The 57,671-nt window shown below is 71.9% G+C and carries 52 protein-coding genes (1 of these 52 only partly in view); 26 read left to right on the top strand and 26 right to left on the bottom strand.

Annotated elements, in window-relative coordinates:
* Nucleotides 1-298, bottom strand: the 5' portion of a protein-coding gene (locus ABD324_RS01340; protein WP_344411800.1) for an alpha/beta fold hydrolase. It extends 698 nt beyond the left edge of the window; the window shows 298 of its 996 coding nt (coding positions 1-298); the start codon lies at nt 296-298; its stop codon lies off the left edge, out of view.
* A 152-nt stretch (nt 299-450) separates the two neighbouring features.
* On the opposite strand from ABD324_RS01340, the gene ABD324_RS01335 reads away from it, so the two are divergent.
* The 10 genes from ABD324_RS01335 (at nt 451) to ABD324_RS01290 (ending at nt 11,664) form a co-directional block, all read left to right on the top strand.
* Nucleotides 451-2,208 (top strand): flavin-containing monooxygenase, encoded by a 1,758-nt coding sequence (locus tag ABD324_RS01335; RefSeq protein ID WP_344411639.1) that lies wholly within the window; start codon nt 451-453, stop codon nt 2,206-2,208.
* A 95-nt stretch (nt 2,209-2,303) separates the two neighbouring features.
* Nucleotides 2,304-3,305, top strand: coding sequence for an LLM class flavin-dependent oxidoreductase (locus ABD324_RS01330; protein WP_344411638.1), 1,002 nt, complete (start codon nt 2,304-2,306; stop codon nt 3,303-3,305).
* Nucleotides 3,302-3,715 (top strand): nuclear transport factor 2 family protein, encoded by a 414-nt coding sequence (locus ABD324_RS01325; RefSeq protein ID WP_344411637.1) that lies wholly within the window; start codon nt 3,302-3,304, stop codon nt 3,713-3,715. The genes ABD324_RS01330 and ABD324_RS01325 overlap by 4 nt, the downstream gene beginning before the upstream one ends.
* Nucleotides 3,712-4,734 (top strand): FAS1-like dehydratase domain-containing protein, encoded by a 1,023-nt coding sequence (locus tag ABD324_RS01320; protein ID WP_344411636.1) that lies wholly within the window; start codon nt 3,712-3,714, stop codon nt 4,732-4,734. Before ABD324_RS01325 ends, ABD324_RS01320 begins: the two co-directional genes overlap by 4 nt.
* A 37-nt stretch (nt 4,735-4,771) precedes the next feature.
* The gene (locus ABD324_RS01315) at nt 4,772-5,965 is read left to right on the top strand and encodes a lipid-transfer protein (RefSeq protein WP_344411635.1); all 1,194 of its coding nucleotides are present in this window, start codon (nt 4,772-4,774) and stop codon (nt 5,963-5,965) included.
* Nucleotides 5,962-6,402 carry a Zn-ribbon domain-containing OB-fold protein gene (locus ABD324_RS01310; protein ID WP_344411634.1) on the top strand — a complete coding sequence of 147 codons (441 nt, stop codon included), beginning with the start codon at nt 5,962-5,964 and terminating at the stop codon, nt 6,400-6,402. Before ABD324_RS01315 ends, ABD324_RS01310 begins: the two co-directional genes overlap by 4 nt.
* Nucleotides 6,403-6,431: 29 nt before the next feature.
* Nucleotides 6,432-7,670, top strand: a complete 1,239-nt coding sequence (locus tag ABD324_RS01305) for a CaiB/BaiF CoA transferase family protein (RefSeq protein ID WP_344411633.1) — start codon at nt 6,432-6,434, stop codon at nt 7,668-7,670.
* Nucleotides 7,671-7,835: 165 nt separating this feature from the next.
* Nucleotides 7,836-9,002: a sugar ABC transporter substrate-binding protein gene (locus ABD324_RS01300; protein ID WP_344411632.1), complete on the top strand. Its 1,167-nt coding sequence runs from the start codon at nt 7,836-7,838 to the stop codon at nt 9,000-9,002.
* A gap of 68 nt (nt 9,003-9,070) precedes the next feature.
* A complete protein-coding gene (locus ABD324_RS01295; RefSeq protein WP_344411631.1) occupies nt 9,071-10,669 on the top strand; it encodes a sugar ABC transporter ATP-binding protein in 1,599 nt (532 codons plus the stop codon).
* Entirely contained in the window at nt 10,666-11,664 is a 999-nt protein-coding gene (locus ABD324_RS01290) for an ABC transporter permease (protein ID WP_344411630.1), read from the top strand. Before ABD324_RS01295 ends, ABD324_RS01290 begins: the two co-directional genes overlap by 4 nt.
* Before the next feature lie 74 nt (nt 11,665-11,738).
* On the opposite strand, the gene ABD324_RS01285 is transcribed toward ABD324_RS01290, so the two are convergent.
* From ABD324_RS01285 to ABD324_RS01245, 9 genes are all read right to left on the bottom strand, one after another.
* Complete coding sequence (locus ABD324_RS01285; protein WP_344411629.1) at nt 11,739-12,689, bottom strand: ketopantoate reductase family protein; 951 nt, start codon at nt 12,687-12,689, stop codon at nt 11,739-11,741.
* A 109-nt stretch (nt 12,690-12,798) separates the two neighbouring features.
* The gene (locus tag ABD324_RS01280; protein WP_344411628.1) at nt 12,799-13,620 is read right to left on the bottom strand and encodes a DUF6282 family protein; all 822 of its coding nucleotides are present in this window, start codon (nt 13,618-13,620) and stop codon (nt 12,799-12,801) included.
* A complete protein-coding gene (locus tag ABD324_RS01275; RefSeq protein WP_344411627.1) occupies nt 13,617-15,077 on the bottom strand; it encodes an AMP-binding protein in 1,461 nt (486 codons plus the stop codon). Before ABD324_RS01275 ends, ABD324_RS01280 begins: the two co-directional genes overlap by 4 nt.
* Nucleotides 15,074-16,219: an acyl-CoA dehydrogenase family protein gene (locus ABD324_RS01270; RefSeq protein WP_344411626.1), complete on the bottom strand. Its 1,146-nt coding sequence runs from the start codon at nt 16,217-16,219 to the stop codon at nt 15,074-15,076. Before ABD324_RS01270 ends, ABD324_RS01275 begins: the two co-directional genes overlap by 4 nt.
* Before the next feature lie 12 nt (nt 16,220-16,231).
* Complete coding sequence (locus ABD324_RS01265) at nt 16,232-17,665, bottom strand: MFS transporter (protein WP_344411625.1); 1,434 nt, start codon at nt 17,663-17,665, stop codon at nt 16,232-16,234.
* A gap of 67 nt (nt 17,666-17,732) precedes the next feature.
* Entirely contained in the window at nt 17,733-17,906 is a 174-nt protein-coding gene (locus tag ABD324_RS01260) for a hypothetical protein (RefSeq protein WP_344411624.1), read from the bottom strand.
* The gene (locus tag ABD324_RS01255; protein WP_344411623.1) at nt 17,906-18,835 is read right to left on the bottom strand and encodes a fumarylacetoacetate hydrolase family protein; all 930 of its coding nucleotides are present in this window, start codon (nt 18,833-18,835) and stop codon (nt 17,906-17,908) included. Before ABD324_RS01255 ends, ABD324_RS01260 begins: the two co-directional genes overlap by 1 nt.
* On the bottom strand, nt 18,835-19,794 hold the full coding sequence (locus tag ABD324_RS01250; RefSeq protein WP_344411622.1) for an MBL fold metallo-hydrolase: 960 nt from the start codon (nt 19,792-19,794) through the stop codon (nt 18,835-18,837). Before ABD324_RS01250 ends, ABD324_RS01255 begins: the two co-directional genes overlap by 1 nt.
* A gap of 31 nt (nt 19,795-19,825) precedes the next feature.
* A complete protein-coding gene (locus ABD324_RS01245) occupies nt 19,826-20,428 on the bottom strand; it encodes a TetR/AcrR family transcriptional regulator (protein WP_344411798.1) in 603 nt (200 codons plus the stop codon).
* 221 nt (nt 20,429-20,649) lie between these two features.
* On the opposite strand from ABD324_RS01245, the gene ABD324_RS01240 reads away from it, so the two are divergent.
* From ABD324_RS01240 to ABD324_RS01230, 3 genes are read left to right on the top strand one after another with little or no spacing between them, the layout of a single operon-like run.
* Nucleotides 20,650-23,079 carry a xanthine dehydrogenase family protein molybdopterin-binding subunit gene (locus ABD324_RS01240; protein ID WP_344411621.1) on the top strand — a complete coding sequence of 810 codons (2,430 nt, stop codon included), beginning with the start codon at nt 20,650-20,652 and terminating at the stop codon, nt 23,077-23,079.
* Entirely contained in the window at nt 23,076-23,894 is an 819-nt protein-coding gene (locus ABD324_RS01235; RefSeq protein ID WP_344411620.1) for an FAD binding domain-containing protein, read from the top strand. The genes ABD324_RS01240 and ABD324_RS01235 overlap by 4 nt, the downstream gene beginning before the upstream one ends.
* Nucleotides 23,891-24,442 (top strand): (2Fe-2S)-binding protein, encoded by a 552-nt coding sequence (locus tag ABD324_RS01230; RefSeq protein ID WP_344411619.1) that lies wholly within the window; start codon nt 23,891-23,893, stop codon nt 24,440-24,442. Before ABD324_RS01235 ends, ABD324_RS01230 begins: the two co-directional genes overlap by 4 nt.
* A gap of 24 nt (nt 24,443-24,466) precedes the next feature.
* Here ABD324_RS01230 and ABD324_RS01225 read toward each other — a convergent pair whose 3' ends face one another.
* Nucleotides 24,467-24,661: a ferredoxin gene (locus ABD324_RS01225; RefSeq protein WP_344411618.1), complete on the bottom strand. Its 195-nt coding sequence runs from the start codon at nt 24,659-24,661 to the stop codon at nt 24,467-24,469.
* Between the two features lie 11 nt (nt 24,662-24,672).
* Entirely contained in the window at nt 24,673-25,899 is a 1,227-nt protein-coding gene (locus tag ABD324_RS01220) for a cytochrome P450 (protein WP_344411617.1), read from the bottom strand.
* 111 nt (nt 25,900-26,010) lie between these two features.
* Between ABD324_RS01220 and ABD324_RS01215 the strand changes: the two genes are divergently transcribed.
* The gene (locus ABD324_RS01215; RefSeq protein ID WP_344411616.1) at nt 26,011-26,802 is read left to right on the top strand and encodes a TetR/AcrR family transcriptional regulator; all 792 of its coding nucleotides are present in this window, start codon (nt 26,011-26,013) and stop codon (nt 26,800-26,802) included.
* Nucleotides 26,803-26,811: 9 nt separating this feature from the next.
* On the opposite strand, the gene ABD324_RS01210 is transcribed toward ABD324_RS01215, so the two are convergent.
* From ABD324_RS01210 to ABD324_RS01180, 7 genes are all read right to left on the bottom strand, one after another.
* The gene (locus tag ABD324_RS01210) at nt 26,812-27,915 is read right to left on the bottom strand and encodes an NDMA-dependent alcohol dehydrogenase (protein ID WP_344411615.1); all 1,104 of its coding nucleotides are present in this window, start codon (nt 27,913-27,915) and stop codon (nt 26,812-26,814) included.
* 31 nt (nt 27,916-27,946) lie between these two features.
* The gene (locus tag ABD324_RS01205) at nt 27,947-29,446 is read right to left on the bottom strand and encodes an aldehyde dehydrogenase (protein WP_344411614.1); all 1,500 of its coding nucleotides are present in this window, start codon (nt 29,444-29,446) and stop codon (nt 27,947-27,949) included.
* 8 nt (nt 29,447-29,454) lie between these two features.
* Nucleotides 29,455-30,693 (bottom strand): ABC transporter substrate-binding protein, encoded by a 1,239-nt coding sequence (locus tag ABD324_RS01200; protein WP_344411613.1) that lies wholly within the window; start codon nt 30,691-30,693, stop codon nt 29,455-29,457.
* Nucleotides 30,694-30,722: 29 nt separating this feature from the next.
* Entirely contained in the window at nt 30,723-31,682 is a 960-nt protein-coding gene (locus ABD324_RS01195) for a formylglycine-generating enzyme family protein (protein ID WP_344411612.1), read from the bottom strand.
* Nucleotides 31,683-31,711: 29 nt separating this feature from the next.
* Complete coding sequence (locus ABD324_RS01190; RefSeq protein ID WP_344411611.1) at nt 31,712-34,054, bottom strand: arylsulfatase; 2,343 nt, start codon at nt 34,052-34,054, stop codon at nt 31,712-31,714.
* A gap of 92 nt (nt 34,055-34,146) precedes the next feature.
* Nucleotides 34,147-35,712, bottom strand: coding sequence for an ABC transporter substrate-binding protein (locus ABD324_RS01185; RefSeq protein WP_344411610.1), 1,566 nt, complete (start codon nt 35,710-35,712; stop codon nt 34,147-34,149).
* 284 nt (nt 35,713-35,996) lie between these two features.
* Nucleotides 35,997-36,977, bottom strand: coding sequence for an alpha/beta fold hydrolase (locus ABD324_RS01180; RefSeq protein WP_344411609.1), 981 nt, complete (start codon nt 36,975-36,977; stop codon nt 35,997-35,999).
* A gap of 356 nt (nt 36,978-37,333) precedes the next feature.
* Here ABD324_RS01180 and ABD324_RS01175 point away from each other — a divergent pair, with 356 nt between their 5' ends.
* Complete coding sequence (locus ABD324_RS01175; protein WP_344411608.1) at nt 37,334-38,911, top strand: carboxylesterase/lipase family protein; 1,578 nt, start codon at nt 37,334-37,336, stop codon at nt 38,909-38,911.
* Nucleotides 38,912-38,952: 41 nt separating this feature from the next.
* Here ABD324_RS01175 and ABD324_RS01170 read toward each other — a convergent pair whose 3' ends face one another.
* The 3 genes from ABD324_RS01170 to ABD324_RS01160 are packed head-to-tail and all read right to left on the bottom strand — an operon-like array spanning nt 38,953 to nt 41,626.
* Nucleotides 38,953-39,630, bottom strand: a complete 678-nt coding sequence (locus tag ABD324_RS01170) for a maleylpyruvate isomerase family mycothiol-dependent enzyme (protein ID WP_344411607.1) — start codon at nt 39,628-39,630, stop codon at nt 38,953-38,955.
* On the bottom strand, nt 39,627-40,472 hold the full coding sequence (locus ABD324_RS01165) for a fumarylacetoacetate hydrolase family protein (protein WP_344411606.1): 846 nt from the start codon (nt 40,470-40,472) through the stop codon (nt 39,627-39,629). Before ABD324_RS01165 ends, ABD324_RS01170 begins: the two co-directional genes overlap by 4 nt.
* Nucleotides 40,473-40,498: 26 nt before the next feature.
* Complete coding sequence (locus ABD324_RS01160) at nt 40,499-41,626, bottom strand: cupin domain-containing protein (RefSeq protein ID WP_344411605.1); 1,128 nt, start codon at nt 41,624-41,626, stop codon at nt 40,499-40,501.
* 188 nt (nt 41,627-41,814) lie between these two features.
* Between ABD324_RS01160 and ABD324_RS01155 the strand changes: the two genes are divergently transcribed.
* From ABD324_RS01155 to ABD324_RS01140, 4 genes are all read left to right on the top strand, one after another.
* Nucleotides 41,815-42,534, top strand: coding sequence for an IclR family transcriptional regulator (locus ABD324_RS01155; RefSeq protein ID WP_344411604.1), 720 nt, complete (start codon nt 41,815-41,817; stop codon nt 42,532-42,534).
* 178 nt (nt 42,535-42,712) lie between these two features.
* Nucleotides 42,713-44,041, top strand: a complete 1,329-nt coding sequence (locus ABD324_RS01150) for an MFS transporter (RefSeq protein ID WP_344411603.1) — start codon at nt 42,713-42,715, stop codon at nt 44,039-44,041.
* Between the two features lie 47 nt (nt 44,042-44,088).
* Nucleotides 44,089-45,210, top strand: coding sequence for an LLM class flavin-dependent oxidoreductase (locus tag ABD324_RS01145; protein WP_344411602.1), 1,122 nt, complete (start codon nt 44,089-44,091; stop codon nt 45,208-45,210).
* Nucleotides 45,211-45,243: 33 nt separating this feature from the next.
* Complete coding sequence (locus tag ABD324_RS01140) at nt 45,244-46,488, top strand: flavin-dependent oxidoreductase (protein WP_344411601.1); 1,245 nt, start codon at nt 45,244-45,246, stop codon at nt 46,486-46,488.
* Nucleotides 46,489-46,559: 71 nt separating this feature from the next.
* Here the strand turns inward: ABD324_RS01140 and ABD324_RS01135 are convergent, their stop codons facing one another.
* Entirely contained in the window at nt 46,560-47,957 is a 1,398-nt protein-coding gene (locus ABD324_RS01135; RefSeq protein ID WP_344411600.1) for a M24 family metallopeptidase, read from the bottom strand.
* A 210-nt stretch (nt 47,958-48,167) separates the two neighbouring features.
* Here ABD324_RS01135 and ABD324_RS01130 point away from each other — a divergent pair, with 210 nt between their 5' ends.
* Nucleotides 48,168-48,947: an IclR family transcriptional regulator gene (locus tag ABD324_RS01130; RefSeq protein WP_344411599.1), complete on the top strand. Its 780-nt coding sequence runs from the start codon at nt 48,168-48,170 to the stop codon at nt 48,945-48,947.
* 185 nt (nt 48,948-49,132) lie between these two features.
* Nucleotides 49,133-49,891 carry a helix-turn-helix domain-containing protein gene (locus ABD324_RS01125; protein WP_344411598.1) on the top strand — a complete coding sequence of 253 codons (759 nt, stop codon included), beginning with the start codon at nt 49,133-49,135 and terminating at the stop codon, nt 49,889-49,891.
* Nucleotides 49,892-49,894: 3 nt separating this feature from the next.
* Here the strand turns inward: ABD324_RS01125 and ABD324_RS01120 are convergent, their stop codons facing one another.
* Nucleotides 49,895-51,040, bottom strand: a complete 1,146-nt coding sequence (locus ABD324_RS01120) for a thiolase family protein (protein ID WP_344411597.1) — start codon at nt 51,038-51,040, stop codon at nt 49,895-49,897.
* A 111-nt stretch (nt 51,041-51,151) separates the two neighbouring features.
* Between ABD324_RS01120 and ABD324_RS01115 the strand changes: the two genes are divergently transcribed.
* The 3 genes from ABD324_RS01115 to ABD324_RS01105 are packed head-to-tail and all read left to right on the top strand — an operon-like array spanning nt 51,152 to nt 53,854.
* Nucleotides 51,152-51,565, top strand: a complete 414-nt coding sequence (locus ABD324_RS01115; protein WP_344411596.1) for an OB-fold domain-containing protein — start codon at nt 51,152-51,154, stop codon at nt 51,563-51,565.
* Entirely contained in the window at nt 51,558-52,760 is a 1,203-nt protein-coding gene (locus tag ABD324_RS01110) for a thiolase family protein (protein ID WP_344411595.1), read from the top strand. The genes ABD324_RS01115 and ABD324_RS01110 overlap by 8 nt, the downstream gene beginning before the upstream one ends.
* 47 nt (nt 52,761-52,807) lie before the next feature.
* Entirely contained in the window at nt 52,808-53,854 is a 1,047-nt protein-coding gene (locus ABD324_RS01105) for an aldo/keto reductase (RefSeq protein WP_344411594.1), read from the top strand.
* 61 nt (nt 53,855-53,915) lie between these two features.
* Here the strand turns inward: ABD324_RS01105 and ABD324_RS01100 are convergent, their stop codons facing one another.
* The gene (locus ABD324_RS01100; protein ID WP_344411593.1) at nt 53,916-54,692 is read right to left on the bottom strand and encodes an enoyl-CoA hydratase/isomerase family protein; all 777 of its coding nucleotides are present in this window, start codon (nt 54,690-54,692) and stop codon (nt 53,916-53,918) included.
* A gap of 27 nt (nt 54,693-54,719) precedes the next feature.
* Complete coding sequence (locus tag ABD324_RS01095) at nt 54,720-55,532, bottom strand: enoyl-CoA hydratase/isomerase family protein (protein ID WP_344411592.1); 813 nt, start codon at nt 55,530-55,532, stop codon at nt 54,720-54,722.
* 176 nt (nt 55,533-55,708) lie between these two features.
* Between ABD324_RS01095 and ABD324_RS01090 the strand changes: the two genes are divergently transcribed.
* A complete protein-coding gene (locus tag ABD324_RS01090) occupies nt 55,709-56,374 on the top strand; it encodes a TetR/AcrR family transcriptional regulator (RefSeq protein WP_344411591.1) in 666 nt (221 codons plus the stop codon).
* A gap of 113 nt (nt 56,375-56,487) precedes the next feature.
* Entirely contained in the window at nt 56,488-57,624 is a 1,137-nt protein-coding gene (locus ABD324_RS01085; RefSeq protein WP_344411590.1) for an aromatic ring-hydroxylating oxygenase subunit alpha, read from the top strand.
* Nucleotides 57,625-57,671 lie beyond the last annotated feature (47 nt).

Genomic DNA, 57,671 nt, shown 5'->3' with positions numbered 1-57,671 from the left:
GGACCAGGGCCGCCACGTCGCCGGCGATCGTCCTCTTGTCGTAGGGCCCGACCGGCTTCTCGGAGTCGCCGAGGCCGCGCAGGTCGGGCGCGATGACGAAGTACCTCTCGGCCAGGAGCGGCATCACCTTCCGCCAGGCGTAGGAGCTCTGGGGGAAGCCGTGGGTGAGGACGAGCGGGAACCCGATCCCGCGGTCACGTAGTGCATGCGCAACCCGTTGACCGTTGCCTGGTGGTGGTCGAGCTCGAGAGCCACGGTGATTCTCCGTTCCTGGTGGAGCGATGCGGGTGACCTGCACCACAGCAGGAAGCTATATGAGACGGAGTCCGTACGCAATGAGGAGGCAGCCTGCGAGCTATTGCGTACGCTTCTAGTTCGTTATAGCTTCCCTCACGGCGCCGTCGGTGAGGACGGGTCGCCGGGCTGGCCCGAGGGCGGGAGGAGCTGCAGATGACGTCGACGATTCCTGTCGAGGTGGACCGTCCTGTGGACGGGGGTGCGGAGCTCGCGACCTGGCTGCAGCGGTTCGCCCTCGGGGTGCACCGGGGCGTTGCGAGCGCCTCCGCTGCGGAGTCGCTGTTCGTCGAGGCCGGCTGGTGGCGGGACCTGCTGACGCTGTGCTGGGACCTGCGGACGTTCGCCGGACGCGACGCCGTCGCGACGGCCCTGGACAGCTTCGACACGAGCGGCTGGACCGCGTTCGCCGTCGACACGGGTTCCGACGTGACCGTCGCCGAGGAGGGCGGGACGACGGTCGTCTCCGGCTTCTTCACCTTCGGTACGTCCGAGATCGACGGTCGCGGCTTCGTGCGCCTCCTCGACGACGGCTCCGGGACGTGGAAGGCATGGACCCTGCTCACCCAGGTCGACGGCCTCCGCGGCGTCGACGAGCCGGTCGGCGCACGCCGACCGCTCGGGCTGGAACCGGTCGCCGTGGACGGTCGGGAGCGCTGGTGGGACGCGCACCGGCACGCGGAGATCGAGTTCGCCGACTCGGATCCGGAGGTCGTCGTCGTCGGGGCCGGTCAGGCGGGGTTGGCGGTGGCCGCCCAGCTCACCGTGCTGGGCGTCCCGACCCTGGTGCTCGAGTCCCACGACCGCATCGGGGACGGCTGGCGCCGGCGCTACCCCAGCCTCACCCTGCACGACCCCATCTGGGCGAACCGGCTGCCCTTCCTCGACTACCCGCAGACCTGGCCCGTCTTCATGCCGCGCAGCAAGTTCGCGGCCTGGCTGGAGGCCTACGCCGAGAGCCTCGACCTGAACGTGTGGACCGGCTGCGCGGACACGGAGATCTCCCGGTCCGGCGCGGGGGAGTGGACCGTGAGGACCACCCGCGACGGTCTCGAACGCGTTCTGCGTCCTCGCGACGTCGTGGTCGCCACCGGTCTCAACGGGACACCGACCATCCCGGAGATCGACGGGATGGCCGGGTTCGGTGGATCCGTCACGCACTCGTCGACGTTCGCCGGTGGCCAGGAGTGGAAGGGCAGGCGGGCCGTCGTGGTGGGCGCCGGGACCAGCGCCCACGACATCGCCCAGGACCTGTGCGAGCAGGGCGCCGAGGTGACGCTGGTCCAGCGGTCGGGCACGCTGCCGGTGAGCCGCGACTTCGCCGCCATGGCCTATGTGGGCAAGTTCGACGAGGCCGGCCCGCCCCTCGCCGACGCCGACATGGCGTGGAACTCGATGCCCTGGAACCTGCTCATCCAGCTGACGTCGGACCAGACGGTGTGGCGCGAGGCCCACGCCGAGCTCCTCGACGCCTTGGCGCGCACGGACTACGAGGTGGAGTACGGGGGCGGCATCATGGCCCGCTACCTCACCGGCGTGAACGGCTACTACCTCGACGTCGGGGCACTGGGGCTCATCGCCGACGGCCGGATCCGGGTCAAGCAGGGCGTGCCGATCGAGTCGGCCGGCGCCGACTCCCTCACCTTCGCCGACGGCGACACGGTCCCCGCCGACCTGGTGGTCTTCGCCACCGGATACGGCTCCATGCGGGATGCGGTGCGGGACGTGGTCGGTGAGGCCGCGGAGGGGATCGGGTCCATCCACGAGCTGGACGACGAGGGCGAGCTCACCTCCGTCTGGCGCCCGACCGGGGTGCCGGGGCTGTGGATCATGCTCGGCAACATCCAGATGGTGCGGTACTACTCGCGCGTCCTGGCGCTCCAGATCAAGGCGAGACAGCTCGGCCTCGTGTAGGCGGGCGAGGCCGGTTCTCCGGCCCGGCGTCCGCGCCCCCGCCCACGAACCCCCGCGCACGCGACACCGCGCGGCCCGACCCGAAGGGAGGCGACGTGCCTCGAACAGGGCTCCGCTTCGACATGCGATGGACCGGAGGGGGATCCAACGCCGACCGGTACCGGGCGGCGCTGGACATCTGCGAGTGGGCCGACGAGCACGGATTCGACTACGTCCGGCTCAACGAGCACCACGGCTCGGCCGACGGCTACCTGCCCTCCCCGCTGGTCATGGCGGGCGCGGTCGGAGCCCGGACCCGTCGGCTCCAGGTCCGGGTGACGGTGCTGGTGCTGCCGCTCCACGATCCCCTGCGGGTCGCCGAGGACGTCGCGGTGGCGGACCTGATCTGCGGCGGACGCCTCGAGGTGGTGCTGGGAGCCGGGTACTCGGCGCCCGAGTTCGCGATGTTCGGCAAGGAGCTCGGCGACCGGGTCGGGGATCTCGAGGCCGGGATCGAGGTGCTCGGCCGCGCGTGGACCGGCGAGCCGTTCGAGGTCGACGGGCGACGGGCCCGGGTGACGCCGCGTCCGGCCCAGGCCGGGATGAAGATCCTGCTGGGCGGTACCACTGCTGCGGGTGCCCGCCGGGCGGCGCGCCTCGGGAACGGTTTCGAGCCGACCACCGAGTCCCTCGCGGAGGTGTACGAGCTCGAGCGGCACCGGCTCGGCAGGGAGGACGTGACGGAGCCGGCCCGACCGGTCTCGGTCGGCGGGGTGCGGTTCCTGCACATCGCCGAGGACGTCGAGAAGGCCTGGGAGCAGATCGGGCCGCACGCCCTGCACGAGTCCAACTCCTACGCCCAGTGGGTCGACGAGTCCCGCCGCGGGATCTCGGCGTACCGGGAGCGGGCCTCGATCGCCGAGGTCCGCGCGTCGGGCACCTACAAGATCGTGGATCCGGCGGGGGCCGTCGACCACGTGGCGTCGCTCGGCGAGGACGACGTCCTGGAGTTCCACCCCATGATGGGCGGCCTCGACCCGCGGATCGGCTGGGACGGCCTGCGCCTGTTCGCCGACCGGGTGCAGCCGCACCTGCGGACCGCGGCGGCACGGTCGTGACCGGCCCGGACGCCGTGAGCGTCCTCGCCGGGTTCTACGACAGCTACCGCAGCCGAAACTGGTCCGAGCTGGCCGAGCGGACCGGCCCGGACGCGGTGTGGCGCCAGGCCGCGTCCCTGCCCTGGGCCGGTGAGTGGAAGGGCGCCGACGGGTTCGCCGCGATGATGGCGCGGATCGCGGAGTGCGCCACGCTCACGGTCACCGGGAACCGGTCGACCGCCCTGGGCGCCGACGGCGTGCTGGTCGAGGTGGACGCCACGTTCACGGCGCGGACGTCCGGGCGCTCCCTGGACACGAGGGTCCTCGAGCTGTACCGGGTGCGGGACGGTCTCGTCGACGGCGCGGACGCGTTCTACCTCGACACCCACGCCCTCGCGGGGCTTCTCGCGGAATCAGCGGGCCCGCGGTGACGGCCCGGCTGTGGAGCGACGTCGAGGTGGGCGAGGAGCTGCCCGAGCTGCGGTTCCCCCTCACGCTCAAGACGCTCGTGATGGCGGCCATGGGGACCCGCGACCTCATGCCCTACCACCACGACGACCAGTTCGTGCGGTCGATCGGGATGCGCGGCGCGTTCGTCAACACCATGTTCCACCAGGGTCTCTTCGGCCGCTTCGCCACCGACTGGGCCGGCCCGACCGCCCGGTTCCGCTCGGCGTCGCTGCGGATGACCGACCAGCTCGTCGCGGGGGACGTGGCCGTCGTGAGCGGCACGGTCGTCGACCGGTGGACCGCCGACGACGGCGACGCGCTCGTCCGCCTGGAGCTGCGGACGTCGAACGACCTGGGCACCACGGCGATCTCCAGGACGGTGCTGGCGCTCCCGACCGTGGCCGGTGAGCACGCGGGGTTCCGGGCGCTCGGCGAGCCCGAGCCCACCGTCCTGTCCGACGCCATGCCGACGGAGGCCCGCGAACAGATCGGGGTCACGTCGCCGCGGCCCGGGCCCTATCCCGTGAGCGAGGCGCAGATCGGCTACTTCGCCGAGGCGGTCCGGGACGCCAACCCGCTCTACACCGACCCGGGCTACGCCGACGCGTCGCCCGCCGGGGGGATCATCGCGCCCCCGCCCTCGCTGATCGTCTGGGTCATGGACCGCGGGAGCCAGGTCGGGATCGACCTCGACCGTCCCGACATCCACCTGCCCGAGCAGCCGCCGTGGCCGGTCCCCGCGCACAAGCGCGCCTCGCTGCGGCTGCTGCCCGGCATGACCGACGTCGTGGTCCAGGAGGTGCTGCTCGAGTTCGGCGTCCCGCTGCGCCCCGGCGACCGGGTCACCTCGGTCAACGAGCTGGTCAACTGTTCGGGCGCGAAGCAGACCCGCGTCGGCCCGGGGCACTTCCTCACCGCGAGGGACACCTTCGTGAACCAGCGCGACGAGGCGGTGGGCCGTTCCACGATGACGTTGCTGCAGTTCCGGGCACAGGCCTGAGCCACCGTCGCCGCTCCACGAGAGGACGCAAGCAACCATGGGATCGTTGAGCAACGAGGCCGCGATCGTCGGCATCGGGGCCACCGAGTTCTCCAAGGACTCGGGCCGCAGCGAGCTCCGGCTGGCCGCCGAGGCGATCACGGCGGCGCTGGACGACGCCGGGATCGCCCCGCACGAGGTCGACGGCCTGTCGACCTTCGCGATGGACAACAACTCGCAGACCGCGGTGGCCCGCGCCCTGGGCATCCCGCGCCTGACCTTCATGCCGCTGACACCCGCGGGGGGCGGGGGCGGCTGCGCGACGGTCGCGCTGGCGGCCGCCGCCGTGACGACCGGGCTGGCCGAGGTCGTGGTCTGCTACCGCGCGATGAACGAACGCTCCCAGCAGCGGTTCGGGCAGCCGAAGCGGGCCGGCTGGGGCGGCGGCCTGGCCACGAGCCACGAGCTCGACCAGTCGTGGGTGCTGCCGTACGGCCTCGCGACCGCGGCCGGCTGGATGGCGCTGGTGGCCCGGCGCTACATGGTCGAGTACGGGCTCACGTCCGAGGACTTCGGCCGGGTCACGGTCCGGTCCCGCGAGTACGCGGCGACGAACCCGAAGGCCTGGTTCCACGAGCGCCCGATCACGCTGGCGGACCACCAGGCGTCCCGCCTCGTGACCGACCCGCTGCGGCTCCTCGACTGCTGCCAGGAGAGCGACGGCGCCGTCGCGCTGGTGGTGACCTCGGCCGAGCGGGCCGGGGACCTCCGCCGGGCGCCCGTCCTCGTCGCGGCCGCGGCGCAGGGCATCGGCGCCGACCAGGTGGGCATGGCGACGCCCTACCGGGCGGACCTGGCCTCCGCGCCGGAGACGGCGATCGTCGGTGACCAGCTCTGGGCGCAGTCGGGGCTGAAGCCGGCCGACGTCGACCTGGGCATCATCTACGACCACTTCAGCTTCGCCGTCCTCATGCAGCTGGAGGCCCTGGGCTTCTGCACGCCGGGCGAGGCGGCGGCCTTCGTCGCCGCCGGCGAGACGGCCCTGCGCGGCTCCCTGCCGGTCAACACCAACGGCGGCCAGGTCGGCGAGGCGTACATCCACGGTTTCAACGGGATCGCCGAGGCGGTCCGCCAGCTGCGCGGCACGGCGGTCAACCAGGTGTCGGACCCCCACGTGGCCGTGGTGACCTCCGGCTCGCACGTCCCCACCAGCGGCCTCGTCCTCACCAGCACGGAGGTGTCGGGATCATGACCACGGACTGGGGCCACGCCCCCACGCGGGGCCGGCTGCGCCCCGGGCAGAGCCCTGACACCGCCTTCTTCTGGAAGGGCTGCGACGAGCACCGGCTCCTCATCCAGCGGTGCGCCGGCTGCGGGGTGCTGCGCCACCCACCGGGGCCGGCCTGCCCGGCCTGCCACGGCTTCGACGCCGACCACGTGGTGGCGACGGGCCACGGCACCGTCCACAGCTACGCGGTCCACCACTACCCGCCCGTGCAGGGTTTCCCCGGGCCCGCCGTCATCGGCCTGGTCGAGCTCGACGAGGGCGTGCGCATCGTGTCCAACATCGTCGGCCGGGATCCGGCGGACCTGCGCGTGGGCGACCGGGTCGAGGTCTTCTTCCTCGACCAGGAGGAGGGCTGGAGCCTGCCGCAGTTCACCGTCGTCGACCGCCCGGACGTCGGGTAGACCCCGCCGAGAGGAGCGCCGAGAGAAGCATGGCCGTGAACAGGGACAAGGCCGGACGGAGGCCGCTGGACGGCATCCGGATCGTCGAGGTGGGGGTGTGGCACGCGGGACCGGGCGCCGCGGCGATCCTGGCGGACCTGGGTGCCGAGGTGATCAAGGTCGAGACGCTCGAGGGGGAGCCGGAGCGCTACCACGGCAACTTCGGGACGTTCGACAACGGGGGACCGGACCTCGACAACTGGACCGCGCTCTACGAGCTCTCGAACCGCAACAAGCGGGGCATGTGCCTCGACATCACCACCGTCGAGGGCCGGCAGATCCTCGCGGAGCTGGTGCGTGAGGCGGACGTGTTCAGCAGCAACCTCCGGGAGCCCAGCAAGAGGAAGCTGGGCATCGACTACGCCACGATCCGCGCGATCGACGAGCGGGTGGTCTACCTCAACGTGTCGGGCTTCGGCCCGAACGGGCCCATGGCGGGGTCCGGCGGCTTCGACCCGCTCGGCCAGGCCGTCTCCGGCATGCTCTACCTGTCGGGCAAGGACCAGGAGCCACGGCTGCCGCAGCGGATCATCCTGGACCAGCTCACGGCGATCTCGGCGGCCTTCGCCACCACGACCGCCCTGCTCTGCCGGGAGCGCGACGGTGTCGGCCAGGAGGTCCACGTGTCGCTGTACGGCTCGGCGATCTGGCTGACCCACATGAACCTGCTGTCGGCGAGCATCGCCGGTTTCGAGCTGGACAACAACTGGGAGCGGACGACGCAGCCGCCGCTGCGCACGACGTACGAATGCGCCGACGGCGAGTGGCTCATGGGGACCAACCATCCCGAGACCAGGTTCTGGACGCAGTTCTGCGAGGCCCTCGGGCGGCCGGACCTCCTCGAGGTTCCCGAGTTCGCCACGCGCGAGACGCGGATCGAGAACCTCTCGGCGCTGTTCGAGGTCCTCGACGCCGAGCTCCGCACGAAACCCCGCGACGAGTGGCTGGCCGTCTTCGCCGCCCACGGCCTGCTGTTCACGCCCGTCAACCACACCCTCGACGTGCTGGACGAGGAACAGGCCCTCGCCAACGGCTACATCGTCGACACGGAGCACCGTGACCTGGGCTCGCTGCGGGTCCCGGGGTTCCCGATCCACTTCGGCGAGTACGCCGCCGGCCGGTACGACCCGGCCCCGCGCCTCGGCGAGCACACCGACGAGATCCTCGAGGGGCTCGGTCGCGACGCCGCGGAGATCGCGACGCTGCGGTCCGCCGGAGTGATCCGGTAGCCGCGCCCACGGGCCCGGGGCCGGGGGGAAACCGCCGGTCCGGACCTATTGCGTACGCTCGGCGTTCGCTATACGGTCCAGCTCGTGGCGCTCGTCACACATCCAAACGTGGTGGGGCCGATCGGGGGCGTCCGCGCACCACCAGTAACGACACCGGAGAGGTCAATGAGGATTCTTCACCGACGTCTGGCCGCGGGAGCCGCGCTCCTGATCGCCGCGGGCATGGTGGCGGCCTGCGGGCAGCCCGCCCCGAAGCCGCAGGACAACAAGCCCTCCACGTCCCGGTTCGCCGAGACCATGTCGTGGACGAAGGTGACGGGGGCCAAGGCGACCCCGGAGCTCGCCGGCGACACGTACACACTGGACCTCGGGAACGGGAAGAAGGCCACGTGGAAGAAGGGGGACAAGCTCCGCGTGGCCGCGTTCCTGCAGGGCAACTCGAACGAGTACCTGACCGCCTTCTCGGGCGGGATCAAGCAGGCGGCCGACGACGCCGGTGCGGAGGTCACGTTCTTCGACGCCGCGTTCGACCCGAACAAGCAGCTGCAGCAGATGCAGAACGCCGCGACGAGCGGCAGGTACAACGCGGCGATCATCTGGCCGATCATCTCGGACGGCACCTGCAAGGCGATCACGCAGGATCTCCCGGCCGCGGGCATGCCGGTCGTCGTGGCCGACGCCGCGACCTGTGGTCGTGAGTTCGCGGGCACCGGCAACGACCTCTGGGCGGCCGGTTCGGTCGCCCAGGTCGCCCTCGACATCAAGGGCAAGGGCCAGGCGTTCTTCGACGCCGTCGGGAAGGACCTCACCGCACCCACGAAGGCCGTCCTCATCAACGGCCCCGACGCGATCTCGACCTCGAAGTTCATCAGCGAGGCCGCCGCCTCGGCCGACAAGAAGTACGACAACCTCGAGGTCGTCGCCGACATCCCGACCGATCTCACGGACGCGGGCGCCCTCACCGCCGTGCAGAACGCCCTGCAGGCTCATCCCGACGTCACGCTGGTCCTGCTCAACTACGGCGGCCAGATCGAGGGGGTGGCGCAGGCCCTCAAGCGGGCCAACCTGCAGGACAAGGTGAAGGTCGCCACCCAGGGCGGCTCCCCCCAGGAGGTCCGGTACGTCCAGAGCGGCCTGATCGTCAAGGACGTCCCGTACTTCCCGGCGACCGAGGGCTACTGCCCGATGGACATGCTGGCGAACGTGTGGGCGGGAAAGCCGGTCCCGCGTCTGGTCCTGAACCAGTGCCGCACGACGAGCGGATCGCCCGATGTGACCAGCATCGACATCCTCACGTCGGCCAACGTCGGTCAGTACCGACCCGAGTACTGAGACCGGACGGAGAACCGTCGGGGTCCGACCCCCGATCGGGAAGGCCGTTCCGGGAGGGAGCAGAGCAGGTGAACCGAGACTCGGATGGTCACCGGGCCGAGCGCGGGTTCGTGTCCCTGCGCGGCGTGAGCAAGAGCTTCGGGCATGTCGAGGCGCTCAGGTCCGTGGATCTCGACCTCGCCGCCGGGCAGATCCACGCGCTGATGGGCCAGAACGGCGCCGGCAAGAGCACCTGCCTGGGCGTCGTCGCGGGCAGGCTGGCGGCGTCGACGGGCAGCCTGACCGTCGCCGGCGAGGAGTGGGGGGACGACCACGACGCGCGGCGGGCCCGCCGGGCCGGCATCCGGGCGATCTACCAGGAGCGCTCGCTCGTCCCCACCATGAGCGCGGTGGACAACGTCTTCCTGGGCGAGCTGCCGTCGCGCGGCGGGTTCACCCACCGCGGCGCGATGCGCACGAGGTTCGACGAGCTGTCCCGGCGGCTCGGCGTGCGCATCCCGCCCGGTGCCCGCGCCGACTCGTTGTCGGGTGCCGACCAGCAGATCGTCGAGATCATGGGGGCGCTGGCCTCCGAGAGCCGGCTGCTCCTGCTCGACGAGCCGACGGCGGTGCTCGCGCCGCCCGAGCGGGAGCGCCTGTTCGCCCTCATGCGCGACCTGCGCGACCGGGGGCTGACCATGATCCTCGTGAGCCACTACATCGACGAGGTGCTCGCCATCGCCGACACGGTGACGGTCTTCCGCAACGGGGCGAAGGTCGCCCACGGACCCGTCGCCGAGTGGACCGAGAAGCGGCTGGTCGAGCAGATGCTCGGCCACGAGATGGCGGTGCTGAGCAGGCTGGAGGAGTCCTCTTCGGATGCCGCGGAGTCCTCGGGCTCGTCGGGCGGGGTGGAGCCCGGGGGCTCGGCCCCGGTCCTGCAGGTGTCCGGCCTCCACAGCGGCGACGGGCTGCGCGGGGTCGACCTGGAGGTGCGGGCCGGCGAGGTCGTCGGCCTGGCCGGGTTGGTGGGGTCGAAGCGGTCCACCCTGCTGCGGACCCTCGCGGGCCTCGGCACCGGCGCCACGGGCCGGCTCATGGTGGGAGGGCGCGAGGTGGGGGTGCCGCGATCGCCGCGCGAGGCGCTCCGGCACGGCATCGCGCTGATCCCGGAGGACCGCAAGGCGGACGGGCTCGTGCTGTCGATGGGCTCGCGGGACAACGTGATGATCAGCGATCTCGGCCGGTGCTCCCGGCGGGGCTTCGTCAGCCGCACCCGCCTGAGAGCGCAGACCAGTGCCCACGGTCTCGCGTACGGGATCACCGAGCGCATGCTGGACCAGCCGGCGGGCGAGCTGTCCGGCGGCAACCAGCAGAAGCTCCTGCTGGCGCGGTGGGCGAACCGGGTGCCGCGCGTCCTGCTGGCCGACGAGGCCACGCGCGGCATCGACATCGGGGGCAAGGAGCAGATCCTCACGGCCCTGCGCGCACTCGCCGACGACGGCCTGGCCGTCGTGTTCGTCTCGTCGGACCTGGAGGAGGTCGCGGCCGTGTGCGACCGCGTCTATGTCCTGCGGGACGGCGCGACGGCCGGCGAGCTCACGCGCCGCCACGGAGGCATCACCCAGGCCCGGATCCTGGACATCGCATTCGCCAACCGGAGAGACGGTCAGGAGAGCCCGGCATGAGCACCCAGAGATCCACCGCGGGCGTCGCCACGGCGCCGATGCGGTCCGTCGGGAGCCGCCTCAGGCCCTGGCTCATCGACTACGCGATGGTCATCGTCCTGGTGGCCGTCGTCGCGGCCGCCCAGCTGACCTACTCGCGGTTCCTCACGATCGACAACCTGCGCAACCTGCTCACGCAGAACGCCCAGGTCGGGATCGTCGCGGCCGTCATGACCCTGGTCCTGATCGCCGGCGGCTTCGACCTCTCGGTGTCCGGCACGTTCAGCCTCGGCTCGGTGCTGTTCGCCGGCCTGTGCGCCACCAGCGGGCTGCCGGTCGGCGTGGCCCTGGTGCTCGTGGTGCTCGCGGGGCTGGGGCTCGGCCTGGTGAACGGGCTCGTGATCACCAAGCTGGGCGTCAACGCGTTCGTGGCGACGTTGGGGACCGCGGCCGCGTACGAGGCGTTGGCGTCGATGTACTCCGGCTCGAAGCCGATCAGCGCGCTGGACGTCCCGGGCTTCGACTACTTCGGCACGGCCGAGATCGCGGGGCTGCCGGTGTCGGTCTGGTTCCTGATCGCCCTGTACGCCGTCGCGTCGCTCGTGCTGACGACCACGACGTTCGGCCGGCGGCTCGTCGCGACGGGCGGGAACGGCACCGCCGCACGCCTGTCCGGTGTCCGGGTGGACGCGATCAGGATCGGCGCGTTCATGATCTGCGGGGCGGGGGCCGCCGTCGCGGGGTCGCTCCTGGCGTCCTCGCTGTCGGTCGGTCAGACCGGCCAGATGCCGCTGATCGCCCTGGACGCCATCGCCGCCGTCGTGATCGGTGGGACCAGCCTGTTCGGCGGTGAGGGCGCCATGTGGAAGACGGCGGTCGGGGTGCTGATCCTGGCCACGATGAACAACCTGTTCTCGTCGCTGGCCATCGAGACGCCGGTGCAGAACGTGGTCAAGGGCGCGGTGATCGTCGCCGCGGTGGCGTTCGACGGCTACGCCAGGCGCACCCGTGCCTGAGCCGGGCCGGTCCTGCGGCCCGGTCGGCGGAGCACGTCCCGCCCCTCACGCGTGATCCGCGACGGCGCCCCGGGTCAGGGGGTGGCGAAACGCGGCTCGACCGCCTCCAGGCGCGGGACCGCGATGCCCAGCCGACGCGCCTCCGCGAGGACGTCGCGGCAGATCTCGCGCGGCTCCCGGGCGTCGGGATCGGAGTGTGCCTCGAAGCCGGCGCGCGCGAGCGGGACGTGCGTGATCAGCAGGGACAGCGCATGCGCCACGAGCCGGCTGGGGGCGCGGAACAGCACCAGACCGCCGCGGTGCCGGCGCAGGTCCACCCCCCGTGCCTCGAGCAGCGGCAGGAGCTCACGACCGGTCAGCAGGCCCTCCCGCAGATCGGCGGGCGACCCGATGAGGTCCGCGAGGGACCCCCGTCGCAGGCCCTGGGAGAGCAGGCCGGCGTCCGACACGAAGTGGACCGACAGCCAGCCGCGGAGGTCGGGCTGCTCCCGGATGCCGAACCCCGCCCCGCGGAACACCTGGCGCACGGACCGTTCGCGTTCGGTGGGCGGCGTGCCGAAGGTGCCGAGGACGACCGAGCGCAGCAGCGCGCCGCGCAGCGCGCCGTCGTCGCCGAAACCACCCCCTGCCTGGGGGAAGCCCCACGCCAGCCGGTCGGCCGGGAGGTCGCCGACCGCGGCCGGGGGCTCGGCCCAGACATTGCCGAACACCAGCACGGTCGCCTTCCCGATCCGTGGGGCCAGGAACGCCGCCGCCTCGGACAGGCGATGGTGCGCAACGCTCAGCACGATCAGGTCGAAGTCGTGGTCGGGCGGCAGCTCCTCGCGGTAGCGCACCGGCCACCTCTCGACGACGCGCCGCCCCCACGGGCGCTGTCGGGCGTCGAGCAGGTCGAGGTCCACCGTCTCGCCGTACTCCGCCGCCCGACCGGGCCGGACGTAGAACTCGACGTCGTGTCCGGCCTTCTCCAGGGCCCAGCCGTAGATGGTGGCGATCACGCCACGTCCGAACAGGAGGATTCTCACGCAGCGCCCCGGGGCTAGATGATCTGGAGGTCGTCTCCACTCCACGATATGGAGACTATCTCCAATTGTCAAAGGTCCGCTGCGCGAGGAGCAGTGCGCCGATGCCGGCTCACTCCCCGATCAAGGCTGCTCCGTGGCTGGTCATGATCCGGTCGAGGACGGTGGTGCCCAGGTGCGGGGCGACGCGCTCGTACCAGCTCGTCAGGCCCTCGCGGTAGGCAGGGAACGACGTGTGGCCGAGGTCGCTGCCGAGCACGAGCAGCGAGGTGGGGTAGGCGTCCGCCAGCGCGACAGTGGGGCTGTCGCCGGGTTCCACCTCGAGATCGGCGACGCACCCGACCTCGAGGCGGACGTCGAGTCGGCGCAGGGGATCGAGCAGGTCGTCGGTCCAGTGCATGAAGTCGAAGGTCGGGTGGTTGACGAGGAACCGGCGGGCCCCGCGGGCGTGGGCGGCCCGGAAGATCCGCAGCGCGTCGGCGACGGGGACGTGTCCCGAGGCGAGGACGAGATCGTGGGCGGCGACGAGATCGAGGACCTCGTCGAGCGCCGCGGTCGGCGCCCCGCCCTCCTCCAGGACCGGCACCTGCCGGAACCGGACCTCCCGGTGGACCGCGAGCCGGGCGGAGCCTGCCGCCGCCTGGTGGGAGGCCGAGGACACCGTCGGCAGCCAGACCACCCGCCCACCGAGCCGCGCACAGACCTCCACGGCATCCGCGTTGCAGCCCCCGACGGGCGAGTTCAGGACGATCCCGCCCGACACGCCGTCCCCGGCCAGGGCGGCCCGCTCGGCGGTGGAGCCCTCGTGGGCCTTCAGGACCAGCCGGGCGACGCCCGTGTCCCGGGCCTCGGCGACGGCCTTCGGGTCGTCGTGCCGGCGGGGCAGGATGCTGGGCCCGGCGTGGACGTGGAGGTCGACGATCCCGTCGATCACAGCTCGACGACCTCCAGCGCGGTGGCCACGTCGAGCTGCCGGCGGCGGGTCTTCCCCACCGTGGTGTCCCGGGGGAGCGTCCCGACCCGGGCGACGGCGGACGGCCGCATGAACGCGGGCAGCTCGGACCGGCGGCGGCGAATGGCGTCGACGGGGATCACGTCGGCCTCGACGAACAGGACGAGCTCCTCGTCGACGAGGGCGCTCGGACGCTTCCACAGGGCGAGGTCGGTGATCGCGTCGATGTCCCGGAAGGTGTTCTCGACGAAGCCCAGCGGGACGAACTCGCCCTTGACCCGCACGGAGTCCGACGCCCGGGCGACGTAGACCAGGCCTCCACGCTCGTCGGTGTAGCCGAGGTCGCCGCTGGCGAACCAGCCGTCGGTCACCAGGGGTTCCACGACCCGCCCCGGGCGGACGTACCCCTCGGCCAGGATGCCGGGCTCGTCGGCCCGGACCTGGATCTCCCCGTCGACGATCCGGTGGGCGATCCCGGGCCGGTGCGGCCCGCCGTAGTGCACGGCGCCCTCGGGCGGCACCTCGGTGTCGTCCCGGCGCCAGAGGTGCATGTGGGAGAGCCCGCCGACCTCGGTGGAGCCGTAGACCGAGACCCCGAGCGGGACGTCGAAGGCGGAGAGGAACTCGGGATCGGCGTAGAACACCACCCGCAGTGCGTGCCCGGCGGCGTCGGCGGAGGTGGTGCGGCGCTTGAGGATCTCGAGCGGCGGACCGTGCAGGATCGCGGCGGTGGCGCCGATGTCCCTGACCTGCGCCCAGAAAGTGCTGGCCGAGAACCGCGGGAGGGCGATGCAGCTCGCGCGGGCGGTCAGCGATCCCAGTACGGCGTAGCCGAGCGGGTTGACGTGGAAGAGCGGCAACGGGGTCAGCACCGTGTCCCGTTCGGTCAGCCCGAGCGCGTCGGCGACGTAGCGGCCGAGGGACACGAAGTAGCGCTGCGACTGGGCGACCAGCTTCGGTGGCCCGCTCGTCCCCGACGTCAGCATGAACCCGCTCAGGTCGGAGCCCGCCGCCCCCGGACCGGGCAGGCCGTCGAGATCACGGGGCCCGTCGACGTCCTCGGCGAGCTCCCGGACGTCGAGCCACCGCGAGACGGTCGGCACCGGCGGCCGGGAGTCCGTGGACAGCACCGCCTGCGGGGCGAGCGGGGCCAGGACCTCGGTGACCAGCTCGTCGGGGAAGGTCGGGTTGACCAGCGCGGTGGGCAGCGCGGCGAGCTGGCAGGCCATCCAGGTGAGCAGCCAGTCGTTCGAGTTCTCGCCGACGAGGGCCACGGGCTCACCCGGCACGAGGCCCGCGGCCAGCAGCGCGCGCGCCCGCACGGCCGCCCGGTCGACCGCCCCGCCGACGGTCATCGGTGCTCCGGCGAGCCCGAGCAGTGCGGTCGGGGAGTCGGCCCTGCGCGCCGCCAACAGCCGGGAGACGTTCTCGGCGGTCATGCCAGCCCCTCGAGCGAGTCCGAACGCAGGATCCGGCGGGCGACGTAGTTGCGCATGACCTCCACCGAGCCGCCGCCGATCCGGTAGACCTTCACGTCCTGCATCAGCTGCCCGAAGTCCGTGTCGGTGTAGCAGCCGTGCGAGCCGACGAGGGCGAACGCGTCGGAGGTGGCCCGCTCGGCGGCATGGACGGCGACCATCTTCGCGAGGCTCGTCGCGAGGGCGGGGTCTTCGCCCGAGTCGGCGAGGGTGGCGGCGTGGTCGCGGGCCAGCGAGCTCGTGTAGAGCTCGGCGTAGGCGTCGGCCAGCGTCCACTGGATGCCCTGGAAGTCGGTGACCTTGTGCTCGCCCACGTCCCGGCCCCGGGCGTACCCGGTGGCCTCCGCCAGCGCACGCCTGCCGTAGCCGATGAGCTCGGAGGCGTTGCCGAGACGGCTGATGTTGAACGTGGTCAGGAAGGTCTCCAGGCCGGCGCCGACGCCTCCCAGCACGGCCGTCGCCGGCACCCGGACCTCGTCGAACGTCATGTCGGCCGTCGGGAGCATCCGCAGCCCGATCGGGGTGGTCTGCACGCTGCCGACCCCGGGCAGGTCGGTGTCGACCAGGAACGCGGTGAGGCCCTCCTCGGTCGCCGCGTAGACGAGCGTGACGTCGCTCTGGTGCCCCAGGTTCACGTGCGTCTTGCGTCCGCTGAGGACCCAGCCCGTGCCGTCCCGCCGGGCGGTGGTCCGGATCGCCTTCAGAGAGGATGCCGCCCCCGGCTCGGAGATCGACTCGGAGAAGACGATCCGGCCGCGGGCGATCCCGCCGAGGTAGCGGGCCCGCTGCTCGGCGGTGCCGAACGCGAGCAGCCACTGCTGCCCCTGGATGGCGATCTGCGGCGACACCAGGCCGAGCCGGGCGACCTCCTCGCACACGAAGCAGTACTCGGCGATGCCGCCGCCGAGCCCGCCCGCGGCCGTGGGTGTGGTCGGTCCGACCCAGCCCCGGTCGCCCATCGCCTGGTAGACCTCGCGGGGGAACCGTCCCTCCGCGTCGGCCTTCTCCAGCTCGGCGCGGTGCTCGTCGGCGAACTCGCGCAGGCTCTCGCCGAGCTCCTCCGCCCAGCCGGGTCCCTCGCGGAAGCGAAGAGTGACGTACATCGGATCGGGCTCCTAGTCGGGGTTCGGTGAGGTGCCGGCGATCTCGTCGAGGCTGCGGTTGCGGGTCCGCATGCCGAAGATCGCGAGGTTCAGGCCGCCGAGCAGCAGCGCGGCACCGGTGGTGACGAACACGGCCGTGAAGCCGAGTCCGGTGGAGACGGCGGCGATCAGGAAGCTGCCCAGCACGACGGCGAGCCGGCCGGCGCCGTTCGCGATACCCGCGCCGAGACCGCGCAGGCTCGTCGGGAAGATCTCCGCGAGGTAGGCGTACTGCACCGCCACGTTGGTCTGCAGCAACAGGGTCACGAAGAACCCGGCGACCACGAGCACGACCGGGCTGCTGGTCACCCCGAAGACCACCATGGCCACGGCGATCAGCGCGCACAGCACGAGCGAGACGTACTTGCGCTCCCACCGGTCGGTGATCGGCAGCGCGGCGAGGGCCCCGATGAAGGGGGAGACGGCGAGGATCGTGGTGATCGTCAGCGCCTGCGCGGTGGTGTAGCCGTGCTGGACGAGCAGGGTCGGCACCCAGGTGCTGAACCCGTAGTAGCCCAGGTTGCCCAGCGCGAGCGTCACCGAGATGGCGACGACCCGGCCCAGGTAGCGCGAGCTGCGCAGGTCGGCCAGCCCCCGGACCGGTTCGGGCGCCCGGTCGACGGGCTTCGGCAGCGGACCGTCGATCTGTCCCTCGAGCTTCGCGACGAGCGCCGCGGTCGCCGCGCCGACGCGGCCGCGGACCTCCTGCCACCGCACCGACTCCGGGAGCAGGAAGATCGCGAGGACGGCGGGGATGATGCCGAAGCCGCCCACGACGAAGACCCAGCGCCATGCCCCGGGCCCCAGGGGCACGATGAGCCGCGCCGCGCCGGCCATGACCGGCAGTCCCAGCAGCCCCACCGAGAGCATGATCGACTGCAGGCGTCCGCGGTAGCGTCCCGGGAACATCTCCGCGACGTAGATGATGAGCACCCCGGTCACCGCCTGCAGGCCGAGGCCGGTGAAGAACCGCAGCACGGACAGCGTCGCGAAGTTGGGTGCGGCGGCACAGGCGATGCACGCCAGCGCGTAGAAGAACGTCGCCGCGATCAGCGTGGGTCGGCGGCCGATCCGGTCGGCGAGGCGCCCGCCACCGACCGCGCCGAGCAGCATGCCGAGGAAGGTCCAGGAGGTGAGGGCCCCGACCTGCGTGGCCGAGAGGCCCCACTCCGTGCGGATCGCGGGCAGTGCGTACGACAGCGAGTTGATGTCCGCGACGTCGCACAGGAACAGGACGCCCAGCAGGACTATCCATCCGATGTGGGTGCGGGTCAGGTGCGGCAGGCGCTCCAGCCGCGCCGTCAGCGAGGCGGCGCTGTCGTGCGAGGCGCTGTCGCGAGAGGTGTTGTCGTGCAAGGTCGCGCCGTCGGGCGCGTGCTCGCCGCCCTTGTCGATGACCGGTTCCATGGTTCTCCTTTGACCGATGGTCGGGCCGTGCTCGTGGTCGTACTGGGGAAGGCGGGTGCCTTCCGGGCTATCTCCCGGTGAGCACCACGACGCGGACGTCGTCGTCCTGCCGCCGGGCGGCGCAGGCGTCCGCCCGGGCGTGCAGCATCGGGATCGTGCAGGTGTTCCTGCGGGCGGGGTGGTCGGTCCGGACCCGGCCGACGTGATCGACGACCGGGACCTCGGGCTCGGTGGCGCCCATCAGTACCCCGAACCGAGCGGGTGGATCGGATCGGCGGCCCGGAGGGTCTGGGTGATCTCGCCCAGCTGGTCCACCGCCAGCCGGACCTGGTCGCCCGGGGCGAGCCACTTCCGGAACCGCGCGGAGCCGAGCTTGTGGTGCTCGTACAGACACCCCCGTGGGACCGTCCCCGAGCCGATGACGTCACCGGTTCGCAGCGTCGTGCCGCGCGAGGTGTACGCGATCAGGTCGGCGAACGTCCAGTCGATCGCGTCCCAGCTGCCGTCGGTGACGGGCTCGCCGTTGACCTCGGCGGTCATCGCGAGCGCGAAGCCCTTCTTGCTGCGGAAGGGCTCCAGTACGTCCGGGGTGACGAGCGCGGGCCCGATGGTGGTCGCGGTGTCCTTGCCCTTGGTGGGGCCCAGGCCGAGCGGCCGCTCGCGCAGCTGGAGGTCCCGGGCGCTCCAGTCGACCAGGACGGAGTACCCGGCGATGTGCGCCTCCGCGTCCTCGGGGGCGATGTTGTGGCCCGGCCGCCCGATCAAGGCGCACACCTCGAGCTCGAAGTCGAACATCGTGCTCCCGGGCGCCACGGGGACCTCGGCGTGGGGCCCGATCACGGCGGCCGGGTTGCTGAAGTAGAAGACGGGGAACTGCGAGTGCCGGGGATCGAGCTCGGCGTTCGGGTCCCCGGTGCAGTTGCGCAGGTGCTGGAGGAACGCCGAGCAGTCGCGTACCGAGCGGGGCTGCAGCGGGGCCGACACCGTGACCTCGTCGAGCCGGCAGGTCTCGTGGGGCGAGGCGAGGGCCGCACGGCCGGCGGCCGTGAGCTCGTCGCGGTCGAGCAGGTCCAGCACGGTCGCCCCCGGAGCCAGCCCGAAGACCGTGTCGCCCTCGACGACCCCGACGCGGTCCGTACCGGCCGGTGAGAGGTAGGTGACGATGCGCATCAGCGGACCTGCTCCGGGACCGGGAAGCCCTCCAGCGCGCCCATCCGGTTCAGCACCGCCAGCCGGTCGAGCGGGGGCAGGTCGGCGCCGAGCCGGGCGTAGACGTTGATCACGTTCTGGGCCAGCCGTCCGCTCTCGGGTGCGGACGCCCACCGCCCCAGGTCGATCGTGGCGATCGCCTCGTCCACGTCGAGTCCGTCGTCGAACCGCTTGCGTGCCTCGGTGTCGACGAAGGTCAGGTAGTCCCGCGACGCCCGGACCGTGTCCTTGTCGGCCAGCGGACCGTGCCCGGGAACGATGGTCGAGACGTCCATGTCGAGGATCATGTCCAGCGCACGGATCCACCGGTCGATCGGACCCGCCCACACCACCGGCGTCCCACCGGAGAACAGGATGTCCCCGGTGTAGATCACCTTCGAATCGGGGACGTGGACCAGCGTGTCGCCCTGGGTGTGCGCCGGACCGACCTCGATCAGCCTGACCTCGCGACCACCGACGTCGAGTGTCAGCTCGCCCCGGAAGGTGCGGTGCGGCGGGGTCACGGTCACCTCGTCGATCCGGAAGGAACCGAAGATGTGCCGGACGAAGTCGCCCTCGCTACCGGGGGAGCGGAGGATGTCGACGACCTCGTCGACCGCGTCCTGGGTCATCCGTTCCGCGGCCGCCGCCGACGCGATGATCTCCGCGCCGCGGGCCGCCAGGAGCTCGTTGCCGAAGATGTGGTCGCCGTCGGAGTGGGTGTTCACCACGGTCCCGATCGGGCGGTCCTCGGTGACGGAGGCGATCCCGTCGAGCATCTCCCCGGCCAGCCGCAGATCGAACAGGGTGTCGACCAGCAGGCTCGTCCCCGAGCCGACGATCAGCCCGGCGTTGCTCAGGCCCCAGCCGCCGTCCGGCTGCATCCAGGCGTAGCAGTCCGATCCGAGGGCGGTCAGCCCCTTGTCGTATGTGTCCGTCATGCGGTCCTTCTGTCGTCGGAGATCGCTGGGGTCAGGTGGAGGCGTCGAGCGCGGTGCCGGCCAGTACGGGGATCCGGCTGTCCACCATCCGTGCGAGGAAGTCGCGGCCGTACGGCAGCGACTCGAGGCCGTCGATCATCTCGATCCAGGCCGCGTACTGGCAGGTACCGGCCAGTGACACGGCCTCCAGCCGGAGGTCGAGGTGCCGGGCGACCGCCCCGCGGTCCTGCTGCACCGCGAGGTAGGCGGCCAGCCGCTCCCACACCAGGTGCGGCCCGGTGCCCGCCTTGCGGTGCGCGGCCGCGTACCGCTCGAAGAGGGCCCGGTCCGACAGGGCCGAACCCGACATCGGCAGGCTGGCGCGGTAGTAGTCGCGGGTCGCCTCGGCGAGGATGAGCAGTCCCGCACGCAGGTCCGGTGCCGCCCGGGCCCGGCCGGCCGCCTCGACCAGGGCCTGCCCTTCCGGCAGGCCGTAGCTCAGGACGGCGGCCAGCAGCGCGCCCTTGTCCTCGAAGTGGGTGAAGATCGATCCCTCGGAGCAGCCCGCCAGCGCGGCGATCCGCTTGGTGCGGACGGCGGCGATCCCGTCCTCACGGATGATCCGCGCTGTCGCGTCGAGGATCCGCTCCCGCATCGGCACGGGTTGCTCCCTTCGTTCTCGCCGCCGGCTGAGTGTGCACTCAGTCCGTCGGCGGGTCAGGTATAGCAGCGAGCGGGTACGAGCGTCAACGAATCTCCGGCGAACCCGGTCCCAGGTCGATCGATTGACGTCAGGGCGCGGGCCGTCGATACTCCGGTCGAACTGAGTGCACACTCATTGCGCTCGACTCGTCGACGACGACAGGAGGTCATGTCATGGCGGACATGCCCCGACCGGGGACGGAGCGGGAGCACGGGCGCGGCTCGGCTCCCCGGATCTCCGGCGACCGCTTCGTCCGCGGCGAGGTCCGCTACCTCGACGACGAGGTGCCGGCCGGTTGTCTGCACGCGGCCTTCGTCCGCAGCACGGTCGCCCACGCGGAGATCGCGGGAGTCGGCACCGGTGCGGCGATGCGGACACCCGGTGTCCGAGCGGTCCTCACCGGCGCCGAGGCGGCCCGGCTGATCGAGGACCTGGTGGTGCTGCCGCCGGGCGTCGGGGCCGGGGCCGAGGGCGCCGTGACGGTCCCGTGCCTGGCCGTCGACCGGGTCCGCTTCGTCGGTGAGCCCCTGGCCGTCGTCCTCGCCGACAGCGAGCGGACCGCGGCGACGGCCGCCGACCTGGTCGACGTGTCCTACCGGCCGCTCCCGGTCCTGCTCGACCTCGACGAGGCGCTCGCCGCCGGCGCCGTGCGCCTCCACCCGCAGCTCCCGACGAACACCCTGATGGGCGGCGTGGTCGAGGAGGGCGACGCCGGCGCGGCTCTCGCCGGCGCGCCCCACACCGCGGCGGGGCAGGTGCACATGGGCCGGGGCAGCGCGGTGCCGCTGGAGCCCCGGGGGTGCATCGCCCGCTGGGACACCTCGGAGCGCCGGCTGCTGGTGCGCGCCGCCCTGCAGAACCCGCACGCGTTCCGGGCGGGGCTGGCCCGCCAGCTCGGCCTGCCGGAGAGCGACATCCAGGTGGTCGCGCCGCCGCTCGGCGGCGGGTTCGGTTTCAAGTTCATCGGCATGCCGGAGGAGCCGATCGTCTGCCTGCTGGCCCTGCGGCACCGGTGCGCGGTGCGCTGGGTCGAGTCGCGCGCCGAGTCGTTGCTGGTCGGGGCGCGCGAGTACCACGCCGACTATCGCGTCGGGTTCGACCACGAGGCCCGGATGCAGGGGCTCGAGGTCACCCTCGACGCGAACGTCGGAGCCCTCGCCGCCACCCCCGGCATCGGGATGCCGGGGGTGGCCGCGGCGTCCTTCCCGGGTGCCTACGGCATCACGGACTACCGCGTGCGGTGGCAGGCGGTCCTCACGAACAAGGGCCCATGGAACGGTGCGCGGGGCTACGGCAAGGAGATCACGACGCTCGTCCTGGAGTCGGCGGCGGACGCGATCGCCCACGAGCTCGGGATCGATCCGGCCGAGGTGCGCCGCCGCAACCTGCTGCACCGCGACCAGCTCCCGTACCGCACCGCGACGATGACCCTCGACTCCGGCGACTACGGGCGCGTCCTGGACATGGCGCTGCGCCTCGCCGACTACGACGACACCCGCCGGCGACAGCAGCGGGAGCCGAACCCGGGCACCCGCCTCGGCCTCGGCCTGGCCTTCGAGCTCACCCCCGAGGGCCGCGATCCCGTCGGCGGACCGTCCCGCGGCTCGGAGACCGCGACCGTCCGGCTCGACACCACCGGCCGCGCCACCGTGCTCACCGGGGTGACCAGCCCCGGGACCGGGAGCGAGACCGCCATCGGCCAGCTCGTCGCCGAACGCCTCGGCATCGCCCTCGAGGACGTCCGCGTGGTCCAGGGGGACACCGACCGCACGCCGTACGGCGGTGGCAGCTTCTCCAGCCGCGCGGTGCTCGCCGGCGGCAGCGCGGCCTGGCAGGCGGCCGACCGTCTCCGCGGGGTCCTCGTGCGGGCGGCCGCGGCCCGGTTCGGGGTGGCGGAGGCGGACGTCGAGATCCGCGACGGCTGCTACCTCGCCGGGGAGCACTCCGTCACGGTCGCCGCACTGGCGCACCAGGTCAGGGCGTTCGGATCGAGCCTCGCCGGTCTCGACTCGGAACAGCTCGAGGAGACGGCCACCTACATGCCGGGCAACCTGCAGTCCCTCCCGGACGAGTCCGGCCGTGTCCAGCAGTACCCGACCTACTCCTACGGCGTGTACGTCGCGGAGGTGGTGGTCGACCTCGACACCGGCGTCGTGTCGGTGCGGCGCGTGACGGCCGTGCACGACTGCGGGACCGTGATCAACCCGAGGATGGTCGACGCCCAGATCAACGGGGCGATCGCCATGGGCCTGGGCATCGCGCTCACGGAGGAGGAGCTGTACTCGGCCACGGGCGAGCCGTCGAGCCTGAGCTTCAAGCACTACATGCTGCCCCGCCTGCCGGACATGCCCGACATCCGGCTCGACCACATCGAGTCGCCCTCGCCGTTCACCCTGCTCGGCACCAAGGGGGCGGGGGAGTCGGGGGTCGGTGGCACGACGGCGGCCGTGGTCGCGGCCGTGCGCGACGCGATCCGCGGCGACACCACCCACCGAGCCGTCGTCACGCCGCTGACCCCACCCCGGGTGCTGGACCTCGTCGACTCCGCGGCCGGGGCCGAGGTCGTTGCGATGGCCGGGGCCGTCTCCCCGGGGCGCGCATGATCCCGCACCTGGTCCGGCCCCGCAGCGTCGAGGAGCTCGTGTCGACGCTCGCCGGCGCGGACGACCCGATGGTCGTCGCCGGAGGCACGATGCTCATGCCCCGCCTCGCGCAGCGGACCTGCAGCCCGGCCACCCTCGTCGCCCTCGACCGGCTCCCGGCCGCGGCGGAGATCGCGGTGGGCGCGGACGGGGCGGCGGTCGTCGGGCCGCTCGCGACGTACTCCACCCTGCTTCGCGATCCCGCGGCGTCGCCCCTGCTCGCCCGGATCGCCCGGGGCATCACCGGCGGGCCGCAGATCCGCAACCAGGGAACCGTCGTCGGTGCCGCCTGCTTCGCGAACCCGGCGTCGGACATGCCGGCCGGGCTCGTGGCGGTGGGGGCCACGATGCACGTGGCCGGCCCGGACGGGGTGCGGGACGTCCCTGCCGCCGAGTTCGTCGTCGGTCCTTTCCGGACTGCCCTCGGCCCCCGCGACGCGCTGCTCTCGGTGACGGTGCCGCAGGCCCGGCCCGGGGGCTACTGCAAGATCAAGCGCTCGGAGAGCAGCTGGCCGTTGGCCACGGCGGCGGCTCTGCGACGACCCGACGGCAGCGTCCGTGTGGCCGTCGGGGGCGCCCTGGAGCGGCCCGTCGCCCTCGAGATCCCGGCGGGCCGTCCGGTCGACGGCGTCGTGGCGCGGGAGCTGCTCGAGGCGGCGCGCGAGCGGGAGGGCGTCGCGTGGTGGGCCGATGAGCTCGCGGACGACCGCTACCGGCGGCGCATCGCTCCGGTCGCGGTCCTGCGGTCGGTGTCGTCCCTGGAGGAGAGGGCGTGAACGACAGCCTGAACGACAGCGTGAACGGCGGGGCCACGCGGGCCGGGGAGATGGACGTCGACGGACGGACCGTGCCGGTGCCCGCCGATCCGACGGAGTCGCTCGCCCGGGCCCTGCGCCGGGCCGGCCGGACGGGCACCCACATCGGCTGCGCGAACGGGGACTGCGGCGCCTGCACCGTCCTGATCGACGGCGAGGCCTTCAAGTCCTGCATCGTCCCGGCGTGGCGGGCCGAGCAGCGATCCGTCCGCACCATCCAGGGGCTGGCGCCCGTGGACGGTGACCTCAACCGCGTCCAGCAGGCATTCCGGTCGGAGGACGGATTCCAGTGCGGGTTCTGTCTCGCCGGTCCGGTCATGTGCCTGCAGGAGCTGGTCGACGGGGATCCGGAGCCCTCCGACGACGCCGTCCGGTCGGCCCTCGCCGGGAACCTGTGCCGCTGCACCGGCTACCAGCAGATCCTGCGAGCAGCCCGGGCGGCGGTCTCCACCGGTCCACGGCCGACGGATCGGGCGCCCGCCGGCCGGGCCGACGTCGCCCCGGGCTGAGCGGTTGGGGTCGCCGGCGGTGGCTCAGTCCACGACGGAGAGCGCCCGGGACGGGCACAGGTCGACCGCGATGCGGGCCCGGGCCACCGCGGCCTCGTCGTCGAGCTGGTCGGTGACCAGGACGACGACGCCGTCGTCGTCCTGGTCGAACACACCGGGTCCGGTCAGGACACACTGGCCCGCGCCGACGCAGACGTCGGTGTTCGCCGAGATTCGCACCGGCTCGCTCCTCACCAGGTGACCGGGAGCTCGTAGACGCCGTAGATCCCGGCATCGGTCCGGAAGACCACGTCGTCCATCGGCACGGCCAGCCGCAGCGTGGGGATGCGCCGGAACAGCGTCTCCAGCACGATCTCGAGCTCCAGGCGCGCCAGGTTCTGGCCGAGGCACTGGTGGGGGCCGTAGCCGAACGCGATGTGGTGGCGGGCGCCGCGCTCGATGTCGAGCTCCTCGGGATTCTCGAACACGTCGGGGTCCCAGTCCGCGGACAGCCCGGAGACCACGATGCCGTCGTGCGCCCGGATGGTGACACCGGAGATCTCGACGTCCTCGGTCGCCACCCGCGAGGTCGCGGTCTCGACGACGGTGAAGTACCGCAGCAGCTCCTCGACCGCCAGGGGGATCCTGGTGGGGTCGGCCCGCAGGGAGGCCAGCTGGTCGGGTTTCTCCAGCAGCCCGATCACGCTCAGGGAGATCATGTTCGCGGTGGTCTCGTGACCCGCCAGGAGCAGCAGGAACGCCATGCTGACCAGACTCACCTCGTCGAACGTGCCGTCGTCGCGCCGGCGGGTGATCTGGCGGCTGAACAGGTCGTCGGTCGGCTCGGCGACCTTGCGCCGGATCAGGTCGGCCAGGTAGCCCCGGAGCTCGTCCATGTACCGCTCCCGGTCCTGTGGCGCGGTCGTCCGGCGGAGCAACGCGGTGGTGCGGTCCTGGAAGAACTCGTGGTCGGCGTACGGCACGCCGAGCATCTCGCAGATCACCAGGGACGGCACGGGCAGCGACAGGGCCTTGACCAGGTCCACCGGACGCTGGTCGGCGGCCAGCATGCCGTCGATGAACTCGTCGACGATGGCCTGGATCCGCGGCTGCAGCGCGGTCAGGCGCCTGACGGTGAACTCGCCGATCAGCGCTCGGCGCTCGGCGGAGTGCGCGGCCCCGTCCAGCCCGATCATCGACGGCGGCTGCCTGCGGGCCCGCGCCCGGAAGGTCGGGCCACCGTTGGGCATCGGGAAGTTGTCGTGCCGTCGGTCGGAGGAGAACCGGCGGTCGACCAGGATCGTCCGGGCCTCCTCGTACCCGGAGACCCACCAGACCTCGCCGCCGCCGACGAGGTTGACCTTGCTGATCGGTGCCCGGTCACGCAGCTGCCCGTACTCCGCCGGCGCCGCGAACGGACACGTCCTGCCGATCGGGAACTCGGTGTCGGCCAGGTCGGGTGCCGTGGTGTCCGTCATGTTCAGTCACCTTCGGTAGGGGCGAGCGACAGTGCTCTGCACGGCAAGCCTAGGATACGGACGAAAATCTTCCACATCCGCCGATCGGGTTGTGCCGGTCCGTCGCCACCGGTGACCGGTGCCGGTCCGTTGTATCCCCGATGTTGTATCCCCGACGTGCGAGGATGCCCGTCGGGTCAGGATCGGTACGACGACGTCGGGCAGGTACGAGTGCAGGATGATCAGAAGTCGGCCCCGCTGCGTGCTGATGCACGACGCAACCGCGAACAGATCATCGACGCGGCCCGCACGCTGTTCGTCCGCGTGGGCGCGGACGTCCCGATGGAGCAGATCGCCCGCGCGGCCGGGGTCGGCGTCGGCACGCTGTACCGGCGTTTCCCCGACCGCGACGAGCTCATCTCGGCGGTGTTGCTCGACAACTACGCCCGTCTCGTCGAGCTGGCCCGCGCGGCCGAGGAGGACCGGACGGACCCGATGGCGGCGTTGTTCACCTTCCTGCGCTCGGCGCGCGGTCTGAGGGTGAGCAGCATGTTGACCGCCCTCTCGGCCATCGACGGCAGGACCGGTGAGCTGCCGGGCGTCGCCGAACAGCGCGTCGAGGTGACCGCCGTGGTCAGCACGCTGCTGCGCCGGGCCCAGGAGCAGGGCAGCATGCGTGCCGACATCGGCATCGGGGACGTCGTGCTGGCGTTCGGCGCGGTGTCCCGTCTGGTGCCGCCCATCGGCGACGACCTCGGTGAGATGGTGTTCGACCGGCTGTTCACCCTGATGACCGAAGGCCTCCGCACCCCGGGTGGCCCGTTGCCGGGCCACCCGGTGGAGCCCTCCGACGTCGAGGAGCTCCGCAGCCGCGGCGGCGTCGCCGGTCTCGGGAAGCCCGGCCCGTCGGACCGGATACGCTGACCGCCGAGCTCAGTGCTGGTGCGTGACGACGCCGCGGATGTTCTTGCCGTCGATCATGTCCGTGTAGCCCTGGTTGATCTCCTCCAGCGGATAGGTCGCCGAGACCAGCTCGTCGAGCTTCAGGTGTCCGGACCCGTAGAGGCGGATCAGCCGGGGGATGTCCGCCCGCGGGTTGCAGCCGCCGTAGATGGTGCCGCGCAGCTGCTTCTGCCAGAGCGTGAACGTCCTGAGCGGGAGCTTCACGTCCGACTCGTGCCCGATGCCGGTGAGCACGCCGACACCGTTCTTGGAGATCAGGTCCAGGAACGGGGCGATCATCGTGCCCTCGACCACACCGGCGGTGAGGATGCCGACGTCCGCCATCACCCCCCAGGTGAGCTTCGAGACCAGGGCGACGGCCTCCTCCATCGATGCGGCGGTGTGGGTGGCCCCGAACGACGGCGCGGCGTCCTGCTTGGTCGGCGCGGGGTCGACGACGATGATGTACTCGGCTCCGGCGAGGCGGGCTCCCTGCACGGCGTTCATCCCGATGCCGCCGGCGCCGACGACCACGACGGTGTCACCGGCCTTCACCTGTCCGATGTAGACGGCCGAGCCCCAGCCGGTGGGGACGCCGCAGGCCAGCAGTGCGGCCTGGGGGAAGGGCAGGTACTCGGGCACCTTCACCAGGGAGGCCTCGTGGGCCACCGAGTAGTTCGCGAAGGTGCCGATCAGGGCCAGCGCGCCGACGCCCTGCCCGCGGGCCTGTGCCCGGGGGCCTCGTTCGGTGGCCCCCTTCATCAGGAAGGCGCCGATGTCGCAGAGGTTCTGGTGCCCGGTCGAGCACCACCGGCACTGGCCGCAGGAGGGGATGTAGGAGTAGACGACGTGGTCGCCGGGCGCGAAGCCCCGGACCGCCGAGCCGACCTCCTCGACCACGCCCGCGCCCTCGTGGCCGCCGATGAGCGGTAGCGTCGCCGGGCTGTCCCCCACCTGGACGTGGTGGTCCGAGTGACACAGTCCGCTCGCCTCGTTGCGCACCAGGACCTCGTACTCGCCCGGCCGGGCCAGCTCGACCTCCTCGACGCTCCACGGCTTGCCGGTCTCCCACAGGACTGCCGCTTGTGCCTTCACGAAGGCTCCCTTCTCAGTACTCGTCGACGGTTCAGTAGCCCTGCGGGGTGCCCTCGAGGATCACGGTCTTGCTCTCCAGATAGGGGAACAGGCCCTCCTTGCCGCCTTCGCGGCCGATCCCGGACTGCTTGAACCCGCCGAAGCCGATGGAGAAGTCCGTGCGGAAGTTGTTGTGCCCCACCGTGCCGGACCGGATCTTGCGGGCGACGGCCAGAGCCCGGTCCACGTCGTCGGTGAACACCGAGGCGTTGAGCCCGTAGATGGTGTCGTTCGCGATCCGGACCGCGTCCTGTTCGTCCTCGGCCGGGATGACCGACAGGACCGGCCCGAAGATCTCCTCCCGGCTGATGGTGGAGTCGTTGTCCACGTTGCCGAACACCGTGGGCTCCACGAACCAGCCCCGCTCCAGGTGCGCCGGACGGCCCCCACCGGCGGCCAACGTCGCACCCTCGGCCTTGCCCTTCTCGATCAGCCCCAGCACCCGGGTCCGCTGACGCTCCGCGGCCAGCGGCCCCATCTGCGACGACGAGTCGAACGGGTCACCGACCCGGACCTGCCCGAACGTCGACGCCAGGGCCTCCACCAACGCGTCGTGACGCTTGCGGGACACCACGATCCGGGTGAGCGAGGAACACACCTGCCCGTTGAGGTGGCATTCCGCGGCCGCGAGGGTCGCGGCGGTCCTCTCGAGGTCGACGTCGTCGAGCACCACCGCGGCGGACTTCCCGCCCAGCTCCAGGGTGTAGCGGGCGATCCGGTCCCCGCACAGCGACGCGATCCGCCGCCCCGCCGCGGTCGACCCGGTGAAGGAGATCTTGTCCACCCGCGGGTCCCGGACCAGCAGCTCGGACACCTCCCGGTCCGCCGTGACGACGTTGAGCACGCCGGCCGGCAGCCCGATCGACTCCGCGATCTCGGCCATCAGATACGCGCTGCCGGGCGCCTCGGGCGACGCCTTGAGCACCACCGTGCACCCGGCGAGCAGCGCCGGCGCGATCTTGTGCGCGATCTGGCCCATCGGCCCGTTCCACGGGATGATCGCGGCCACGACCCCGACCGGCTCCCGCACCAGCATGGCGAAGGGACGGCGCGGGGCCTCCGGTGCCGGCTCCTCGAAGGGGTACGTGTGCGCCAGGTCCGCGTAGAACTGGTACTCACGTGGCACGGCGGCCAGCATCAGCTGCGCGAGACCGTGGACCACACCGGTCTCCCGCGACCAGATCTGCGCCACGTCGGCGGACCGCGCCCGGACCCCTTCGCCGAGCGCGCTCAGGTACCCGGCCCGCTCGGTGTGGCTCAGCGTGGGCCACGGGCCCTCGTCGAACGCCCGCCGAGCCGCCGTCACGGCCCGGTCGACGTCCGCGGCCTGTGCCTCGGCCACCCGGAAGAACAGCTCCTCGGTCGCCGAGTCGACCACGTCGATCGTCGAGTCCGTCGAGGGCGCCACCCACTCGCCACCGATGTAGAACCTGTCCGTCCGGCGCAACGGCACCTCGGTGCGGGACGTCGTCGTCGCCGCCTGTGTCCCCATCGGAGGACCTACTTTCCCTTGTTCAGGAGGTCGATGAGGTTGACCGTGGTGCCGGTGCTCTCGAAGTGCTTCGTGCTCGCGTTCCACTTGTAGGCCGTGTACTGCGGCTGGAAGAGGCGCGCGAACGCCGGGATCGGCTGGAACGTGGTGTAGTCGATCGGGGAGGGCAGCAGCCCGGGGAAGCTCAGGTTCTTGGTCGTGGTGAACGCGTCGAACACGGACTTCGACGTGATCTGGTCGAGTTTGCCGGCCACCTGCTGGAACGCCCGGACGGCCAACCAGCCCGACAGGGTCGTCGTCCGCAAGGCGCCTTCGGCGGCGTAGGGGCTGTTGCTCGCGGCCTGGTAGGCGCTCATGTCCTTCAGGAACTGGGCGCCGTCGGCGCCGCTCTGGCCCACGATGTCCATCGGCGGCGTGGTGGACATGATCATCCAGCCGTTCGCGATCGGACCGAGCTTGGTCAGCGCGTCGACCGTCAGGGCGTCCGCTCCGCACAGGCCGATCCGGTTGTTGTTGGCCTGGAGCAGGCCGATCGTCTGCGTGACGGAGCCGGCGAAGAGCACGCCGTTCGACTGGCTGTCGAGCATGGTCTGGAAGAGCCCGGCCATGTCGGTCGCCTCGGGCAGGACCTTGACCGTCTTCGTCCAGGCGGTGCCGGGAACGGCCTTGGTCGCCGCCTCGGCGGCCTGGGCGATCACGGCCCCCGACGCCAGGTCGGTGACCATGGCCCCGAGGCGGTTCCGGCCGTCCGCGCCGAGCCCGGCCGGGCACGCCATCGGCGCCGTCGGACCCGTGCTCAGCGGGAAGCTCGCGACACTCTCCCGCAGCGCGTCCGTGGATCCGAAGCCCAGTCCACCGATGCTCGCGATCTTGTTCTCGTTGGTGGTGTCGGTGACCGCGGTGCTCCGGCCCGTTGCCTGGGCGATCACGGCGACGGGCTTCGACGTCACGATCTCCTGGGCGCAGACGGCCTCCTGCGTGGGGTCGCTCTTCGAGTCGCAGGTCTTGATCTCGATGGGCCGGCCCTTGATCCCGCCGGCGGCGTTGATCGCGGCGGCGGCGGCGTTCTCGCCGGCCACGGTCTCGTTGTACTGGCGGCTGCCGGACAGCGGGATCGGGGAGAACAGCACGATCGGGTCGGCCTTCCCCCCGCCGCCCGAGGCGCTCCCGGACGTGGTGGCGCAGCCGCTGACGGCGGCGGCGAGCACCACGGTCATGGCCAGGACAGTCTTGGTTCTCGTTCTCACAGAGGCTCCTCGAGGATGTGGTGGGGCGGTCACGGCTGTCGGGTACAGGTGCGGAACCCGATGTTGGCGGCGGACGAGTCCGGCGTGTTGGACGAACGCGCGGCCACCCGGTAGCGGTTGCAGTAGGAGTCGTGGCAGAGGAACGAGCCGCCGCGCAGGGAGCGGGCCGTTCCCGTGTCCGGGCCGGTCGGGTCGACCGCGGGGGCGCGGCGGTAGTAGGTCGGGTCGTACCAGTCCGAGCACCACTCCCACACGTTGCCGACCGTCTGCCACAGGCCGAACCCGTTGGGGGCGTAGCTGCGGACCGGCGCGGTGGTGAGGTAGCCGTCGTCCAGGTCGTTCGACGCGGGGAAGTCCCCCTGCCAGATGTTGCACGGCCAGCCGTCGGTCTCGGCGAGGTCGTCCCCCCAGGGGAAGCGCAGCCCCTCCTGCCCCCCGCGGGCGGCCCGTTCCCACCGGGCCTCGGTCGGCAGGGCGCGGCCGGCCCAGCGACAGTAGGCGTGCGCGTCGTTCCACGACACGTGGACGACCGGATGCGTCTCCAGGCCGCGAAGGTCCGACCACCGGCCCTGTGGATGCCTCCAGTCGGCGCCACGCACACCCAGCCACCACGGCGTGTGGGGAGGCTGTCCCAGGATGTCCGACTCCGGCGCGCGGAGGGCGAGGTGGAAGACCGCGGAGTAGCCGAACTCCTCGGCCTCCGTGCGGTATCCGGTGGCGTCGACGAACCGGGCGAAGTCGTCGTTGGTCACGGTGGTGGCGTCCATGTCGAACGCCGCCACCGAGACCTCGTGGACCGGGCCCTCCCCGTCGGCCGCCGCGGCGTCGCCATGATGGTCGCCCATCCGGAACGATCCGCCGGGGACCGGGACCTGCGCGATCCGGTGGTCGCCGGGGTCTGCGGGCGACGAGCCCGTGACAGGGCGCGGCGACGCCTCCCCCGACGCCTCGGGGGAGTGGATCGGCCGCGGTGCCGAGCAGCAGGTCATGGTCAGGTCACCACATCGTCACTGGGTCGTCACTGGGTCGCCAGCTCGATGTCCTCGGTGACCTGGTGGGGGGCTTCCACCGGTGGCCCGTCGACGTCGATCCGGACCCACTCGATGTCTCCGGTGAACGCACCGCGTGCGCACCGGTACCCGCCGACCACGGGGCTGCCCAGGTCGCAGCCGACGTCCGTGCTCGTGGCCGTGCCGAAGTAGTGCGGCACGGTCCGTTCGATGCGTGCGGACGCGAGCAGCTCGCCGTCGCAGTGCAGCTCGCCGATCCCGCCCCGGCCGAAGCCCTCACCCTCGTCCGGGACGAACCGGTACGAGACGACGTGCGAGCCGGCGCCGAGCGCGGTCGGTGCCGCGACGACGTAGCGCTCGCGGTCGAGCCAGTTGTGGCAGTACTCGAGGCGCCCGTCCCGCAGGTACAGCACCCAGCCGCCGAAGCGGCCGCCCTGGGACAGGATGACGCCGTCCTCGTCGTCCTCGCGAAGACTGAGCGCGGCGCTGACCTGGTGGGCCTTGTTCCGGACAGTCGGAACCGCGCTCTCGGCGAGCCGCGACATGCCCGGGTACAGCGTCATCGTGGTCCGGCCCGCCAGCGGGTCCGGTCGTCCCACGAGCTCGGTGTCGCGTCGCTCGCTGCGACGGTCGTCCATGGGGTAGACGAAGTTCCGCTCGGCCTCGGCCCGGAAGAGCTCCTGCAGCTCTCGCAGCTTCTCCGGCATGGCGGCCGCGAGATCGTGCGCCTGGCTCCAGTCGCCCGGTGCGTAGAGCACCCAGACGTCGTCCGCGAACGGGATGAGCTTCGACCGCCCGTTCCAGGGATTCGAGTGCTTCGTGCACGCCGACCATCCCTGGTGGAAGACGCCTCGGTTGCCGAAGATCTCGAAGTACTGCGTCGTGTGCTGGTCCTCGGCGGCGGCGTCGTCGAACGAGTAGGCGAAGCTCACCCCGTCGATCGGCTGCTGGTCGAAGCCGTTCACGGTCTTGGGGGCGGGCAGTCCGGCCAGTTCCAGGATGGTGGGGACCACGTCGATGACGTGATGCCACTGGTTCCGGATCTGTCCACCCTCAGGAATGCGGTCGGGATAGTGCGCGATCATTCCGACGCGCGTGCCACCCCAGTGGGAGGCGACGGACTTGGTCCATTGGTACGGCGTGTTCGTCGCGTGCGCCCAGCCGACCGGATAGTGGTTGTACGACTCCGGCCCCCCGATCTTGTCGAGGTGGGCGAGGACGTTCTCCGTCGAGTCGTGCAGTCCGTTGAGGCTGGCCACCTCGTTGGTCGTTCCCGGGATTCCGCCTTCGCCGGAGGCGCCGTTGTCCCCGAGAATGTAGAGGAACAGTGTGTTGTCGAGGGAATCGAGCTCGGTGAGGGCGTCGAGGAGGCGCGAGACCTCGTTGTCCGTGTGCTCGGCGAAGCCGGCGAACGCCTCCATCAGGCGGGCCGCCACGAGCTTCTCGTCCTCGCTGAGGTCGTTCCACGCCGGGATCTCGTCGTGCCGCCGGGTGAGCTCGCAGCCCTCCGGAACGACCCCGAGCGCGACCTGCGAGGCGAGGATCCGCTCGCGCTCGGCGTCCCAGCCCTCGTCGAAACGGCCGCGGTACTTCTCGATCCAGCTCGCCGGCGCGTGGTGCGGGGCGTGGGTGGCCCCGAACGACAGGTAGAGGAAGAAGGGTGAGTCCGGGGCGAGTGTGCGCTGGCTGCGGACCCAGGCGATGGCCTGGTCGGTGAGGTCGGTGCTGAGGTGGTAGTCCGGGTCCGAGGGGGGCTCGACCGGGCTGGTCCCCTCGTACAGGAGCGGCGACCACTGGTCCGCCTCTCCTCCGATGAACCCGTAGAAGCGCTCGAAACCCTCGCCCGTCGGCCAGCGGTCGAACGGGCCGGACGCGCTGGTCTCCCAGATCGGCGTCTGGTGCATCTTCCCGAAGGCCGCGGTCTTGTAGCCGTTGTGCTTGAGGACCTCGGCGATGGTCGCGGCGCTGCGGGGGCGCACCGACGTGTACCCCGGAACGGACGTCGCGAGTCCGGTGATCGCCGCCATGTTCACGGCGTGGTGGTTACGGCCGGTGAGGAGCGACTGGCGCGTCGGCGAGCACAACGCGGTGGTGTGGAACCGCGAGTACTTCAGGCCCCCCTGCGCGAGGCGCTCGGCTGCCGGCATGTGGCAGGGCCCGCCGAACGCGCTCGAGGCACCGAAGCCCATGTCGTCGAGCAGCACGATCACGACGTTGGGTGCGTCCCGAGGGGGCGCCGCCGTCTCGAGCGGCGGATGCACCGAGTTGCGCACGTCGGGCTCGGTGGAGGGGCGGCGCACCTGGTCGGGCAGCGGCAGCTGGAGACGGGGGTCGGTCGACGGAGACGTCACGAGGGTCCCTTCGGATGTGGCACGGCTCGGCTCGGAACAGCGCGGACGGCACGGACGGCCGCCGGGCCCGCGAGGACCCGACGGCCGTCCGTTCAGGTCCGCGGCGTCGCGCCGATCAGGTCGAACCTGATCACGCCGTCGTTCGTGGCCGGCAGCGTGGTGCCGAGCTTCTTGCTGTGCGCGTAGCGCTGGTTGGCCGAGTTGGTGGGAATCATGATCACGTCCCGGGCGGCGATCTGCTGTGCGGTGGCGTAGGCCTGCTTACGGGCCGCGGCGTCGTTCGTCAGGCGCACGCCCTCGAGGACGGCATCCATCTCGGGGTTGCTGTAGTTGGCCTTGTTCTGCTGGCCGCCGGTGTGCAGCAGCGAGTAGAAGTTCGGCTCGGGATCGGCGTAGTTGAGCTGCAGGTTGGCGAAGTCCCAGTTGCGCGTGACGTTCACGGCCTCGATCCGGGCGGCGGTCGTCACCGGCAGTACGGCGGCCTTGACGTTCGTGAACTGCGCGAGCCGCGCCTGGATGGCCTCCGCCACGGCACCCTCGGTGGTCCCGTTCTGCGTGGACATGATGGTGAAGTTCACCGGCTTGCCCTCGGCCGCGAGCTGGTCGAACAGCTGCTGGGCCTTCGCCTTGTCCCCGGTCGCCGGGCGGACGTCGGTGTAGAACGGCGAGCTGGGGTCGAACATGGACTTCGGGGCCGTCGGCTCGGCCGGGGCGATGACGGCGGTCAGCTCGTCGAGGTCGAGCGCCAGCGCGACCGCCTGCCGCGCCCGGACGTCGCTGAACGCGGGCGACTTCACGTTGAACATCCAGCCCCGGAACCCACTCACCGGGAACTCCGAGACGACCAGACCGGAGTTCTTCGCGTCGACCGCCATCTTCGGCGAGGTCTGGACGAGCAGGTCGGACTGTCCGGAGCGGACCGTGTTCAGCGCCTGGTTCAGGTCGGCGAGGACGTTGATCGTCACGGTCGCGACCTTGACCGAGGCGGCATCCACATAGGTCGGACTCTTCTTCAGCACGACCTGGGTGTCCCGGGCCCAGTTCTCGAGGACGTACGGACCGGCACCGACCGGACGGGTCGCGAAGCCCTTGGGGTCCTTGGCGTAGGCGGTGGGGGAGTAGATCATCCCCAGCGGCCCGGCCATGAGCTGGTCGAAGCCGAAGTTGGGCTTGCCCAGGGTGATGACGACCGTCGTCGGGTCCTTCACCGCGGTCGTGACGCCCGCGACGCTCGAGTACTGGTACGAGCCCTGGGCCTTGTCCGTGTGGCGGTCGAAGTTCGCCTTCACGGCGGCGGCGTCGAACACGGTGCCGTCGGAGAACTTGAGGTCCGGCCGGATCGCCAGGGTCCACACGGCCCCGCTCGCGTCCGGGGTGAGCGACGTGGCGAGCCAGGGCAGGATCTTGCCGGTCTCGATGTCCCGGTACACCAGGTTGCCGTAGAGGGCGGTCATGATGTTGCCGTCGTCCTGGACCTTCGCCGGGGTCCGACCCGGGTCCCAGCCGCCCGTGGCGGTGTCGAAGGCGGCGGAGAGGGTGAGGGCGTCGACCGTGGGTGTGGACGTGGCGGCGCCGCCGCCTCCGCACGCGGTGGTCAGTGCAGCCACCACCAGGACGGGCGCGAGCCAGCGGGCTCCGCGCCGGATGAATCCAGACATGGGCTACTTCTCTCCATTGAGATCGGGGATGCCCTCGCCCGTGCGTCGAACGGCACCCAGCCGGACTGCGCCCCTCAGCAGTCGGTCATCGCCGGACTTCCAGGTCACGCGTTGCGGCTACGGTAGGCACCGCCAAATGTCCGGTCAAGCATTACTGGAGGGTAACCTTCCGGCCGGTTCACGTCCGCCACCTGGCACTTTCCGGTACGTCATTCGACGGTTGTGTGGCCCGGCGGACATCGGAGTCGTCGGCATCGCACCCGAACGAGGACGTCGGTCCGCGCTCATCGTGCGACGACGGGTGCGGGGAGCTCCGCGAGGAACTCCAGCAGGGTCGCGGTGACCTCGGCGGGACGTTCCTGGGCGAGCCAGTGGCCCGCGTCCGGCACGATCCGGTCGACCCGCAGGTCGTCGATCAGCGCCCGTTGGGCCTGCCGGCCGTCCGGGTTGATCGACAGCACGATCTCCCGCTCGCCCGCCAGGAAGCCGGCGGGCTGCCGGATCCGGCCGTCGCCGTAGGCCGCGGCCTGGGCGGCGTTGGCCATCCCGTTGCGGTACCAGGAGACCGGGCCGAAGAACCCGCCCGCCCGGTAGGCGGCGGCGAAGCGTTCGAGCACGTCGTCGGGCAGGAAGGACAGCGGGCCCGGCGGTGGCTCGACCAGGCCCTCGCGCAGCCGCGAGGTGGCGGGCCGCGGGGTGAGCCACGCGTCCTGCGGGGCGCCGCCCGACAACGCGAAGAAGATGTGCCGCAGGGAGCCGTGCACGTCGGCCTCGAGCTCGGCCTCCGCGAGGCCGACCTCCTGGAAGTAGCGCACGTAGAAGAAGCCCTCGGTGTCCGTGGCGCTGCTGCGCGGGCGCGTGTCCGAGGGGATGTACGGCACGCCGATGGAGAAGACCCCGCGCACCGCGTCCGGGAACCGCAGGGCGCACCGCCAGGCGACGAAGGCACCCCAGTCGTCCCCGACCGCGACCCAGGTCCGGGCCCCGAGGTGCGCGGCGACGGCCGCCATGTCGTCCGCGAGCGAGTCCAGGTCGTAGGCCCCGACGTCCGCGGGCTTGCCGGAACCGCCGAAACCCCGCATGTCCGGCACGGCGACCGTGTGGCCCGCGGCGGCGAGCGGCGCGACCTGATGCCGCCAGGACAGCCCCAGCTCGGGCCAGCCGTGCATCAGGATCACCAGCGGGCCGGTGCCCGCCACCTGCACGGAGAGGGTCAGATCGCCGGAGGGGACCTCGATCCGGCTCGTGGTCGCGTCCACGTTCACGCCCCGGACCGGGTGTCGGTCGGCTGCGACGTCCGGGCGGCGCAGCCGCGTGCGGTACCGGCGCCGCACGAGATCATGCCCCTGCGCGTCACCGCTGAGCCCCTGGGTGTCACCGCTGACTCTCCTCCCGGATGGCGCGGACCGGCTGCGTCGCCGGGTGAATCGTCCGCGGCCAGGTGCGATGGTGCGTGGGTCACTAATTGGCCAGCCAGCACATTACTGAGGTCGCGTCGGCGGCGTCAACGCTCACGCCCGGTGCATCCGCTCCGGGGGCGGGCCGCGCCGGTGGGGCGCCATCCGTTCCTCGATGCAGAAGAGGCGCGACCCGGACCTGCGGGCGTGCCAGCATCGTGGTCGTGGACGAGGACGTCAGGATCGACAGCGGGATCCTCAGGGGCACCGCACGACCGGATCTCGGGGTCCGCAGCTTCCTGGGAATCCCGTACGCGGCCCCGCCGACGGGCGCGAACCGTTGGCGGCCACCGCGACCCGTCGTGCCCTGGGCCGGTGTCCGGGACGCGACCGAGTTCGGACCGGCGAGCTGGCAGCTCGCACCGCCCTCGGGCTCGCTCTTCTCGGGGCAGGAGTCCGTCTTCGACGAGGACTGCCTGACCCTCGACGTCTGGACGGGGCCGGCGGGTGACCACGACCGTCCGGTGATCGTGTGGGTCCACTTCGGGGCCTTCACCTTCGGCTCGGCGAGCAACCCCCTCTACGACGGCGCCCGCCTGGCGAGCCGGGGGATCACCGTGGTGACCATCCAGTACCGGCTCGGGCGGCTCGGGTTCCTCGCCCACCCGGGGCTCTCGGCCGAGACCGGGTACGGCGGTTCCGGCAACTACGGGCTCATGGACCAGATCGCGGCACTCGAGTGGGTGCAGCGCAACATCGAGGCCTTCGGCGGCGATCCGGGCAACGTCACGCTCGGCGGCGTCTCGGCGGGTGGGGACAGCGCCCAGAAGCTGCGCTGCTCGCCCCTGGCCCGGGGGCTCTTCCACCGGGTCATCGCGCACAGCGGGCCGGGGGTCGCGCCCGCGATCGACGGTCCGGGGAACCCCGCGTACGCCTCGACCCTGCGGGCGGCCGAAGAGGCGGGCGTCGAGCTCTTCGCGTCCCTCGGGATCGGCTCGGTGGCGGACGCGAGGACGCTGGATCCCGAGGTCATCGTGCGCGCCGACCTGCCCCGGGGCCGCGGGGCGTGGGTCTCGGACTCCGCTCCCGGCGGCCTCAGCATGCATCGGTACGACGCCGGCTATCCCGTCGTCGACGGGTACGTGCTCACCGAACCCGTCCAGCGTTCCTTCGAGCAGGGCCGCGCGGCGGACATCCCCGCCCTGGTCGGGAACGTGGACGACGAGCAGGGCGGCGCCCGCTACCTGCCGACCGTGGCCGCGTACCGCGCCTACCTCGCGGAGAAGTTCGGCGACCGCGCCGGGGAGGCGTTCGCGCTCTACCCGGCCGCGGACGACACCGCCGTCAGGCGGGCGAGCTGGTCGCTGGCCGGCGACGAGATCTTCGTGATGCCCTCGTGGAACGCGGCGATCCTGCACAATGAGAACCTCGGGGCGCCCGTCTGGCACTTCCGGTTCGCCCGGCGGCCGCCCGTCCCGCCCGCCCCCGCGGTGCTGGAGGGTGCGGACGTGGGCGCCTTCCACACCGCCGACGTGCTCTACCTCTTCGGGACGTACGCGGATCGCGACTGGGCCTGGACCGACCCGGACCGGGCTCTGGCCGAGCGCATCCAGCGCGCGTGGATCTCCTTCGCCCGGTGCGGGGACCCCACGGACGGCGGGGAGATCGAGTGGCCGGTCTTCGACGGCCGGTCGCCGATCACGAAGGTGTGGGACCTCGAGGACACCGTGGCGGACATCCTCGACCGCCGCCGGCTCGCCTTCTGGCAGGCCTACTGGTCCGGCCCCGGATTCGTCGGCTGAGCGGGCCCCGCAGGCGCGTGCCTGCGGGACCCGCACTCCGGCTAGAGCCAGCGCGGCAGCGCCGGCAGCTCGGATGCGGTGTGCCGCCCGGTGAGCCAGCCCGCGGCCGTGGCCAGGGGCAGGTCGAGCCGGGTGACGGGCGGGTCGCCGGCGAGCTCGTGGTGCGTCCGGGGGGTGGTGAGGACGATCGCCGGTCCGGGACGGGAGCCCCGCCAGCCGGCGACGTCGTCGAGGAGGGCGGCCAGGAAGTCCTCGGGGAGGTCCCCGAACGTGGTCCCGGTCCCGAGGTCGACGGCGTGCACACAGGTCTCGCGGGCACGCATCCAGGTGGTCTCGCTCGCGGGGACCACCCGCCCCTGCGCGGTGACCACCTCGTGGTCCCACGCCTGCTCGGGGAGCTCGTCCATGGCCCGCGAGAGGGCCACGGCAGACTCACGGACCCAGTCGCGGAGATCGGGTCGGGCGGCACCGGCGGCGATGTCGGCGGTGCGCTGGTCGGGCGAGCTGTACATCGGGGTCTCGACCCCGGTCCGGGCCCAGGCCAGCAGCCGTCCGACGGCCTCCGCGTTCGAGGCGACGTGCGCCAGCAGGTGCCGGCGGCTCCACCCCGGCAGCGCGCAGTCGTCGTCGAGGTCGGCCTCGGTCAGCCCGTCGATCCCCTTGAGCAGCAACAGGAAGCCGTCGTCCGCCCACCCGCGGGCGCGGGCCCCGGCCGTCATGCCGGGATCGCCGCGCCGGCCCGCACGGGGTTGTGCTGGCTGCCGAGCAGCTGGATCTCCGTGCCGAGGACGACGCCGTCCCGGAGGTAGCGGGGTGGCTTGCGGGCGTGCCCGACCCCGCCCGGCGTCCCGGTGGCGATGACGTCGCCGGGGTTGAGGGTGAGGATCGTCGAGATGTAGGCGACCAGCGCGACCGGGTCGAAGACGAGATCGGCGGTGTTGGCGGACTGGACGGTCTCGCCGTCGACCGTGCACCGGAGGTCGAGGGCGGGGCGGACGCCACCGGGGAGCTCGTCGGGGGTCACGAGCTCCGGCCCCAACGGCGTGGTCGCCTCGAAGGTCTTGCCCTGCAACCACTGCGTGGTCCGGTACTGCCAGCCACGCATGGTGACGTCGTTGAGCACGGCGAAGCCGGCGATCGCGGCCGCGGCGTCGTCCTCGCCGGCCCTGCGCACGGGCGCCCCGACCACGACGGCCAGCTCGGCCTCCCAGTCGACCGCCTCGGCCTCGGTGTCGAGACGGACCGGGTCGCCCGGCCCGATGAGGGCCTCCGGGAACTTCGCGAAGAGGGTGGGGTGCGCAGGCAGGTCGCGGCCCATCTCGAGGATGTGCGTCCGGTAGTTCAGCCCGACGCACAGTATCTTGCCCGGCCGCGGCACGACCGGGGCGACGTCCGCTCCCGTGAGCTCGTGCCGGATCCCGTCGGCGGCCTCGGCGCGGGCCCGCCAACCGGGGTCGGCGAGCAGGGCCCCGACGTCCGGGGCGTCGATCTCGACCGCGTGCTCGCCCTCGACGCGGGCGGCTCGGGTGCCTGCGGCGGTGCGAAGGGTCATGAGTCTCACGCGTTGTCCTCCAGGGCGTTTCCGGGTCAGCGGGGTTCGGGCGCTGCAGCTGCGCCGACCTGGACGCGGTCGAGGTGCAGGCGCTCGAGGATCGGGGAGTCGGAGAAGCGGAAGAGATCCAGGCCGGTGTCCGCGGTGATCGTCAGCGGCACCCAGGACGGGACCACCACGAGGTCGCCCCGGGTGACACCCCAGTCGCGGTCCCCGACGCGCACCCGGCCGGCACCGTCGAACACCTGCCAGACCGACGAACCGACCTCGCGGCGCACCGCGGTGCGCGCTCCGGCGGCGAGCCGGTGCATCTCCGCCCGCAGGGTGGGCATGACGTCGCCGCCCGTGGCGGGGTTCGAGAACCGGACCGCCGCGTGACCGGGCTCCACGACCCCCGGATGCCCTTCCCGCTCGAGGGCGAGCTGGTCGGCCAGGGCGGCGTCCGTGTGCTCCCAGCGGTACGCGGCCATCGGCGAGCTCGTGGAGGGCCCCGGGGAGGCGACCGGCCTGAGGCCGGGATGGGCCCACAGCCGTTCGGCCCGGGACCGGTCCGGTGCGGAACGGTCGGGGACCTGGTCGGGGCCCGTCTCGAAGAAGGCCGATCCGATGTGGTGGACGAAGGGGATGTCGAGCCCGTCCAGCCAGGCCATGGGCCGGTCGCTCCGGTTGTGGTGGCCGTGGAACTGCCATCCCGGCGTCAGCAGGAAGTCACCGCGTCGCATCGCGACCGGGTCGCCGTCGACCACGGTCCACACCCCCTCGCCCTCGACGACGAACCGGAAGGCGTTCTGGGTGTGCCGGTGGACCGGGGCGTCCTCGCGCGGGTTGAGGTACTGGATCGCCGCCCACAGCGTCGGCGTGGCGAAGGGGGCGCCGCCCAGGCCGGGATTGGCCAGGGCGATCGCCCGGCGCTCACCGCCCCTGCCCACGGGGACCAGGTCGCCGGACCGCTCGGCCAGCCGGAGCAGCCTCTCCCACCGCCACACGTGGGCCTGTGCCGTGGGCCGCGGCGTCGTCGGCATCAGGTCGCCGATCTCCGTCCACAGCGGAACGAGCAGCTCCTCCTCGAACCCGCGGTAGAGAGCGTCGAGCTCCGGCGAGGGATCGGGCTGTCCAGGGCCCACGTCGGCGTGCAGGGAGACCGGGGAGGAGAGGGAGGTCATGCGGGGCGTTCCTTCCGGCGACGGGTTCGGTCGCGACGCGGACGCTACGGACGTCCCACCCGCGGGGCGCCGAGGTTCTGGCTAGCAGAACGTGCTGTTGCGAAGCCGGCTCGGACGGTAGACGGGTTCTAGCCGATGGGAGGACGAATTCCTTTATGCAGAACAAGCCGCGATACAGCATCGAGTCGGTGAACCACGCGCTGGTGCTCGCCACCGCGCTGGCGCAGGAAGGCCCGATGGGCGTCGCCGACGCCGCAGCACGCCTCGGCGTGGCCCGGTCCACCGCTCATCGCCTGCTGGCGATGCTGGTCTACCGGGGATTCGCCGAGCAGGACGACGATCGCCGCTACGTCCCGGGCCCGATGTTGCGCGGCGCGCTCGGCGAGCCGGTGTCGCAGCTGAGACGGGTGGCCCTGCCCCTGCTCCAGGTCCTGATGACCCGCTCCGGCGAGACGGTGCACCTGCTGGTGGTGCAGGGCAGGCGGGCGCGCTTCGTGCTCTCGGTCGAGTGCGACCGGGTGCTGCGCGTCGGTGACCGGGTGGGGCGCGAGCTGCCCGCGCACCTCACCTCCGCCGGCCGGGCCGTCCTGGCGACGTGGCCGGAGGCCCGGGTGGTGGACGCCTACGGCGGGGGCGACCCGCCCGATCCCGGCGGGCCCGACATCGACGGGCTGATGCGGGACCTCCACCGCATCCGCAAGCAGGGCTTCGCCGTGAACGACGGCCTCACCGAGGAGGGCCTCACCGCGATCGGACGTGCCGTGCGGGTGTTCGAGGAGCCACCCGTCGTCGGCATCGCGATCGCGATGCCGACGGCGCGCTACCGGGCCGCCCGCCTCACCGGGTACGTCGACGCCCTGACGGAGACCGCCCAGCTGATCGAGTCGGCGCTCGCCGCACCGGGCTGAGCCGGACGGGACGGCCCCACGTTCTTGCTAGCAGAACTACGAATGGGGCGTGCCAGAACGTGAGTACCGTCCCGGCAATCCAGGTGGAGCTGGCCGGGCCGCTCGCACTACCAGCCGCTGCCCGTGCGCCCAGATCCGTGGTTCCGGCGCAAGCCGAATGAGTTCAACGGAGTTCTCAATGACCAGAGTTCCGACCAACGCCGGTGTCGCCGACCCCTCGGCTCCGCCCGCTGCCCGTCGACGCACGCTCGCGCTGACCGCCGTCGGCAACGTCTTCGAGTGGTACGACTTCACGGTGTACGGGTTCTTCGCACCCGCCATCGCCGCGACGTTCTTCCCCAAGCAGGACTCGCTGGCCGCGCTCCTGTCGACCTTCGTCGTCTTCGTCATCGGGTTCCTCGCCCGACCGGTCGGTGGCCTGATCTTCGGCCGGCTCGTCGACCGCAGGGGCCGTAAGTCGATCATGCTCTTCTCGATGCTGCTGATGGCGGGCGGAGCGCTCCTGATCGCGGTCGCCCCGGGCTACGCCACCGCGGGCGTCCTGGGGACGATCATCGTGGTCCTCGGCCGCATGTGCCAGGGGCTCTCCGCGGGCGGGGAGCAGGGCTCCGCCGGGATGTTCCTCGTCGAGTGGGCGGGGCCGGGCCGGCGGGCGTTCTTCGGCAGCTTCCTCAACTCCGCGGCGACGACCGGCGTCCTGCTGGGTGCGCTGCTGGGCGCGCTGCTGACCTCGACCCTCGGCACGGCGACGGTCAACGCCTGGGCCTGGCGGATCCCGTTCTTCCTCGGTGCCGTCCTGGCCCTGGTGGTCTTCTTCCTCCGCCGGGAGGTCGAGGAGTCGCCCGTCTACCGCGAGATCCGGGCCGCGCACGAGTCCGGCCAGACCGTGGAGGACCCCGCGGCCGTCCGGCGGATGCCCAACGGTGCCATCTTCTTCGTCCTGCTCGCGTTCACCGCGCTGTGGACCACGACGACCTTCATCACGCTCACCTACATGCCCACCTTCGCGTTCGCGATCGTCGGCGTGAACGCCTCCGGCTCGTTGTGGGCCACGGCGCTCGGCGCCGGGCTGACGGCGGCGCTCATCCCGCTCGGCGGGTACGTCTCCGACCGGGTCGGCCGGCGGCCCGTGATCCTCTTCTCCGCGATCGGCTACCTCGTCCTGACCGTGCCCCTCTTCGCGCTCATCACGACGACGAAGGAGTTCTGGGCCGTCCTGCTGCTCGAGTTCGTGCTCGCCTTCTTCTCCGCGCCCATCCTCGGTGTGGGCATCGCCGTGTTCGTCGAGATGTACCACGGGCGCAACCACGGGTTCCTGGTCACCGTCACCCTGGCTGTGGGCGTCACGCTGTTCGGCGGCTTCGGGCCGTACATCTGCACCTGGCTGATCAGCCTGACGGGCCAGCCCCTCTCCGCGTCGTACTGGGTGGTCGCGGTCGCCCTCCTCACGCTCATCTCGACCATCTTCATCCCGAAGGACCTGCACACGCGCCCGCTCTCACGCTGAGGCGCCTCGCGCTCCCGCGCGACGATCGACAAGGAGACTGGAGCCACATGCTGAGCCAGAACACCTTCCAGCTGGGGCTGTTCGCCCTCAACTGCTCCAACGGCATGACCATGACGAAGGCGCCGGAGAGGTGGCAGAACACCTGGGACAACAACGTCCGGGCGGCGCAGCTGGCGGACGAGGCGGGCATCGAGTTCCTGCTCCCCGTCGGGCGCTGGCGAGGGTACGGCGGCGAGACGAACAGCCAGAACAGCAACTTCGAGCCCATCACCTGGGCGACCGGCATCCTCGCGCAGACCAGGAACATCCGCGTGTTCTCCACGACGCACTGCGCGCTGATCCACCCTGTCTTCGCCGCCAAGCAGATGGCGACGGCGGACCACGTCGGTCACGGGCGCTTCGGGCTGAACGTCGTGGCGGGCTGGAACGCCGCCGAGTTCTCGATGTTCGGGCAGGCGCTGAAGGAGCACGACGACCGGTATGCCTACGCGCAGGAGTGGCTGGACATCGTCACGAAGGTCTGGTCCGAGCCGGAGCTGTTCGACCACAAGGGCCGGTTCTTCGATCTGGTGGGTGTGGAGGGCCAGCCGCATCCGGTGGGCCGGCCGGTCGTGATGAGCGCGGGAATCTCCGCCGCCGGGAGCGCCTTCGCCGCCCGCAACGCCGACGCGCTCTTCATGGTGATCAACGACCTCGACAGCATGGGGGAGAAGGTGGCCGAGGTGAAGCGCGTCAACCCCGGCCGCCCGTTCGGCGTCTTCGCCAGCAGCCACCTCGTCTGCCGGCCGACCCGCACGGAGGCCGAGGACTACTACCACTACATCGTGGACGAGATGGGCGACTGGGAGGCCGCGGACAACATGGCCGCCGGGCGCCTGACGGCCCAGTCGTCCTCGGCGGACCAGCTGCAGGCCCACGCGATGAAGCGCCGCAACATCGGCGGTTCCGGCACGTGGCCCGTCGTGGGCAGCTACGACGACGTCGTCGACATGTACGCCAGGCTGAGCGCCGGCGGCCTGCAGGGCGTCGCCGTCGGGCTCATCAACTACATCGACGAGTTCCCCCACCTGCGCGACGAGGTGCTCCCACGGATGGAGCGGCTCGGCCTCCGCCTGCCCGTGGCGCCCGAGGGCCACGAGGACCCGGCGCGGACCAAGGCCTACGCGTAGCCGGCGGGACGACGAGACAGGGAGACCTCGCGAATGAAGGTAGTGGTTGTCGGTGGCGGCATCGGCGGGCTGACGCTCGCCCTGTCGCTCCGGGCGCGCTTCGCGGACGTGGACGTCCACGTCTACGAGGCCGCGCCCGTGTTCAAGCCGCTGGGGCTCGGCATCAACCTGATGCCGCACTGCGTCCGCGTCCTCACCGGGCTCGGGCTGGGGGACGTGCTCGGCGAGGTGGCCGTCGAGGCGCAGGAGTTCGTCTTCGCCACGCACAACGGCCAGATCATCTACCGCGAGCCGACCGGACTGTATGCGGGGCACGCGTACAGGCACTTCTCGATCCACCGGGGTGACCTGCACACGGTGCTCCTCAACGCTGTGATCGAGCGCCTCGGCGAGGACCACGTCCACACCGACCACCGGCTCGTGAGCGTCGCGCAGGACGACTCGACGGTCACGGCGACCTTCGCCGACGCCGCCGGCGCGGTGATCGGGCCGGTCGAGGGCGACATCCTGGTCGGCTGCGACGGGGTGCACTCCGTGGTGCGCAAGACCTTCTACCCGGACGAGGGCGCCCCGGTCTTCCACGGCATCAACATGTGGCGCGGGGTCACGCGGATGCCGCCGTTCCTCAGTGGAGGCAGCGCGACCCGCATCGGCGCGCTCTTCCTCACGGGCAAGCTCGCCGTGTACCCGATCCGCAACGACATCGATGCCGAGGGGAACCAGCTCGTCAACTGGATCGCCGAGATCAACACCGAGGAGCAGGCGCCCGTCGACTGGAGCGCCGCGGGCGACGTCCACGACTTCCTGCACTACTTCGAGGACTGGAAGTTCGACTGGCTCGACTGCGGCGAGCTGCTGCGGGACGGCGAGAACGTGCTCTCCTACCCGATGGTCGACCGGGACCCGGTCGACCGGTGGAGCTTCGGCCGGATCACGCTCCTCGGCGACGCGGCGCACCCGATGTACCCGCGTGGCGGCAACGGTGGCGCCCAGGCCATCCTCGACGCCGAGGCGCTCGCGAAGGCACTCGAGTCCGCGACGGACCCGCGGGACGGGCTGGTCGCGTACCAGGACGAGCGGCTGCCGGTCGTGAACAACCTGGTGCTGACGAACCGGACGACGCCGCCGGACACGATCATCGAGGTCGTGGAGCGGCGGACGAACGGCGAGCCCTTCGAGAACCTCCACGACGTGATCTCGCAGGAGGAGATCGAGGAGATCAGCCACCGGTACCAGCGCGCCGCGGGCTACGACAAGGAGTCCGTCGCGCGCAAGTGAGGCCGCCCCCGGCGAGAACGGAAGAGGGACGCAGCCCCCGGGCCGCGTCCCTCTTCCGTTCCCCCCGGGGTTCAGCTCACGCCGAGCTCCTTCGGCGGGGTCACCAGGACCTCGGCCCCGCCCGGCCGGACGACCATGCTGCCGCCGTACATCAGCCCGACGTCGGAGCGCCAGGACTGGTCGTGGAGGTCGATGTTGTTGCCGAAGTGCATCCCCTCCTCGAGCACGAGGTGGCCGATCCGCGCGCCGTTGAGCGAGTCGGACCCGTACCCCGTGTCGTAGACGACCGTGGGGAACTCGGGGGAGGCCAGGCCCATCGCGTGGAAGCCGAGCTCGATCCAGTTGATCCCGGCCCGTTCCGCCGGCTTGCGGATCTCGCGGATGGCCTCGTCGATGGTCTTGCCCGGGACCAGGGCGGCCCGGCTCGCCTCGAAGCACTCGAGCGCGACGTCGAAGATCCGGTAGAGCGGGTCGGGGACCCGGGACCCGATGTGGCAGCTGTACTCGGTGTGGACGAGGTAGCCGCCCCACTTCGTGTGCCACTCCGCGACGATGAGGTCGCCCTCGCTCAACGGGCGGGTCGTCGGGACCATGGGCTGGTCGGAGCCGTGCAGCAGGTGCCAGAGCTCGCTGTCCGGGTGCTCGGCGGGACCCGAGGCGAACAGGTTGAAGACGTTGGGCTCGCCGCCGTTCGCGATCTGCGTCCGGATCATCTCGGCGTAGACCTCCGCCTCCGTGGCGCCGGCGCCCGCGGCGGACACGAGGGCGTCGAGGGTCTTCTCCGCGACGACCGCCGCGGAGCGGAGCATCCCGATCTCCTCCTCGCTCTTGACCACGCGCAGCCGCTGGAACGCGTAGCCGAAGTCGACCAGCGTGGCGTCGGGGAGGAGCGCGTCCAGGGCCGCCCGGTCCCCGGAGAGGATCGTGGAGGTCGTCTGGATCGTCGAGGAGAAGCCGACCAGGCCCAGCCGGGCCCGGCCGAGCCCGCGGTCCTTCAGCTCGGCCGCGAGCTCGGGGATCCCGTGGCCGATGCGCAGGTCGTCCACCCAGCCGTGCAGCGCCTCCTGGAAGTGGAAGGGCTGGCTCATGTGGGCGACCGCGTTGTAGAGCACCGGGTCCCGGTCCAGGAAGAACAGCGCGCTCGACCCCATCTTCGCGCCGGAGCCCGTGAGGTAGCGGATGTTCGCGATCCCCATGTCCCAGTAGATGTCGTTGCCGAGCAGCACGAGCGCGTCGATGCCGGCCATCAGCATGTCCTTGCGCAGCGCGTCCCAGCGCCGGTCGCGTTCCGCGCGGCTGAGGTGCGGGTGGTGGTCGCCGGGGACCTTCGACGGCCTCGCCCCCCGGGGGACGGGGTGCGGTGGGAACGGGGGGAGGAGGTTCAGCGCTCGGACCTCGGGTCCGAGGTTCGGCGGGATCCCGGTGACGTACTCGAGGTCCGGCGTGTCGTCGTTGCCTGTCGTGGCCATGCGTCCTCGTCCTCCGAATCGACGGCGTACGCCTCATCGTGACCATCGGGGGGCGCACGCACGCCGAACTTCTGCTCGGTGGAACCGGGCCGTGACCCGCGCACTCCTTGTCGGCGGACCACCCATGGGGGAGGATCGACACCTCATTCCGGAGAGGAGGCCGGGGCCATCACGCAGGGCAGCTTCGAGTACCACAAGCCGACGTACGCCGTGAACTCGATCGACAACGCGCTCCGCGCCATCCACATCCTCCGCGACTTCGGTTCCGCGCGGGTCTCGGACGTCGCGAAGGTCCTCGGCGTCGCCGACTCGACCGCGCACCGGATCATGGCGATGCTGGTCTTCCACGGCTTCGCCGTGCAGGACGACGACCGGCGCTACTGCGCGGGGCCCGCCCTGAGCGCCCCCGTCATCTCGTCGGAGCTGGCCCGCGACATCGACGCGCTCGCCCATCCGACCCTCGAGGCCCTGGCCGAGGCGTACCGCGAGACGGTGTGCCTGGCCACCCGCGTCGGCGTGCACACCCGGGTGCTGCACTCCGTCGAGCCGTCGGATCCCGACCACGTCCCCGAGCGGACCGGGAACGTGCTGCCCGCCCACCTCAGCGCCGCCGGGCGCGCGCTCCTCGCGCTGCTGCCCGAGGAGCGGGTGGAGGCCCTCTACCGGGGCGCGGCCGCCGAGGCGCGCGGATGCCTGCTCTCCGACCGCGACTACCGCAACCTGCTCGAGGAGTGCGACCGCACGCGCCGGCGGGGGTTCTCGCGGTGCCTGGAAGGCATCAACCGGGGCATCTCGGCGATCGCGGTCCCGGTCACCACGCCCTACGCCCCACCCGTCGCGGTGGTCGTCAGCACGCCGTCGGAACGCCTCTCCGAGCTCTACCGGACCCCGGAGCGCCGGAGCCTCATCTTCGCCGCCCGGGACGAGCTGGCGGCCACGCTCGCACTGCGGCTGGCACCGGCCGACGCGCAGCCGGGTCGGATCGCCTGACCGGCGGGCGGTGCGTACGTCGGATGACGGCGGCAGGTTACGTCAGCCGACGACATCGACGGATGCACGGCCTCACCGAGGCTGGTCGGACCGTCCTGCCGAGGAGAGCCGATGCCCGCACACGTCGCCGTCGCCGCGTGGCGCCGGTGGTTCAGGACCCACCCGGCCGCCCGTGAGGTGCGGGCGTGAGCGGTCCGACGCCGACAGCCGTCGCCGAGCAGACCGCACGGGCGATCCAGACCGTGCCGGCGCGGTTCATGGTGGCGGCGGAGACCCACTCCCGGGCGGCCGAGCTCGGGTACACCGTCCACCTGTCGTTCCAGGTGTGCGGCCGCGGGGGAGTGCTGGGCGAGGTCGACGCGGACGTGGTCGCGGCCGGGATGGTGTTCATGCACCCCGCCGTCGTCCGGCGGGCCTGGGACGCCGGGGCCGCCGTCCTGCCGCGACCGGACGCGGCCGGCGTCTTCGCCGACTCCGCGCACGTCTGGGCCCGTCGCCACCTGACCGCGGACCCCGCCTGGGACCGGCTGGCCGAGCTCGCGGAACGGGTCGTGCGGGGTGCCCACTGCGCGGCGGCCCCGGTGTTCGCGGGATGGCGCAGCCTGCCGGTTCCCGGGGACGGCCGGGAGGCCGCCGTGCACCACCTCAACGGGCTGCGCGAGCTGAGGGCGGCGCGGCACGCCGTCGGCGTGCTGGCCGCCGGGCTGGTTCCCGGCGAGGCGGTGTGTCACCGTCACCCCGGCATCGCCCCGGACTTCGGGTGGTCGGTGGAGAGCGACCTGGCGGGGATCGACCCGGAGGACTGCGGGAGGCGCTGGGCGGCGGCGGAGGCGACGACCGACGAGCTCTTCGCGCGGGACCTGTCGATCCTGGACGGTCCGGACCTCGAGGAGTTCTCCACCCTCGCGCAGCGCCTCCACTCCGAGCTGAGGGGCCGCAGGTAGCGGCTACCGGTCGACGAGCTCGACGAGGGTCGCGTTCGCCGTACCGCCGCCCTCGCACATCGTCTGCAGGCCGTAGCGGATGTCGTTGTCGCGCATGTGATGGATCATCTTGGTCATCAGGCTCACGCCGGACGCCCCGAGCGGGTGTCCGAGGGCGATTGCGCCGCCGAGCGGGTTCACCAGTGCGGGATCCGCGCCGATCTCCTCCGTCCAGGCCAGCGGCACCGGCGCGAAGGCCTCGTTGACCTCGAACACCCCGATGTCGGACAGGGCCACCCCGCTCCGCTTCAGCAGCCGTTCGGTGGCCGGGATGGGCGCGGTGAGCATGAGGACCGGGTCCGCGCCCGCGACGGCGCCCGAGTGGTAGCGCACCAGCGGGGTCAGGCCGAGGTCGCGGGCCCGCTCGGACGACATCACCAGGAGCGCGGCGGCGCCGTCGGAGATCTGGGAGGAGTTGCCGGGGGTGAGGACCCCGTCCTCGCTGAACGAGGGCTTGAGCCGGGCGAGCGACTCGACGGAGCTCTCCCGGAGGCACTCGTCGACGGCGAAGGTCCCGCCCTCGACGTGGACCGGCTCGATCTGGTCGGCGAAGGCGCCGCTCGCGCGCGCCGCGGCCGCCTTCTCCTGGGACTCCACGGCGAACTCGTCGAGCCGGCGCCGGGACAGGCCCCAGCGCTGGGCGATCAGCTCCGCGCTCACGCCCTGGTTGAACCCGAACCCCTCGTAGCGGGCGCTCATGCGAGGGCCGTAGGGGAACCCGGCGGCCCGGGTCGCGCCCATGGGCACCCGGGTCATCGACTCCACACCGGCCGCGACGACGACCTCGGCCTGGCCCGCCATGACCGCGTGCGCCGCCTGGTCCAGCGCCTGCTGGCTCGATCCGCAGGCCCGGTTCACGGTGACGCCGGGGATGGCGTCGGGCCACCCGGCGGCGAGGACCGCGTAGCGCCCGACGTTGCCGCCCTGGTCCGCGTACTGGGTGACGCATCCGAGGACGACGTCGTCGACGAGCGACGGGGAGATCCCCGCCCTGAGGATCAGGGCGTTCAGCACGTCCGCCGCCAGGTCCACGGGGTGGGCGTCTCGCAACGCGCCGTTGCGCTTCCCGTGCGCTGTGCGGACTGCCTCGACGATGACCGCGTCCGTCATGGGTGATCCTCCGTGCTAATTGGCCGACTGGTGACAAAGTACGTCACGGTCAGCCTGGCACGAAGGCGCCTTGTAATTAACCGGCTAGTTAGGTAGAACTCGCCTATGAACGTGGCACAGGTGCCCCTGGTCGACTACCTCAGGCTGGGGGAGGGCGAGCCGCACCTGGTCGTCCACGAGTGCCAGGGGTGCGGCGCCCGGTACTTCGACCGTCGCAACGCGTGCGCGCGGTGCACGGGGGACGCCTTCGAACGCGCCCCGGTGGCGCGGGAGGGTGTGGTCGTGTCCTTCAGCATCGTGAGCGTCGCCCCGCCCGGGCTCGAGGTGCCGTTCGTCGCGGTGATGGTCGACTGCGGCGGCACCCTGGTGAAGGGCAACCTGCGGGGGACCGCGCCCGAGATCGACAACGTCCGGCTGGGCCTTCCCGTTCGGCTGACCACCTACTCGTTGGGGGTGGACCCGACCGGCGCCGAGGGCGTCGGCTTCGCCTTCGTCCCCGCGGACGCAGGAGAGCGCGATGTCTGAGGACGTCTGGATCGTCGGGATCTCCATGACGAAGTTCGGGAAGCACCCGGACAAGGACACGATCGACCTGGCGTCGGCCGCGACCCGCGACGCGTTGGCGGACTCCGGCCTGACCATGGCCGACGTCGGGGTGATCGGTGCGGGCAACCTGCTCGGCGGACCCCGCTGCTTCGGCCAGGACCTGCAGAAGCAGATCGGCCAGACCGGTGTCCCCGTGTACAACGTCGCCAACGCCTGCGCCACCGGCGCCACCGCGTTGCGCACCGCGGTCATGGCGATCCGGGCCGGTGAGGCGGAGGTGGGCCTCGCGGTCGGCGCGGAGAAGTTGTCCGGTGCCGGCCTGCTCACCGGCGGCCACGCGACGGAGGCCGGCGGTTCGTGGACCCCGTCCGGGCGCGTCGGGGCGATCGCCGACCTGGACGGGCGGGTGGGCACGGAGACCATGCCGGGTGTGTTCGCCCAGATCGGCATGGACTACGGGCACCGCTACGGCGGCGTGACGTTCGAGCTGTTCGCGCGGATCGCGGAGAAGAACCACGCGCACTCGACGCTCAACCCGCTGGCCGCCTACACGAAGCGCATGTCGGTGGACCAGATCATGGGCGACGTCATGATCGCCTACCCCAACACGCGCTCGATGTGCTCGGCCAACTGCGACGGGGCGGCGGCCGCGGTCCTGGTGTCCGACCGCCGGCTGCGGCAGCTCCCGCTCGCGCAGCAGCGCCGGGCGGTCAAGGTGTCGGCCTCGGTGCTGCTGACGGACCCGTACGCCGACGGCTGCCAGGTCCTGCCGGACATCAACACGGTGAGCCGCAACGCCGCGACCGTCGCCTACGAGCAGGCCGGCGTGGGGCCGGACGATCTCGACCTCGTCGAGCTGCACGACTGCTTCGCCACGGCGGAGCTGGTGCACTACGACAACCTGCAGCTCTGCGAGGAGGGCGGCGCCGTCGACTTCTTCCTCTCCGGCGCCACCTGGCGGGACGGGCGCATGCCGGTCAACGTCTCGGGCGGCCTCGAGAGCAAGGGGCACCCGGTCTCGGCGACCGGGATCGCGAACGTCTACGAGATCTGCCAGCACCTCCGCGGCGAGGCGGGCGACCGCCAGATCGAGGGGGCCCGGGTCGGCCTGGCGCACGTCATCGGGCTCGGCTCCGCGTGCGGGGTCCACATCCTGGAGCGGGCCGCCGCCTGAGCGCGGCTCCCGGCCTACCCAGCAGCACCACCATCCGAGGAGCATCGATGGAGTACGTCCCGCTCGGCCGGACCGGCCTGTTCGTGTCCCGGCTCGCCCTGGGGGCCATGACGTTCGGCGAGGGCGGCGGCCCGCTGCAACGCCTCGACGAGCAGGGGGCGGCCGCCTTGGTGGGTGAGGCGCTCGACCGCGGGATCACCTTCTTCAACACGGCGGCGACCTACTCCGGCGGCAGGTCCGAGGAGATCCTCGGGAAGGCGCTGCGCGCGCACCGCGACGAGGTCGTCATCGCCACGAAGGTCTCCGGCAACACGGCGGCCTCGCCGGCCGAGCGCCGCCTGTCCCGGCGCCACATCCACCGCTCCGTGGACGCCAGCCTGCGCCGCCTCGGCACCGACCACATCGACGTGTACCTGGCGCACAACTTCGACCCGGTGACGCCGCTCGAGGAGACCCTCGAGGCGTTCGACTCGATCGTCCGCCAGGGCAAGGTGCAGTACCTGGGCTTCAGCAGCTGGCCCGCCTGGGCGGCGGCCGAGGCGCGGGGCATCCAGGAGCGCAACGGCTGGCACACGTTCTGCGCGTCGGAGAGCTACTACTCCCTGGTCGGTCGCGACCTCGAGCACGAGCTCATCCCGTACTGCGAGCACGCCGGCATCGGTGTCCTGGCCTGGAGCCCGCTGGCGATGGGCTTCCTCGCGGGGCGCTACACCCGGGGCGACATCGGCGAGCAGGCCGGCCGGTTCGCGTCCTACGACGTCGTCCCGCCGTTCGATCTCGAGCACGGGCACGACGTCCTCGACGTCGTCCGCGAGATCGCCGCGCACCACGGCGCCACGCCCGCCCAGGTGTCGCTCGCCTGGATCCTGACGCGGGACGTCGTGAGCAGCATCCTGGTCGGCGCCAGCAGCCTGACGCAGCTCACGGACAACCTCGGTGCCGTCGACCTGGCTCTCACGCCGGCGGAGATCGAGAGCCTGGACAAGATCACCACCCCGCCCCCGATCTACCCGGGGTGGATCAGGCAGGCGATGGCGGAGCGGCGGGTGCGGCAGGGCCAGCCGACCGACTCCGACGTGAAGATCCGGATCTGAGCCCCGGACGACGACGGGAAGGGGGACGGCGCCCGGCGCCGTCCCCCTTCCCGTCGCTCCGTCACCGTCCGGTGAAGCGCGGCGTCCGCCGCTCCTTCCCGGCATCGACCCCCTCGCGGAAGTCGTCGGTCTTGCGCAGCCAGATCTGCTGCTCGCCCTCGTGGAGCGTCGCGTCCCGGAAGGCCTCGGCGAGGCTGCCCCGCATCGTGCGCCGGATCGACTGCACGGCGAGCGGCGCCGACGAGGCGATCTCGGCCGCGTACGTCCGCGCCGCGGGGCGCAGGTCCTCGGCGTTGTCCACGAGGATGTCGCACAGGCCGATCTCCCGGGCCCGGGTCCCGTCGATGCGCCGGCCCGTGTACATGAGGTCCAGCGCTGTCTGGTTGCCCACGATGCGCGGCAACGTCAGGGTGAGCCCGAACCCGTGGTGGAAGCCGAGCTGGGCGAAGTTGGAGGTGAAGCGCGAGGTCGGCGCCGCCACCCGGAAGTCCGCGCTGCAGGCCAGCCCCAGTCCGCCGCCGATCGCCGCGCCCTGGACCGCCGCCACGACGGGCTTGGAGTACCGCATCAGGCGCACGGCCTCGCCGTAGAGCGCGTCGGACCCGCCGGTCGGCGGCGTGTAGCCGCCGGCGAAGTTCGCCCCCGCGCAGAAGTTCTTCCCCTGGGAGCACAGGACCAGGACGCGGCAGGAGTCGTCCGCGTCGAGCGCCTCGTAGGCGTCCGCGATGTCCTTGATCAGCTCCACGTCGAAGAAGTTGTGGGGCGGGCGCTGGATCTCCACGACGGCGACATGGTCGTCCCCCACGGTGACCTCGACATCTCCGAACCGCTCTGTCACGGCTTCTCCACTCCTGCTCGCGGTTGTCTAGTTGCCCTGGTAGCTGCCGGGCCGGCGCTCCCTGAAGCTGGCCACCGCCTCGAGGCGGTCCTTCTGCGCGCGGTCGGCCCGCACGATCGCGGCCGTCTCCAGGCGCAGGGCGTCCTCCAGCAGGGCGTCCGTGCTGCGCTTGAGCACCTGCTTGCTGGCCCGGACGGCGAGCGGCGGCAGGGCCGCGATCCCGGCCGCGAGCTCGAGTGCCGCCGCGACGCACGTGTCCCCGGGGGCCAGCCGGTCGAGCAGGCCCACCCGGTGGGCCTCCTCCGCCCGCATCTCGCGCGCCGTGAGGATCAGGTCCGCGGCGCGCGCGTAGCCGAGGACGCGGGTCAGGGTGTAGGTCATGCCCGCGTCGGGGCTCAGCGCCCGCTCGACGAAGGCGGTCCGGAACCGCGTCCGCTCGTCGCCGACCCGCAGGTCGGCGCTCAGCGCCAGGCTCATGCCCGACCCGGCGGCGATCCCGTTGACCGCGGCGATCACCGGCTTGTCGAGCCGGTCCAGCGCGAGCGCGCGGTCCCCGGCGCTCGCGAACTCGTCGAGCAGGACGTTCTGGGCCGAGACGGGCCCGGCCCCGGTCAGGCCGCCCACGTCGCCGCCCGAGCAGAATCCCCGCCCCGCCCCCGTGACGACGAGGACCCGGACGTCGTCCGTCTCGTGGACGCTGCGCACCAGGTCGTGCAGGTCCCGCCGGAGCTCCTGGTCGATCGCGTTGAGGACGGCGGGCCGGTTCAGGGTCGCCAGCAGGACCGCACCGTGGACCTCCAGCTCGATGGTGCTCAGAGTCAGGTCCTCCGGGGTCGTCATGCGGACACCGTAACCCGACAACAAACTGGACGTCCAATTACCTTGGTTCCGTGCCGCGGGGCGGCCACCGTGGTGTCGGTGGGCGCGGCGGGAACCGGCCGGCTGGTAGCCTTCCCGCCCACGAGCGGATGGTGGGCCGGACCTGGATCGCTGTCCCCGCGGGAGGAGGGTCCACGGTGACCACCAGCAGGAGGCCCGCCGGGCAGCCGAGCAGGCGCGGGCCCGGCCGCCCCCCGGACGCGGACGGCGAGGAGACGCGCCGGGAGATCCAGCGTGTCGCGCGAGGGCTCTTCGCCACCCACGGGTACGCGGGGACGACGACCCGGATGATCGCCGACGAGGTCGGGGTCACCACGGCGGCCCTGCACCACTACTTCGGCCGCAAGACGAACCTGGTCCTCGCCCTGTGGTGGTCGACGACGGACACCGAGTACCTGCGCCTCACCGAGGCGATCGACGCCGTCGACTCGTTCGCCGGGAAGGTGGCGGCGCTGCTGGACGCGACCGTGGCCTCGATCCGCGCGGATCCCGAGTCCACGAGGTTCATCGTCTCCATCCGGGAGGACGCCCGCCGCACGCCGGAGCTCGCCGAGATCGTGGCGGACAACCGGCTCGCCGCGCTGATCAGGGGGCTGGTCGGTCGGGGCGTGGCGGAGGGAGTCGTGGACGAGGCCACCGCGCCGGCGGTGCGGGGGACGCTGGCCGCGCTCCTGCTCGGCATCACGACGATGTCGACCGACCTCAGCGTGGAGCGGATCGACCAGATGACCCGCGGGAGCCGCCGGCTGCTCGACGGCACGCTCTTCCAGCTGCGTCCGGGCGTGACCGCGCACCAGCGCTAAGCGCGCCGCGCCGACACATGACCGTGTTGACCTGCGAATACTTCTCGCGGCTTGTAACTGATTATCCGGCCAGTTAGTATTCGTCCGGTCCACTGATCTTTCGAGGAGCGCAGATGACGACGGACCCCGTCGACACCGAGATCCCGGTCACTCCCTTGTCGGTCCCGGGTAGTCGGTACCCGACCGGTTGGTTCCAGGTGGCGTGGTCGGACGACATCAAGCCGGGCGGGATCAAGCAGGTCTCCTACTTCGGCACGAAGATCGTGCTGTGGCGCGGCAACTCCGGTGAGCTGTTCGCCTCCGACCCGTACTGCCTCCACCTCGGGGGCAACCTGGCGGTCAACGGCGAGGTCTCGGGAGACGAGATCGTCTGCCCGTGGCACCACTGGCACTGGAACGGCGAGGGCCGCAACACCCTCATCCCGTACAGCAAGCAGACCTGCAAGCCGAACCTGAAGCTGCGCACGTGGCACCTGCGCGAGTGGAACGGCATCGTGCTCCTGTGGCACGACGTCGGCCGGTGCGAGCCGACCTGGGAGCCGCCGGTCTACGAGGGGCTGGGGACGGACGACTACTTCCCCTTCACCGAGGATCGGCGCTACCAGTCCCGGATCGTGGCCCATCCGCAGATGATCGTGGAGAACGGTGCCGATCCCGCCCACGTGATGTACATCCACGGTGGCGGCGAGATGCCGGAGTACGACAACATCACCGTGGACGGTCCACTGTGGTCCGCCGACGTGATGATCGCCTACGGTGCCGGCAAGGAGTCGACCTGGCTCACCCCGGACGGCGGGATGCAGGTCAAGGTCGGCTTCCGCAACTACGGCCTCGGTCTGGGCGGCACGCTGTGGCCGAAGGAGTTCATGTCCGCGGTGATGCTGATGTGCAACACCCCGGTCGACGAGACCCACACCGACCAGTTCTTCTGCATCACCGGCAAGAAGAGCTCGCCCGAGGAGACCGAGGCGCCGCGGCGCCTGGTGCGCTTCTTCCAGCACCAGAAGCACACCAACGAGCAGGACTACTTCACGTGGGAGCACATGAAGGTGGTCGGCCGCCCGAACCTCGCCCCGGAGGAGGCGCTGCCGCTCGCCAGCCTGCGCCGGTGGGCCTGGCAGTTCTACCCGCATCTCGAGCAGCCGGCGCCTCGCGTGCCGAGCTCGAACGGCACCGACGGTGCGGGGCACGACGGCACGAACGGCGCGGCCGCGCTGGGTACCCCGGCCAAGGAGCAGGCGTCCCTGTGACGTCCTGACGATCGTGCTCCCCGCGACAGGCACCGGGGTCCCACCAC

Origin of the sequence: Pseudonocardia ailaonensis (assembly GCF_039531635.1) — a bacterium.
Taxonomy (GTDB): Bacteria; Actinomycetota; Actinomycetes; order Mycobacteriales; family Pseudonocardiaceae; genus Pseudonocardia; species Pseudonocardia ailaonensis.
This window is presented reverse-complemented; position numbering and strand designations above follow the sequence as displayed.

Coding starts and splice junctions, on each gene's coding strand:
- ABD324_RS01335 (WP_344411639.1), top strand. CDS start 451: ATGACGTCGACGATTCCTGTCGAGGTGGACCGTCCTGTGGACGGGGGT.
- ABD324_RS01315 (WP_344411635.1), top strand. CDS start 4,772: ATGGGATCGTTGAGCAACGAGGCCGCGATCGTCGGCATCGGGGCCACC.
- ABD324_RS01310 (WP_344411634.1), top strand. CDS start 5,962: ATGACCACGGACTGGGGCCACGCCCCCACGCGGGGCCGGCTGCGCCCC.
- ABD324_RS01305 (WP_344411633.1), top strand. CDS start 6,432: ATGGCCGTGAACAGGGACAAGGCCGGACGGAGGCCGCTGGACGGCATC.
- ABD324_RS01300 (WP_344411632.1), top strand. CDS start 7,836: ATGAGGATTCTTCACCGACGTCTGGCCGCGGGAGCCGCGCTCCTGATC.
- ABD324_RS01290 (WP_344411630.1), top strand. CDS start 10,666: ATGAGCACCCAGAGATCCACCGCGGGCGTCGCCACGGCGCCGATGCGG.
- ABD324_RS01275 (WP_344411627.1), bottom strand. CDS start 15,077: ATGACCGCCGAGAACGTCTCCCGGCTGTTGGCGGCGCGCAGGGCCGAC.
- ABD324_RS01270 (WP_344411626.1), bottom strand. CDS start 16,219: ATGTACGTCACTCTTCGCTTCCGCGAGGGACCCGGCTGGGCGGAGGAG.
- ABD324_RS01265 (WP_344411625.1), bottom strand. CDS start 17,665: ATGGAACCGGTCATCGACAAGGGCGGCGAGCACGCGCCCGACGGCGCG.
- ABD324_RS01260 (WP_344411624.1), bottom strand. CDS start 17,906: ATGGGCGCCACCGAGCCCGAGGTCCCGGTCGTCGATCACGTCGGCCGG.
- ABD324_RS01255 (WP_344411623.1), bottom strand. CDS start 18,835: ATGCGCATCGTCACCTACCTCTCACCGGCCGGTACGGACCGCGTCGGG.
- ABD324_RS01250 (WP_344411622.1), bottom strand. CDS start 19,794: ATGACGGACACATACGACAAGGGGCTGACCGCCCTCGGATCGGACTGC.
- ABD324_RS01245 (WP_344411798.1), bottom strand. CDS start 20,428: ATGCGGGAGCGGATCCTCGACGCGACAGCGCGGATCATCCGTGAGGAC.
- ABD324_RS01240 (WP_344411621.1), top strand. CDS start 20,650: ATGGCGGACATGCCCCGACCGGGGACGGAGCGGGAGCACGGGCGCGGC.
- ABD324_RS01235 (WP_344411620.1), top strand. CDS start 23,076: ATGATCCCGCACCTGGTCCGGCCCCGCAGCGTCGAGGAGCTCGTGTCG.
- ABD324_RS01220 (WP_344411617.1), bottom strand. CDS start 25,899: ATGACGGACACCACGGCACCCGACCTGGCCGACACCGAGTTCCCGATC.
- ABD324_RS01205 (WP_344411614.1), bottom strand. CDS start 29,446: ATGGGGACACAGGCGGCGACGACGACGTCCCGCACCGAGGTGCCGTTG.
- ABD324_RS01195 (WP_344411612.1), bottom strand. CDS start 31,682: ATGACCTGCTGCTCGGCACCGCGGCCGATCCACTCCCCCGAGGCGTCG.
- ABD324_RS01185 (WP_344411610.1), bottom strand. CDS start 35,712: ATGTCTGGATTCATCCGGCGCGGAGCCCGCTGGCTCGCGCCCGTCCTG.
- ABD324_RS01170 (WP_344411607.1), bottom strand. CDS start 39,630: ATGACGGCCGGGGCCCGCGCCCGCGGGTGGGCGGACGACGGCTTCCTG.
- ABD324_RS01160 (WP_344411605.1), bottom strand. CDS start 41,626: ATGACCTCCCTCTCCTCCCCGGTCTCCCTGCACGCCGACGTGGGCCCT.
- ABD324_RS01150 (WP_344411603.1), top strand. CDS start 42,713: ATGACCAGAGTTCCGACCAACGCCGGTGTCGCCGACCCCTCGGCTCCG.
- ABD324_RS01145 (WP_344411602.1), top strand. CDS start 44,089: ATGCTGAGCCAGAACACCTTCCAGCTGGGGCTGTTCGCCCTCAACTGC.
- ABD324_RS01140 (WP_344411601.1), top strand. CDS start 45,244: ATGAAGGTAGTGGTTGTCGGTGGCGGCATCGGCGGGCTGACGCTCGCC.
- ABD324_RS01135 (WP_344411600.1), bottom strand. CDS start 47,957: ATGGCCACGACAGGCAACGACGACACGCCGGACCTCGAGTACGTCACC.
- ABD324_RS01120 (WP_344411597.1), bottom strand. CDS start 51,040: ATGACGGACGCGGTCATCGTCGAGGCAGTCCGCACAGCGCACGGGAAG.
- ABD324_RS01110 (WP_344411595.1), top strand. CDS start 51,558: ATGTCTGAGGACGTCTGGATCGTCGGGATCTCCATGACGAAGTTCGGG.
- ABD324_RS01105 (WP_344411594.1), top strand. CDS start 52,808: ATGGAGTACGTCCCGCTCGGCCGGACCGGCCTGTTCGTGTCCCGGCTC.
- ABD324_RS01095 (WP_344411592.1), bottom strand. CDS start 55,532: ATGACGACCCCGGAGGACCTGACTCTGAGCACCATCGAGCTGGAGGTC.
- ABD324_RS01085 (WP_344411590.1), top strand. CDS start 56,488: ATGACGACGGACCCCGTCGACACCGAGATCCCGGTCACTCCCTTGTCG.